This window comes from Pannonibacter sp. Q-1, assembly GCF_054073275.1.
The window spans coordinates 285,216-335,540 of the sequence record NZ_JBSXNB010000006.1 but is presented as its reverse complement, the minus strand read 5'-3'; the positions used below and the strand labels follow the sequence as shown (position 1 = coordinate 335,540).

The window sequence follows — 50,325 nt, the reverse complement described above, 5'->3', positions numbered from 1 at the left end:
GCTCCATCGTTTGAGATCGCTAACAACCTCATTCTGGCACATCGATGCCGTAGGGGCCGTCCAACCCAACAGTACTCCCTTTCTTCGCCGTAACGGCTTGAGAGAGTACTGGATCCCCGCCTGCGCGGGGATGACAGGCTTGGCTGGCAGGTAGAGGATGACCTCCGCGCGGGCCTCACGGCATCAGGGCCAGACGGTCCGGCTGGGCCTTGAGCAGGGCCTCCTTCAGCTTCTCCAGAGCCCGGTTCTCGATCTGGCGGACACGCTCCTTGGAGATGCCCATGGTCTGGCCAATGGCTTCCAGCGTGGCGCTTTCTTCCTTCAGGCGCCGCTCGCGCACGATCTGCCGTTCGCGCTCGGTCAGCACATTCATGGCGGAGCGCAGCCACTTGCGCTGGCGTTCGCCATCGATCTCGCCGCTCACCACTTCATCGGGAAGCGGCGCATCGGAGACGAGGAAGTCCTGCCGGTCGGCGCTGCTGCCTTCCGTATCTGACAGGGGCGCGTTGAGCGAGGTGTCGGGCCCCGAGAGACGGGCGCTCATCATGTCCACGTCGGCAATCTTCACGCCGATGGTCTCGGCGATCTGCCGGTGCATCTCGCTTTCGTTGATGCCCTGTTGCTCGGCGCTGATCTTGGCGCGCAGACGGCGCAGGTTGAAGAAGAGCGACTTCTGCGTCGAGGAAGTTCCCCCGCGCACGATCGACCAGTTGCGCAGGATATAGTCCTGGATGGAGGCGCGGATCCACCATGTGGCATAGGTGGAGAAGCGGACCTCGCGCTCCGGCTCGAACCGGCCTGCGGCTTCCAGCAAGCCCACGTGGCCTTCCTGGATCAGGTCATTCATCGGCAGGCCGAAGTTGCGGAAGCGGGCGGCCACGGCGATGACGAGACGCATATGCGAGAGGGACAGGCGGTCCAGTGCGGCCTGATCCTGTTCATCGCGCCACTTGATGGCAAGCTGCTGTTCTTCCTCACGGCTAAGGTACGGCGCGTTGATGGCGGCCTTGACGATCTGACGCCGGGTGCTCATCGATGTACTCATGATGGCAGGCTCCCTGTTGCTTGTCGGATATGTTACGCCACTTGCGGCGGTCCAGATCAGCGTTTTCACCCGGTTTGGACGGTGGCGTGGCAGCCGGGGAATGCAGTGCCCGTCAGCGCGCCTCAGGCACGCAAAGCTGCGGGGGAGGGCAACTCCTTGCCCTGAATAGGCTTTTCGTTTGAGGGCTGCCTTTCGGCCCGCCCGCCGGGCCAGGTTTCTGGCACATTCTGACGCAGGCGCATCACGAAAATGTGGCTGCAGCGTCTCATCAGACCAAGGCATCTGAGATGCTGACGCATCACGGCCTGGGACTGTTCAAACCCCGCACGGGCCTGATCGGTTCCCGGATAAGCCAGGCTCATCGGAAGTTAGTATGAGACAATGGCCTCAGTGAGGGCAATAAAAGGAAAAGGGCGCACGGCTTGCGCCGGACGCCCTTCCTGATCGTAAAAGATGCGGCCTGATCAGGCGGCTTCTTCTTCCTGCTCGCCTTCTTCCTCGGCGCTCTTGATGCGGACCGGGGTCTTGGCGAGGTTCTGCTCGATCTGCTTGACGGCTTCCGTCTCGGAGCACTTGTTCACGGCAGCGATTTCACGGGCCATCCGGTCCAGTGCAGCTTCATAGAGCTGGCGCTCGGAATAGGACTGTTCCGGCTGGGCGTCGGAGCGGTAGAGATCGCGCACGACTTCGGAAATGGCCAGCAGGTCGCCGGAGTTGATCTTGGCTTCGTATTCCTGGGCGCGGCGGCTCCACATGGTGCGCTTGACGCGCGGACGGCCGCGAACGGTCTCCAGAGCCTTCTTCACAGCAGCGGCATCCGCCAGCTTGCGCATGCCGACCGAGGCGATCTTGGCGACGGGGACACGCAGGGTCATCTTGTCCTTCTCGAAGCTGATGACCAGCAGTTCCAGCGCATAACCCGCAACGCTCTGTTCTTCGATGGCCGTGATCTGGCCGACGCCGTGAGCGGGATAGACGATATGTTCGCCAGTCTTGAAGCCCTGACGCTGCGCGGTCTTCTTGGTGGGGGTTGCCATACGCTTCGTAACTCCTGCGCAGTTACGGCTGAATGAGCCGTACCGGGCCGCCACGGGGCGGACCGTTGTTCCTGTGGTAACGCAAACCGGACCGGAACCTGCTCACGCATGAGCACCGGACCTGTCTGTACGTCTTGGGTGGTCAGCCGCCGGTGCTCGCCGGTTCAAACGGGCCGCATTTCACATGTGCATGGCTGCGGAGAAACTTGATCTCGCGCACGATCCAGCGGTGGACTGCGACCATAAAAAAACCTCCAGGGGGAGGGGGTGAACCAAGACTGCGACGACTACTTGAACAACCTATCACAAAAACGCAAAAAACCAAAGCAGAAAGCGACCGGGTGTTATGCCGGCCGCTCTGGCAACTTGCTTCCGTATCGTAACCTGCAGGCTTCCGCCATGCGTCAGGTCAAGGATTTCCCGCTTTTGCCAAGGCTCCAGGATGCTGACGCATCAAGCCTTGCAATTGCTCAGGCGCCGTCCGGACCGTTGGGCGAGAAGTGGGTTTCCAGCTTGTTCTTGATGCCGTCGAACTCGGGTGCCTCGGGAAGGGCATCCTTCTTCTCGGTGATGTTGGGCCATTTTGCCGCATATTCGGCGTTGAGCTCGATCCACTTCTCGAGGCCGGGCTCGGTATCCGGCAGAATGGCCTCGGCCGGGCACTCCGGCTCGCACACGCCGCAGTCGATGCATTCGTCCGGGTTGATGACGAGCATGTTCTCGCCTTCATAGAAACAATCGACCGGGCAGACTTCGACACAGTCGGTGTACTTGCACTTGATGCAGTTGTCAGTGACGACGTAGGTCATCGCGTTCCTCTTGATGGCGCTGGCGGTATCAGCCGGTCCTCGTGCCGTCTCCCTCAGCTACGGCGGACCGGCAGAGCCTGCTTCCCGTTTCAGGGCCGTTGCCTACCGCTTTTGCCCCTTTGTGGCAAGCACAGTAAGGGCAGGAATGGCCCGGCGAAAGAAAAGCGCATGCGTCCTTTTGCCTGTCAGGGGATCAACTTACTCCGGATCCTCGAGGCCGGAGTGAAAAGCGTCCATGCGGCGCCGGTCGCGTTTGGTGGGGCGGCCCGATCCGGGATCCCGCTGCGCCGGGGCAGAGGGCACATCCGCGCGCGGGGCGGGCGGCGGGGTCAGGTCCTTGTAGAGCAGCTGTGCTTCCGGGGCGGGGCCGCGCCGGGTGCCGAGACCGGCGACTTCCAGCACGACAACCCGCCGTTCCAGCGTGATGGTCAGCACATCGCCGGTGCGGATGGCCTTGCTGGCGCTGTCGATTTTCTCGCGGTTGACACGCACATGCCCGCCGGTGGTCAGTTTCTGAGCCAGGGTGCGGGATTTCGTCACCCTGGCAAACCAGAGCCACTTGTCGATCCGCTGCGAGGCGGACGGCCCCGCGTGCGGGGCCGTGTCTGATGTGCCTTTGGCGCTCAGGACTTGCCTTTTTCCATGTTGGCCTTCAGAGCCAGCAGGGCTGCGAAGGGCGAGTTCGGATCAATCGGCTTTTCCGGACGCGGCGCACGGTCACGCTGGCCGGCATGGCCCTGACCCTGCTTCTGGCCCTGATGATGCGGCTTGCCGCCCTTGCCGCCTTCGCGGCGGTCGTCGCGCCGGTCATCACGGCGGCCTTCGCGGTTGCCGTCACGGTTTCCGCGGTGCTCGCCGCCGGAGCGGTTGCGGCCGCCTTCTGCGCCTTCGCCTTCGCCGCGCTTGCCCTGCTGCGGACGGCCGCGGCCGCCCTTGTTGCGGTCACCGCGGTCACCACCGCCCCGGCGCTCGCCAGCTTCACCGCCCTGACGCGAACGCCCGCCGGTGCGGCCCGGACGCCAGATGTCGATGGTGACGGTTTCAGTGGCAACGGCGGCGGCAGCTTCGCCGGCGTCAGCCGTCTCTGCCTCAGCCTCGGCTGCAACCGGTTCTGCGGTGGCTTCAGCTTCTGCCGGAGCTTCGGCTGCGGTTTCTTCCGGTGCAGCTTCCGCTTCCGCCGGAGCGGCTTCGACCGGAGCGGCTTCGGTCGCGGCCGTATCGGCAGGTGCGGCCACCGGGCGCTCGATCTCGCGCTTTTCGTTGCGGTAGCCCAGAGACTTCAGGATTTCCGTGAAGTCATCGCCTGCGCAGCCCAGCAGCGAGGTCATGGCCACGGTGACGGTAAAGCCGCCGCCCTGAGCAATGGCACCATCCGGCGGCGTGACGCTGGCATCCAGCGGCTTCCAGGCGATCAGCGGGCGGATGAGGTCGGCCAGACGCTCCAGAATGTCGACGCGAACGGCGCGCGGGCCGCAGACGCGGAAGCCGACAACCTTGTACAGCGCCTTGTCGATCTGCGGATCGACGGTGATCGAGGTGCGGCCCGAGGCGGACAGCTGCGGCAGCTCCACGAGGCCGGGCATGTCCGGCGTGCCGTGCTTCAGCGCCCAGAGCTGGGCCAGAAGCTGGCTCGGAGCCGGCTTCAGCAGGGCCGGGACATAGATGTTGTAGGCGCCGAAGCGGACACCCAGCTTGCGCAGCGAGGCGCGCATGTCCTGATCGAGCTGGCGCACATCATTGGCCACATCCTGGCGCTCCAGAATGCCGAGCGCCTCATAGATGCGGTAAGCGATGCCACGGGCAAGGCCTTCCAGCCCTTCGGCGTCCTTGAGGTCGATCAGCGGCTTCAGCAGCGTGCCGACATGGGCCTTGACCCACAGGTCAACGCGGGCCTGCACCCGGTCACGGGCGGGGCCGGTCAGGTGCTCGTCGGCCAGCAGCACGAAGCCGGGCACCAGCGTGTCGTCACCGGCGGTGAGACGGGCGACAGGTTCGCCCTGCCAGCGGATGGTGCCGTCCGTGCTCAGGACGAAATCTTCATTGGGCGCGCGCGACAGCCGGTCGGAACGGGCTTCGATCTCGCTGGCCAGTGCCTTCTGGGCTGCTGCGCGTACGGCCTTCCCTTCCGGGCTGTCCGCAACCGCATCCGGCGCGAACCGGAACCCCTGCAGGCGGCCGATATGCTGGCCCTCCACAAGGACGTCCCCAGTCTGCGTGATTTCCGCTTCCAACATGGCGTTCTCTCTCAAACGTCTCATCAATACGCTTGTCCGCCTGTCCACGAACCGTTGGGTCAAACGGTCATGCAGGGCGTCCGACAGTCTGTCTTCAATGCCTCTGGTGACACCCTGCCAGTGAACAGGGTCCTTCAGCCATTCGGCACGGTTTGCCACGAAAGTCCAGGTGCGGATGTGCGCAATCCGGTTCGCAAGAGTGTCGATATCACCATCCACCCTGTCTGCGAAAGCCACTTGACGCTGAAACCAGTCTTCATCGACCACCCCGTTGCGCACGAGCAACGTGTATAGGTGGATAAGCAGGTCTCCGTGGTTAGCCGGGGCGATCTTGCGATAGTCCGGCACCTGGCAGACATCCCAGAGCAACGCCACCCGCGAGGGGGAGGACGCCATGTCGCGGATGCCGTGATCCTTTGCGGCATATTCGAGGGCCTGCGCGTCGTCGGCGGCTGGCGCACGGGCCAGTCCGTCTTCACGCGGAGGCAGGTCCAGTGTGTCACGCAGGCTGGAAATCGACGTGAAATCGAGCTGCGTGTTGCGCCACTGGAAAACTTTCAGTGCATCGAACCGGTGGCTCTCGATCATCTCCACGAGATCATCGGACAACGGATCGACGCGGCCCGTCACACCGAAGGAGCCATCGCGCATGTGACGCCCGGCGCGCCCGGCGATCTGGCCCATCTCGGCGGGGCTGAGATTGCGGTATTGATAGCCGTCGAACTTGCGGTTTCCGGCAAAGGCGATGTGGTCCACATCCAGATTGAGGCCCATGCCGATCGCGTCGGTGGCGATCAGATAATCCACGTCACCGTTCTGGAACAGCTCCACCTGTGCGTTGCGCGTCCGTGGGCTGAGCGAGCCCAGCACCACCGCCGCGCCGCCGCGCTGACGGCGGATCAGCTCGGCAATCGCATAGACCTCGCTGGAGGAGAAGGCGACGACGGCGGAACGGGCCGGCAGGCGCGAAATCTTCTTGGAACCTGCATAGGTCAGCACCGACATGCGCGGCCGCGTCACCACATTGAGGCCGGGAATGAGCTTTTCCAGCAGAGGACGGGCGGTCGCAGAGCCCAGCAGCAGCGTCTCGGAGCGGCCGCGCAGGTTCAGGATGCGGTTGGTGAAGACGTGGCCGCGCTCCATGTCGGCGGCCAGCTGCACCTCGTCGATGGCGACAAACTCGGTGTTGAGATCGAGCGGCATCGCCTCGACCGTCGAAACCCAGAAGCGCGGCGCCTTGGGGACGATCTTCTCTTCGCCCGTGATCAGGGCAACCGCAGCCTCGCCTGCGCGCTCCACCAGACGGCCATAGACCTCGCGCGCCAGCAGGCGCAGCGGCAGGCCGATGAGGCCGGAGGGCTGGGCCAGCATCCGCTCGATGGCGAGATGGGTCTTGCCGGTGTTGGTCGGGCCCAGCACCGCCGTAACGGTTCTGGACCGGGCGGCCGGCGGCAAGGTCATGATCTGGATCGGAGGCATCGCGCGGAGTGCTTCGTTCGGCCGGGTGTCTTGGCCCTCACAAAGGTCAGGGCGTGCGGAAGGCTGTCTAGCATAGGGTCTTCCCCCTGTCCCTCACGATTTTCGGCCCCGGTTCTAACGCGGCGCCATGGCTGAAACGGGGCAGCGAATCCGGGCAAAGGAACGAGTCTGGAACAAAGGCTGATCGAATCGCAGACAAGCCGCGAGTCTGTTTTTGTTCCCTACGACATGTGGTTTCCGGCAAGGGGGTGACCACGAAATCCTGAATCTGACCAAGGATTTAAGGTGGGCAGGGCGCCGTTTTCCGGAATCGCGTCAAGCTCAGGAAATCGTGCAGATCAGGTTAACCGGATCAGCAATTTTCACGAGCGCTATCTCAACCTTCAGCACCAAAGCGGAACGACTCATGCACGAATCGCTGTCCGTTATGCGTTTTTGTTTTGTTCGTACGACAGTTTGTAGTGTTCAAGCGGCAGAGCCACGAAATAGCGGCAGGGGAACGTAACTGGTTGCTCCCGGCAACCAGTTGAACCGGGTCAAAAATAAAGAATTATGTCCCATTATGGGGCGTTTGATTGTTGAGCTGGCGCAGGCGAATAGGTCAAGAGTGTTGGCTCTTTTCTTTGCCCTCATCCCTTTGTATGACTCATGCGCTTTCATATTGGGGAGGTATGGGCTTGGCCATCCGTAAGATTCTCGTTGCCAACAGATCTGAAATCGCCATCCGCGTGTTCCGTGCCGCGAATGAGCTTGGGCTGAAAACCGTCGCCATCTTTGCCGAGCAGGACAAACTGGCGCTGCACCGCTTCAAGGCCGACGAGGCCTATCAGGTCGGCAAGGGCCTGGGCCCGATCGAGGCCTATCTGTCCATCGACGAGATCATCCGGGTTGCCAAACTCTCGGGCGCCGATGCCATCCATCCGGGCTATGGCTTCCTGTCGGAGAGCCCCGAATTTGCCGAGGCCTGCGCCCAGAACGGCATCATCTTCATCGGCCCGCAGCCCGAGACCATGCGCCGCCTTGGCAACAAGGTCGCAGCGCGCAATCTCGCCATCGAGGCCGGAGTTCCGGTCATGCCGGCCACCGATCCGCTGCCCGATGACATCGAGGAGATCAAGATTCAGGCCGCCGGCATCGGTTATCCGGTGATGCTCAAGGCCTCCTGGGGCGGTGGCGGGCGTGGCATGCGCGTCATCCGTGACGAGGCAACGCTGGTGCGCGAAGTGGTCGCCGCCAAGCGCGAGGCCAAGGCCGCCTTCGGCAAGGACGAGATCTATCTGGAAAAGCTGGTCGAACGCGCCCGCCACGTGGAAGTGCAGATCCTGGGCGATTCGCACGGCAATCTGGTGCATCTGTTCGAGCGTGACTGCTCCATCCAGCGCCGCCACCAGAAGGTGGTCGAGCGCGCGCCTGCGCCGTATCTGTCCGAGGCGCAGCGGCAGGAACTGTGCGGCTATGGCCTGAAGATCGGCCAGGCGGTGAACTACTGCGGGGCCGGCACGGTCGAGTTCCTGATGGATTCGGACACGGGCGCCATCTATTTCATCGAGGTGAACCCGCGCGTGCAGGTGGAGCATACGGTGACCGAGCAGGTGACCGGCATCGACATCGTCAAGGCGCAGATCCGCATCGCAGGCGGGGCCGCCATCGGCACCGAGGCGAGCGGCGTTCCCGTGCAGGGGGATGTGCGGCTCAACGGCCATGCGCTGCAGTGCCGCATCACCACCGAAGACCCGGAACAGAACTTCATCCCTGACTATGGCCGCATCACCGCCTATCGCGGTGCGACCGGCTTCGGCATCCGTCTCGATGGCGGCACGGCCTATTCGGGCGCGGTGATCACCCGCTTCTACGATCCGCTGCTGGAAAAGGTGACCGCCTGGGCGCCGAGCGCCGAGGAAGCCTGCAAGCGCATGGAGCGCGCCCTGCGCGAGTTCCGCATCCGCGGCGTTGCGACCAACCTTGTGTTCCTTGAAAACATCATCGGCCACCCGGACTTCCGCGCCAACAACTACACTACGCGGTTCATTGACGGCACGCCGGAACTGTTTGCGCAGGTGAAGCGGCAGGACCGCGCCACCAAGCTGCTGACCTACATCGCCGATGTCTCCGTCAACGGCCATCCGGAAACCCGCTCGCGCCCGCGTCCCGGCCGGGAAGCGGCTGCCCCCGTCGTGCCGGATTTCGGCAATGTGAAGCCCGATGGCACCCGCCAGCTGCTGGAGCAACTGGGGCCGAAGGGCTTTGCCAGCTGGATGAAGGCGCAGCCGCAGGTGCTGGTGACCGACACCACCATGCGGGATGGCCACCAGTCGCTGCTGGCCACCCGCGTGCGCACCCACGACATTGCTGCCATCACCGATGCCTATGCCACCGGCCTTCCGCAGCTTCTGTCGCTGGAATGCTGGGGCGGGGCGACCTTTGACGTGGCCATGCGCTTCCTGACGGAAGACCCGTGGGAGCGTTTGCGCCTGATCCGCCAGAAGGCGCCGAATATTCTGCTGCAGATGCTGCTGCGCGGCTCCAACGGCGTTGGCTACACCAACTATCCGGACAATGTGGTGCGCTTCTTCGTGCATCAGGCGGCGCAGAACGGTGTTGATCTGTTCCGCGTGTTCGACTGCCTCAACTGGGTGGAGAACATGCGCGTCTCCATCGACGCCGTGCTGGAGACGGACAAGCTCTGCGAGGGCGCGCTATGCTACACGGGCGATCTGCTCGACAGCGCAAGGCCGCAGTATGACCTGAAGTACTATGTCAGCCTCGCCAAGGAGCTGGAAAAGGCCGGTGCGCATATCCTTGGCGTCAAGGACATGGCGGGCCTTCTGAAGCCGGCCGCCGCGCGCATCCTGTTCAAGGCGCTGAAGGAAGAAATCGGCATCCCGATCCACTTCCACACGCATGACACTTCCGGCGTTTCGGCCGCCACGGTGCTGGCTGCGGTGGATGCAGGCGTGGATGCCATTGATGCGGCGATGGATGCCTTCTCCGGCAACACCTCGCAGCCCTGCCTTGGCTCCATCGTCGAGGCGCTGAAGGGCTCGGACCGCGATCCGGGGCTTTCGGCGGAGGCCATCCGCCGCATTTCCTTCTATTGGGAAGCGGTGCGCGGCCAGTATGCGGCCTTTGAAAGCGACCTGAAAGGACCGGCCTCCGAAGTCTATCTGCACGAGATGCCGGGCGGCCAGTTCACCAACCTCAAGGAACAGGCCCGCTCGCTTGGCCTTGAAACCCGCTGGCACGAAGTGGCGCAGGCCTATGCCGATGCCAACATGATGTTCGGCGATATCGTCAAGGTCACGCCATCTTCCAAGGTGGTCGGCGACATGGCGCTGATGATGGTCAGCCAGGGGCTGACGGTGGCCGATGTGGTGGACCCCTCAAAGGATGTGGCCTTCCCCGATTCCGTGGTGCAGATGCTGCGCGGCGATCTGGGGCAGCCCCCGGCCGGCTGGCCGCAGGCGCTGCAGGCCAAGGTGCTGAAGGGCGATACGCCCATCACCGTCCGCCCCGGCTCGCTCCTGAAGCAGGAGGATCTGGAAGCCCGCCGCAAGGAAGCGGCTGAAAAGACCGGGCTTGAGATCGGCGACATGGATCTGGCGTCCTATCTCATGTACCCGAAGGTCTACACCGACTTTGCCAAGGCGCAGAGCCAGTATGGCCCGACTTCGGTGCTGCCGACGCCGGTCTATTTCTACGGGCTTGAGGTGGGCGAGGAAATCCTCGTCGAGCTGGAGCCGGGCAAGACGCTGGTGGTCCGCTGTCAGGCGGTGGGCGAAACGGACGAGCAGGGCGAGAAGAAGGTGTTCTTCGAGCTGAACGGCCAGCCGCGCATCATCAAGGTGCCGGACCGGGCCCATGGCGCCGCAGGCAATGCCGCCCGCCGCAAGGCCGAGGCCGGTAATGAGACCCACGTGGGCGCGCCGATGCCGGGCGTCATCTCCACCGTTGCCATTGCGGCAGGGCAGGAGGTCAAGGCCGGTGACGTGCTCTTGTCCATCGAAGCCATGAAGATGGAAACCGCGCTTCATGCCGAGCGCGACGGTGTGGTCTCCGAAGTGCTCGTCACCCCCGGCAGCCAGATCGACGCCAAGGACCTGCTGGTGGTGTTCAAGGCCTGACCGCAGCGTCAGACAGGAAATGCGCAAGGGGAGGCTTCGGTCTCCCCTTTTTGCTTCAACGTGTTCAACCCCGCAAACCGCCCTTGCCAGCCCTCGTATTCCGTGGCATCGCAGGCGTCCCATTCCCAGATGCTGGTCCGTGCCGCCGCCTTCCATGAGACGGCAGGCCCCCAGCCCCTTCCGGTGCTCTTCCATGGAACTGTCCTATGAGGTTCTCGGCCTCCTGTTTCTTGCCGCTCTCATGGCTGGCTGGATCGATGCGATTGCAGGCGGCGGCGGGCTGATCACCATCCCGGCGCTGCTGCTGGCGGGCCTGCCGCCCGCAACGGCGCTGGCGACCAACAAGCTGCAGGGCAGTTCCGGCACGCTGACGGCCGCCACCTATTTCATCAGCCGGGGCATGGTGTCTGTGCGGGCAAACATCCTGCCCATCATCGCCATATCGCTGGGCTCCATCTTCGGCGGCTGGGTGCTGCAGCAGATCAATGCGGAGCTGCTGGTGCTGTTCATCCCCTTGCTGCTGGTGTCGATCGGCCTCTATTTCCTGTTCTTCGCCAGGAACCTTGATGAAGAGCGGGCGCCGCGCATGAGCGCCGAGCGCTATGCGGTGACGGCTGCACCCGCCCTCGGCTTTTATGACGGTTTCTTCGGGCCGGGCACCGGGTCTTTCAGCTCCACGTCTCTGGTGCTGCTGCGCGGCATGACCATCCGCAATGCCACAGCCCATGCCAAGCTGTTCAACCTGACCAGCAATCTGGGCGCCTTGTTCTATTTCATTCTCTTCGGCCAGATCGCCTGGGTGGCAGGCGGCGTCATGGTGCTCGGGCAGATGGCCGGTGCCTATCTCGGCGCCCATTTCGCTTTCCGGGGCGGGGCAAGGATCATCCGTCCGGTCACTGTCATCGTCTGCTTTGCCATGAGCCTCCGCGTGCTCATCAGCGTCTGGCCGTGGTGAGGTTTTACCCAGCCCGCCCGATCCAGATGTCGAGGAAGTCGTCCAGCCATTTGCGCAAGGCCTGGTCGAAGACGTAGCGGCCGGCGAAATGGTCCTGGCGGCCTTGCGCGCCGGGCAGGGACATGCGGGGAGCGCCTTTCGTGGTCCAGCGCACCATCATGGCGTGGGTGAGTTCCGGGTGAAACTGGATGCCATAGGCGGCGGGGCCAACACGGATCGCCTGATTGGGATAGGTGTCGCCCGAAGCCAGAAGATCGGCCCCATGTGGCAGGTCGAAGCCCTCCCGGTGCCATTGGTACACCTTGGATGGCCAGTGCATCAGGGATTTGCCGGTTTCTGTCGGGTGCAGCGGATAGTAGCCGATCTCGACCAGGTCCTGCGGATGGGCTCCTACCTTGCCGCCCAGGTGCTTCACCATCATCTGCGCGCCAAGGCAAATGCCAAGAAAGGGCTTCTGCTCTGCGAGAGGTACGCCGATCCAGTCGATCTCCCGGTGGACGAAGGCATCGGGGTCGTTTGCACTCATCGGCCCGCCGAAGATGACGGCACCCGCGTGATGCTCCATCGTGTGGGGCAGCGTGTCGCCGAAGCGCGGGCGGCGGATGTCCAGTGCAAAGCCGCGCTTCACAAGTTCCTGCCCCACACGGCCGGGCGACGAGGTTTCTTGATGCAGGACGATCAGGATGCGCGGCCGGTGCGGGGAAGCAGGATCAGGATTCATGGTGTCACGATAACGTTGCAACCGGCCCGGCGTCGAGCGCTAATCCAGAGCAATGCGCCCTGAAATCAGGCAGTTGCCGGCTCACTCCGTGTCCGGCTGCCCCTGCTCGCGGGCAACTTTCTGGCGCAGGGCAATCCGGTCGCGCGAGGAGACGCCGAGCAATTCCGAGACACGCCAGATGGTGTTGTCCTCAAACTCGTGCACGCGGCCGTCCGCATAGACAAGCTGCCACATCAGCTCGATGATCTTCTGGCGTTCCTCTTCCTCCAGCTTGCGCTTCAGGACGGAGGTGAAGCCATACATGTCGACAGCTTCGTTGTCCTTGTCCGTGGCAAGGGCCACAAGCTCGGCCGTTTCGCTGTCGCTCAGGGAATAATGGGTCTTCAGGATCGAGGTGAGCTTGGTCTTCTCCACGTCATCGACTTCGCCATCCACACTGATGACATGGACGAGCAGAGCGGCGACGGCCAGCCGGTGATCATCTTCGGCGAAAGTCAGATTGTCGCTGTCGCCAAAGGTGACGTCCTTGATGAAGCGCTTGAAAGCATCGAGCATAAAATCATCCGTCCTGAAGTCTTGAGCGCAGGACCCGTTAGCCGCAGCGGTTCTGGGTTCTTGCCACCGGATATCCGTATCTTCCCTGAGATATAGGTGAGAACGTGGCGGAAAAACCACCCGAAAACCTGACTTTTGGCCACAAGCGCGTGAGGTGTTGTCCGTTTGCACCGCTGCCTGCGCTGTTTTGTAACTTGACACAAACCTTCAGGAATTGTCTTGTCCGCCGAGACCTGCCGCAGGCGCGTGCCCCTCTTCCGCCAGATCCGGGACATTTCTGCCGGGCAGTCACCGGGCGGCGCTGGGGCCGTCCGATGCCCAGGGAGATTGCCCCATGACCCGTTCGTTCAAAGCCATTCTGTTTGCAGCCACTGCGATGATGGCTCTTCCCGCCACCATTTCCGCCTATGCGGCGGATGTGAAGCCGGCCGATGTTCTGGCCACCTATCAGGATGTCGCGGCTGTGGCCTATGCGGATTCCGTCACCTCTGCCAAGGCGCTGAAGGTTGCCATCGATGCGCTGATTGCCAAGCCCGACGACGAAACGCTGGCTGCCGCCCGCAAGGCCTGGATTGCCGCCCGCAGCCCGTATCAGCAGACGGAGGCTTACCGTTTCGGCAATGCCATTGTCGATGACTGGGAGGGACGGGTGAACGCCTGGCCGCTGGACGAGGGCCTGATCGACTATGTGGACGTGTCCTATGGCGACAGTTCCGAAGAGAACCCGCTTTATGTGGCCAATGTCATCGCCAATCCGAAGCTGCAGCTGAATGGTGAAGAACTCGACGCCACGGTGATCACGCCGGAGCTTCTGTCGGAAAAGCTTCAGGAGGCTGGAGGCATCGAGGCCAATGTGGCGACCGGCTATCACGCCATCGAGTTTCTGCTCTGGGGGCAGGATCTGAATGGCACGGGTCCGGGCGCGGGCAACCGTCCGGCCACGGATTTTGATCCGGCCAATTGCACCGGCGGCAATTGCGACCGGCGTATCCAGTATCTCCAGGCCGCGACGGATCTGCTGATCACGGACCTGGAAGAAATGGCGGCTGCCTGGGCTCCGGGTGGTGCGGCGCGCGAGGAGCTTGCGGCCAAGGGCGAAGCGGGCGGCCTTGCCACCATCTTCACCGGCATGGGCTCGCTCTCCTACGGCGAACTGGCGGGCGAGCGCATGAAGCTCGGCCTCATGCTGCACGATCCGGAAGAGGAGCATGACTGCTTCTCCGATAACACCCACATGTCGCATTACTATGACGTGGTCGGCATCCGGAATGTCTATTTCGGCACCTACACCCGCCTTGACGGCACCAAGGTCTCCGGCCCGTCGCTGGCGGATCTGGTGGCGGAAAAGGACAAGGCCGCGGCGGAAGAACTGAAGGGCAAGCTCGACGCGTCCCTGGCCGCCTTCGACACGCTGAAAACCCGTGCCGAAACGGTCGAAGCCTATGACCAGATGATCGGCGAGGGCAACGCCGAAGGCAATGCCGTGGTGCAAGCAGCCATTGACACTCTCATTGACCAGACCCGGTCCATCGAGCGTGCCGTTGCGGTGCTGGGCCTTGAATCGATCGCCTTCGAGGGCTCCGACAGCCTGGATAATCCGGGTGCGGTGTTCCAGTAAGGACGGACTGGACGCGACAACGGGGATGGGGAGTTTTCCCTTTCCCTGGGCTTGCAAGGCTTCTCCATCGTCATCCCGGACGCGCCCCGCGCGATCCGGGACCGGTGAGCCGGGGTGCCTGACTGGTTCAAGAAATGAGAGCCGAAAGACCTTGGCTCACCGGTCCCGGATCTCCGCTTCGCTGCGTCCGGGAAGACGATGGAAGGGCTGACGGTTTAAGAGACGGGGAGGGGACTGTGTTTCCCTCTCCTGCCGCTGCAGAGGGGTGTGGCTGATCTTTCCTGAACAGCCAGGGGAACAGCATGATTTTCTTCCGATGGAGGCGTTTGGCGGCTCCCGTCCGGCTTGTGGCCGGTATCTGTCTTCTTACCGGTGCAAGCGTTGCGGCTGCTCAGACAAGTCCGCTTGATCACCGGCATGACCTGACACCGGCGGACCGGGAAAAGGCTGCAAAAGTGCTGGCCGTTCCGGAAGGTTTCGCAGCCCCAGAGCCGTTCGAAGACATGCCGGGCGGGGCTGCCACCTCGCGCAAGCGTATCAACCGGGATGCGTTTTCCCATCCGTCCGCCAATCTCAGTTTCGAAGAGCAGCAGACCTTCCGGGTCGGCAACGGCATTTTCCGCAAGTTCTGGGTCTCTGCGCCGTCCTCCACGCAAGCCTCGGACGGGCTGGGGCCGCTTTACAATGCGCGCTCCTGCCAGGGCTGCCATCTGAAGGACGGGCGCGGTGCGCCGCCTCAGCCGGGTGAGCCCGCCGTCTCCCTGTTCCTGCGGCTGTCCGTGCCGCCGGTGACGGAAGAGGAGCGGCAGGCCTTGGCAGACCGGCAGGTGGCGACGCTGCCGGAGCCTGTCTATGGCGGCCAGTTCCAGACCTTCGCCGTGCCGGGCCTTGTTCCGGAAGGGGAGCTGCGGATCACCCATGAGGATGTACCCGTCGGGCTTTCCGGCGGTGAAACGGTCGTCTTGCAGAAGCCGCTCTATGAGGCGGGGAACCTTGCCTATGGCCCCATGCGGCCGGACACGATGATCTCGCCCCGCGTGGCGCCGCAGATGATCGGGCTTGGCCTGCTGGAGGCGATTCACCCGGCGGATCTTGAAGCCCTTGCCGACCCGGACGATGCGGATGGGGACGGCATTTCCGGCCGTCTCAGCCTCGTGCGCGATCCGGCGAGCGGCGCGCTCGTGCAGGGGCGCTTCGGCTGGAAGGCGACGATGCCGGATGTCCGGGCGCAGAGCGCTGCGGCTTTCTCCGGCGACATCGGTATTTCGACGCCGGAACATCCGGACCCTTACGGCGATTGCACGGCAGCCCAGACGGCCTGCCGCTCCCTGCCTACGGGCGAGCAGGACCGGTTGGGGGAAACGGAAGCGCCCGACCCGGTGATGGATCTTGTCACCTTCTACTCGGAGAACCTTGCCGTGCCTGCCCGGCGGGACATGGCTGATCCGGATGTGCTGAGGGGCAAGGAGGTGTTTTATGGCACCGGCTGCACCTCCTGCCATGTGCCGAAATACGTTACCCGCAAGGACGCGAAGAACCCGGCGCACAGTTTCCAGCTGATCTGGCCCTACACTGATCTGCTGCTGCATGACATGGGCGAAGGGCTGGCGGACAACCGCCCGGATGGGGATGCCAATGGCCGCGAATGGCGGACGGCCCCGCTTTGGGGTATTGGTCTGACGCAGACCGTCAGCGGCCACACCCGTTTCCTCCATGACGGGCGGGCCCGCTCGCTGCTGGAGGCTGTGCTCTGGCATGGCGGCGAGGCGCAGGCCGCACGCGATGCGGTGGTGGCCATGCCGCCGGAGGACCGGGCGGCCCTGATCCGTTTTCTGGAGTCTCTTTGATGCGCCGCATTGCCTGTCTTGCCCTTGCCCTTGCCAGCACCCTTCTGCCTCTGCATGCGCAGGAGAAGGCCGGCTATGCGGATTATGTGAAAGGGGCGGTCGAGGGCTATATCCGGCCGGAGACACGTGCCTTTGCCAATGCTGCCAAGCGCCTGCCCACCGCTGTTGAGGACGCCTGCAAGAGCCCCGGCACGGAGACGGCGGATGAGTTCCGCGTTGCCTATGGGGTGGCCGTCGCTGCTTACGGGCGGATCAGTTTCCTGCGCTATGGCCCGCTGGCGGAAGAAAGCCGGCTGGAGCGGCTGGCCTTTCTGCCCGATGCGCGCGGCGTGGCGCAGCGGCAGATCCGCAAGCTGGTGGCAGAGCGGGATGAAAGCGCCACCACCCCTGAAAGCCTTGCCGCCAAGAGCGTGGCCGTGCAGGGTCTGACGGCGCTGCAACTGGCGGCCTTCGATGAGGATGGCCAGGTGACACTGGGCGGCACGGATGAGGCGGGCGTCTATGCCTGCGCCTATGCGCAGGCGCTCGCCGTCAATCTGGCGCAGCTCTCCGGCGAAGTTGCGGCCCTTTGGGAGGCACCGGACGGGTTCAGCGGCCAGCTTGAAGCTGCGGGGCCTGACAACCCACGCTTCCGCAACAGCAAGGAAGCCGCGGAAACCCTGTTCAATGCGCTGGTGACCGGGCTGGTGATCGTGCGCGATCAGGATGTTATCCCCGCTTTTGGCCCAGCGCTGGGCAATGATCCGGCATCGGCAAAGCCCAACCGCATACCTTTTTCCCGCGCCAATTTCGGGCAGGCCTATATCGCCAGCGAACTGACCGGCATCCGCGATTTCATCCGCGCCTCGAATTATGCAGAGGGCGTGGACAGCGAAGGCGAGTGGATTGCCGCGAGCCTGGAATTCGAGGTCTCCAATTCACTTCGGGCACTCGCCCGTGCCGGTGAGCCCATGCGCGAAACGGTGAAGACGCCTGAAGGCTACAAGGCCTTGTCGGATATGCTGATTTCGCTGAAGGGCCTGCGTGATCTCGTTGCGCTCAATCTGGCCGGGTCGCTCAACATGACCGGAGGCTTCAATGCGCTGGACGGCGACTGATGCGCTGGTGTTGAACCGCAGGCGGTTTCTGGCCGGCCTTGGCCTGACAACCGCCGCGGCGCTGATGACCTTGCCCGTGCAAGCCGCGGTCAAGCTCCTTGGTGCGGATCTGGACGAACCATTGTTCGCCAGCGCCCGGCGCAACGCGGACGGCAGCCATGCGGTCGCCATCCTGACAGCCGATGGCCGGGACGTGATGGAGGTGCCGCTGCCCGCACGCGGCCATGGTGTTGCGCTGTCGCCGGATGGACGCAGGCTGGCCGCCTTCGCCCGCCGCCCCGGCCAGTTCATCATGGTGATCGACCGTACGGGGGCAACCCCGCCGCAGCTGACGCAAGCCGAGCCCGGCCGCCATTATTACGGCCACGGTGTCTTTTCGGCTGACGGGCGGCTGCTCTATGCGGTCGAGAATGCTTTCGGCACGGTGGGGGAGGAAACGCAGGGCCGTGTTGGCGTCTATGATGCCAGCGGCGAAATCCTGAAGCGCATCGGCGAGTTCGAGACCCATGGCATCGGTCCGCATGACATTCTGCTGGCCGAGCAGGGCCGCGTGCTGGTGGTCGCCAATGGCGGCATCGACACTCATCCGGTCACCGGCCGCGAGATGCTCAATCTCGACACGATGAAGCCTTCCATCGTCTATCTTGATGCGGCCTCCGGTGCGCTGCTCGCCTGGCACGAACTGGACAAGGATCTGCATCAGCTCTCGCTCCGCCACATGGCGCTGGACGGGCGCGGGCAGGTGTGGGTGGGTGGTCAGTTCGAGGGCGAGAAGAGCCGTTTTCCGCAGCTGGTCGTGCGGCTGGAACGGGACCGGAAAATGGAACTGATGCCGCTGCAGAACGAGGTTCTGGCCCAGCTCGACAATTACATCGGCTCGGTTTCCGTCAATGCCAGCGGCGATGTGGTGGCGCTGTCCTGCCCGCGCGGCGGGCGCATTCTCTATATGGCGGCAGACAGCGGCGCATTGCTTGGGCTGGATACGATCACCGATGGCTGTGGCCTTGCCGCCATCGATGGCCACGGCTTCCTCATCTCCGACGGCAACGGTGGCCTCAGCCTTGCCGAAGACCCCGGCACACGGGCGCAATCCCTCGCCTTCGTGCCGGGCATCTCCTGGGACAACCACATGCTGGCGCTTTAGTGTGCCGGGGTTCCGGTGAAGCCTCCCTATGCTTCAAACTGAAACATTTCTCGATGTTTCAATGCCTTGTTCGTGACGTGAGCGCTGATTTCTGCATGCTCTGCCCGCCCCGGTGTGCGTCGGCCGATCCATTCCATGGCTTCACATAGTCTGCGTTATATACTATAGTCCCCTATACTATTAGAAGCTGAGGTTAGCCACCGCCATGTCTCACACCATCCGCGACAAAGAGAAGCTCATTGCCCGGGTTCGGCGCCTGAAGGGGCAGATTGAGGGGATCGAGCGCGCTCTTGAGGCCGAGAAACCCTGCGGCGAAATCCTGCGTCAACTCGCTTCAGCCCGCGGCGCAATGAGCGGGCTGACTGCCGAGGTGGTCGAGGATCATCTGAGGGAGCACGTGCTTCACGCCAAAACCGGAGCAGACCGTGAGCAGGGCGGGGCAGAGCTGATCGAAATTATCCGAACCTACATGAAGTAAGCCGGCGTGCCGGCAGGAGCCAGGTCACATGCCCGCAGTCGACATATCCAAGCATACTCACGATCACAATTTCCTCGGCCGCGATCACCGCAGGAACGAATACAGGGTCTGGCTGGTCATTGCCGTGACCGCGTCGATGATGGCTGTCGAAATTGTCGCGGGCACGGTCTATGGATCCATGGCGCTGGTGGCAGATGGCTGGCACATGTCTACCCATGCTGGTGCCATGCTGATCACCGCCCTGACTTACCTCTATGCGCGCCGTCATGCCGATGACCGCCGTTTCACCTTTGGCACTGGTAAGCTCGGTGATCTGGGCGGCTTTGCCAGCGCCGTCGTCCTTGCCTTGATTGCGCTTCTCATCGGCTGGGAAAGTCTGATGCGGCTGGCCAATCCGGTGGAGATCAGTTTCGGGCAGGCCATTGCCGTTGCGGTCCTGGGGCTTGCGGTCAATCTGTTCTGCGCGTGGCTGCTCCGGGATGATCACGCCCACCATCATCACCATGGCCACGGGCACCATCATGCGCATGATCACACTCATGTCCACGCCCGCCATGAGCACGCTCGGGACAACAATCTCCGCGCCGCCTATATGCATGTGCTGGCGGATGCGCTTACGTCAATCCTTGCCATCGTGGCCCTGCTGGCCGGACGCAGCTATGGTTGGCTCTGGGCTGATCCGCTCATGGGTATCGTTGGCGCGCTTGTGATCGCTCGCTGGTCTTGGGGGCTGATCCGCGATTCAGGCTCGGTCCTGTTGGACCGGATTCCTGACGACAAGGATTTGCGGAGCGAAATCCTTGAGGCGCTGGAAACGGGCACCGACCGGATTGCAGACCTGCATGTCTGGCAAGTCGGGCCAGGGCATCATGCTGCAATCATCTCGGTGGTGTCGAGCGCTCCTCGCGAACCTTCGGACTACAAGGCCTGCCTCGCGGAGATACTCGAACTCTCCCACATCACTGTTGAAGTCGAACGGGTGAGTGCCAACCCCTGACGTCCCTCACCTCTCACCTCTGCCGTGCCATCAGCCAGATGAAGAACAGGCCTCCGGCGAGGCCGGTGACGATGCCGATGGGCATGTCTTCCGGGGCCATGACCACGCGGGCGCAGATGTCCGCAAGGATCAGGAACAGGGCGCCTGCCAGTGCGGACAGCGGCAGGACGCGGGCATTGTCGCCGCCCGCCACCAGCCGCACCAGATGCGGCATCATCAGGCCGACGAAGCCGATGATGCCGGAGAAGGCGACCGACACACCGGTGATGAGCGCACCGGCGACAAACACCGACAGCCGCAGCCGGTTGACGGGGATGCCGAGCGTTGCTGCCGTCTCGTCTCCCAGCGTAATGGCGTTCAGTTGGCCCGCCTTCAGCCACAGCCAGATCCCGCAGGGCAGGAGCACGGCCAGCGGGTAGAGCAGGTGGCTCCACTGGGCAAGGCCCAGCCCGCCCAGCATCCAGAACACCACCGTATGGGTGGCCTTGGGGTCAGCCAGGAAGATCAGGATGTTGGCGCAGGCCATGATGACGAAGGACACGGCAACGCCTGCCAGCACCAGCCGATCGGGCGATCCGGCCCGCGTGATCCGCACCACGCAGAGCACGATGGCCGTTGCCCCCAGCGCACCGAAGAAGGCGAGCAGCGGCACGGTCAGCATTCCGAGAAACAGCCCGGTATGCAGCAGCGCCAGAATGGCGCCGAAGGCAGCGCCCGAAGAAATGCCGAGCAGGTGCGGGTCCGCCAGCTGGTTGCGGGTGACCGATTGCAGGGCGGCACCGGTCATGGCAAGGCCCGCGCCGACAAGGGCAGCCAGCAGCGCACGGGGAAAGCGCACATCCCAGACGATGGCCTCGCGCGCGGCGCTCCAGGTCTTCTCCACCGATCCGGGGAAGATCTTCGAAAGAAGGATACCTGCGACATCCGCGGGCGGCACGGCGACGGCACCCACGGCCAGGGCGGCAATCACCGCCGTGGCCAGAAGGGCAAAGCACAGGGCCGCGATGGCCAGCACCGGCCAGATTCTGGACCGGTGCCGGTCCGGTGCGCCTGTCAGCGCATCGGCCTCAGTTGCGTGCGAAACCGTCAACGAGCTTCTCCACGGCGCGGATGTTGCGGGGGCCGGGCGTTGCCTCGACATATTCCAGCACGACGAAGCGGCCATTCTTCACGGCGTCGATGCTGGCGAAGGCCGGGTTGGACTTCATGAAGGCGATCTTCTGTTCCGCAGTCACCTGCCCGTAGTTGACGATGACGACCACTTCCGGATTGCGCTCGATCACAGGCTCCCAGGCGACGGTGGCCCAGCTCTTGTCGAGATCATCCATGATGTTGTGCCCGCCTGCGGCCTCGATGAGGGCGGTGGGCATGGCGTAGCGGCCTGCGGTGAAGGGCGTGTCCTCGCCGCTGTCATAGACGAAGACGCGCAGCGGCTCCTTGCCCGGCTCCTTCACCCTGGCCGTCACTTCGGCAAGCTTTGCCTCGTAACCGGCGACCAGCGCCTTGGCCTTGTCCTCGACGCCGAAGATCGTCCCGAGGTTCAACAGATCGTTGTACATGTCGGCCATGGAGATCTTCTCCTTGGGGCCGATGTGGATGCAGCTTTCGGTCAGCTCATAGACCTTGATGCCGAAGGGGGCGAGGGTGTCCGGCGTCACTTCTCCGCCCACCTTCATGCCGTAGTTCCAGCCCGCGAAATAGAAGTCCGCCTCTGCACCCAGCAGCACTTCCTTGGTGGGGTATTTTTCGGCAAGTTCCGGCAGTTCCTTCACGCCTTCGCGCATTTCCGGGTCCAGCGTCTTCCAGCCGGACACGCCGGTGTAGCCGGCCATGTGATCCGTCAGGCCCAGCACCAGCATCATTTCGGTGAGGTTCACGTCATTGGAGACGGCGCGTGTGGGGGCAGCGTCAAAGGTGACATCGCGGTTGCAGCTTTTCACCGTCACCGGATAGGCGAAGGCGCTGGCGGTTGTGGCCAGAAGGGCGGCGAGAGCAAGGGCTATACGCATCGGTCAGATCTCACAAGTGAAAGGAAAAACGGGGGGAGTGGCCGGAGGTATCGATCCGCGAACGGACGGAGAAGGCCCCGGCGATATTGGCTTCGGTCAGCGCCGCTTCCGGCGTGTCCATGGCGAGCACGGTGCCGTTGGCGAGCAGCAGCACCCGGTCGGCATGTTCGGCGGCCAGCGTCAGGTCATGCAGGGTGGTGATCACCGTCAGCGGCAGGCCGCGTAAAAGCGCCATCAGCTCCAGCTGGTGGCGGATGTCGAGATGGTTCGTCGGCTCATCAAGGATGAGCAGGCGCGGTTCCTGCGCCAGCGCACGGGCCACCAGCACGCGCTGGCGCTCCCCGCCGGACAGCGTGCCGAAGGACCGTTCGCTCAGCGCCGTCAGATGCAGCCGGGCCAGGGCATGCTCCACCACCTCGCCGTCACGCGCTCCGGCCGAAGCCAGTCCGCGCTGATGCGGCAGGCGGCCGAGGCTGACGATCTGGCGCACGGTGAGGGCAAAATCCGTCGGCTGCTCCTGCAGCACCACGGCAATGCGGCGGGCCGTGTCACGGCTCGACATGGCCCACAGGCTCGTGCCTTCCAGCCGCACATCGCCGGTCTGCGGTTTGTGGAAGCGGTACAGCAGCCGCAGCAGCGACGACTTGCCCGCACCATTGGCACCGCAAATGGCCAGCATCTCACCCTGATTGACGGTGAAGCTGATCCCGGAGAGGAGGGCAGGGCGTCCGCGCGGCCCCCAGCCGAGAGTGTCAGCCTCGAAGAACGGCGCGCTCACGCGGCAGGCTCGAAGGCGGTTGTGCGGCCGGGTGCGGGAATGCGGGCCAGCGCCGTCTTCGCCATCCGGCCCGGACGCTCGGAGGCCTTGCTCCAGCCATCGGCAAGGCCGTGATACTGGCGGGCGAAAGCGGTGATATCCGGCACGTCGTCCAGCGTCAGGTTGCCGAACAGCCATCCGGTCTTGCCCGGCGACGTCAGTGCGACAGCGCAGGGCTGGCTGCAGGCGGCCATGCATTCAACGCCGGAAACGGCCCAATGCGTGTCCTGCCGCAGCGCAGCGGCAAGAGCGGTGCCAAGGCTCTGGCCGGGCCGTTCGCCGGTTTGCGTGTCACGGCAGGTGACGCAGATGGTGAGATGATGGGAGGGGGGTGCCCCTTCCTTGTCAGGAATCGCCTGCACGGGCGCAGGCACAGGTGTTCCGGCCAAGGCCGGTCCCTGAATGGTCATGGCTATGCTCCTTCCGGGACACCCCGCCCGGCGGTTTGAGGTCTGCTGTGATGGCAGGTCTCCTGACTTGCGGGTCGCCGCTTGCCCGGTCCTTCCCGTTCCTCGGTGGAACAGTGGATCACCCGGGGTCGCTCGCCGCCTACAGTTGCGGGGGCAGTCACGGACTTGGCGCCTGTTGGCTACACCGTACCGTGTTCCCTTTTCACCCGGCCAAGGCTTTGCCAGCCGGGAACCATCGCCGCAGATGATCAAAGCCGCCGTCCTTCCTGTCAAGCTCCATCGTCATAGATTCAGGATGGGTCTTCATACGGCGGCAGTGATATATGTAATAAGATAACATTACAACATGAGAGCTGCGACTGGATAAAAAAATCCCCGGCTGCCTATGCCGGCAGCCGGGGGAGTCGCCTCTCATCGAGCTGGGGTGGACGGTATCCCGGGGGCAGGGATGCCGCCAAAAGGCTGTGCCTTTACGCCAAGTCTTAAGATGCTGACGCATCAAGACTTGGAACGCTCAGGCGCCGCAGTGCTTGAACAGTTTCCGTTGAGCAAAGCTCTCCGGGGGCTTAATCACTCGGCGGCGATGCGGGCGCTGGGGTTGTTCGGATGTGTCGTCCAGTTGGCATAGTCCCCAGAGACGGAACGGCCCGTCCGTGGATCAACGGTTCCGGTGGCCATTGGTTCCATGGTGATGCAATTTTCCACCGGGCAGACCGAGACGCAGAGATTGCAGCCGACGCATTCTTCGTCGATCACTTCGAACTTGCGCACCCCGTCCACCATGCTGGTGATCGCCTGATGCGAGGTGTCCTCGCAGGCGATGTGGCAGCGGCCGCACTTGATGCAGAGGTCCTCGTCGATCTTCGCCTTGGCGATGTAGTTGAGGTTGAGGTAGCGCCAGTCGGTGACATTGGGCACCGCGCGGCCGGAGAAGTCCGATATCCGCTCGTAGCCGGCCTCGCCCATCCAGTCCTTCAGGCCCTCGATCATCTCCTCGACGATCTTGAAGCCATAGGTCATGGCGGCGGTACAGACCTGCACGTTGCCGGCACCCAGCGCAATGAACTCCGCCGCATCGCGCCATGTGGTAACCCCGCCGATGCCGGAAATGGGCAGGCCATAGGTTTCCGGATCGCGGGCGATTTCCGCCACCATGTTGAGGGCAATCGGCTTCACCGCCGGGCCGCAATAGCCCCCGTGGGAGCCCTTGCCGTCAATCGTCGGCGTTGGTGCCATGCGGTCGAGATCGACACCCACGATGGAGTTGATGGTGTTGATCAGCGACACCGCATCCGCTCCGCCGCGCTTGGCGGCCTGTGCGGGCTTGCGCACATCGGTGATGTTGGGCGTCAGCTTGACGATCACCGGCATGCGGGTGTGCTTCTTGGCCCAGCGGGTGACCATCTCGATATATTCCGGCACCTGGCCGACCGCCGAGCCCATGCCGCGCTCGCTCATGCCATGCGGGCAGCCGAAGTTCAGCTCCACGCCATCGGCCTCTGTTTCTTCCACGCGCTTGAGGATCGCGGCCCAGTTGGGTTCCTCGCAGGGCACCATCAGGGACACGACAAGGGCGCGGTCCTTCCAGTCGCGCTTGACGCGCTTGATTTCCTGCAGGTTCACCTCAAGCGGCCTGTCAGTGATCAGCTCGATGTTGTTGAGGCCGATGAGCTGGCGGTCCTTGCCGTGAATGGCGCCATAGCGCGGGCCGTTGACGTTGACCACATTCGGGTCCTCGCCCAGCGTCTTCCACACGACGCCGCCCCAGCCCGCCTTGTAGGCGCGCACCACGTTGTATTCCTTGTCCGTCGGCGGCGCAGAGGCGAGCCAGAACGGGTTGGGCGACTTGATGCCGACGAAATCAGATCTCAGATCAACCATGACGGGATCTCCGGAAAGAACGGCTGGCTCAGGCGCTGAGCGCCTGATGGATGGCTTCTGCGGCAACCTTGCCGTCCTCGACGGCGGCCACGGTCAGGTCTTCCCCGCCAGCGATGCAGTCGCCGCCGGCCCAGACTTTGGCCATGGTGGTTGCGCGGGTGGCGTCCGTGACGATGCGGCCCTTGTCGAGGGTCAGCGCCGCCGCCGAACCGTTCAGCCCGGCCGGGTTGAGCTTCTGGCCCACGGCCTTGAACACCATGTCGGCCTCAAGGCTGAAGGTCTCGCCGGTCATCACCAGCTTGCCCGAGTTGTCGAGCCGGGTGCGTTCCAGCTCGATGCCGGTCAGCTTGCCGCTTTCCCCGTGCATCGCCTTGGGGGCTGCCCAGTGCAGGATGCGCACGCCATTGGTCTGGGCGAGGTCCTGCTCATAGGGGCTGGCGTTCATGTGTTCCTTGCCGCGCCGGTAGGCGATGGTCACCTCTTCGGCACCCAGCAGCTTGCTCTGCACGGCAATGTCCACCGCCGTCATGCCGCCGCCGATCACCACCACGCGCCGGCCGACGGGCAGGGTGGAAAGATCCTTCGCCTGCCGCAGCTCCGCGATATAGGCGACCGCATCCACCACGCCCTCCAGCTCCTCGCCGGGAACGGACAGGCCATTGACGCCGGCAAGGCCGATGCCGAGGAACACGGCGTCGAAGTCCTTCGTCAGGGCGGAAAGGGAGAGGTCCTCGCCCAGCACCTTGCCATGCTCCACGGTGATGCCGCCGATGGAGAGGATGAAATCCACCTCGCGCGCGGCAAAGTCATCGACGGATTTGTAGGCGGCGATGCCATATTCATTGAGCCCGCCCGCCTTGGGCCGGGCATCATAGAGCGTCACCGCATGGCCATGCACGGCAAGGCGGTGGGCACAGGACAGGCCCGCCGGGCCCGCGCCGACAACGGCCACGCGCTTGCCGGTTTCGGGGGCGCGGGTGAAGGGCGTGGCGGCGTGGGTTTCCATGTAATGGTCGGTGGCAAAGCGCTGCAGCTCACCGATCTTCACCGGCTTGGCTTCGGCCTCGTTGCGCACGCAGGCCTGCTCGCACAGGGTCTCCGTCGGGCAGACGCGGGCGCACATGCCGCCAAGGATATTCTGCGCAAAGATCGTCCGCGCCGCGCCGGTGTCGTTGCCGGTCGAGATCTGGCGGATGAACAGGGGAATGTCGATGCTGGTCGGGCAGGCATTCACGCAAGGCGCGTCATAGCAGAAGTAGCAGCGGTCACTCTCCACCCTTGCCTCATGCGGATCGAGGCGCGGGTGCAGGTCACAGAAGTTCTGTGCATACTGGTCAGCCGGAAGGCGCGCAGGCGCAATGTCCGGACCAGATCTGGTCTCAGTCATGGGAGGATCTCCGGAAGGTGGCGATCTATGTTCGGCGCCCGTTTCTTTTTGCGAACAGGCTTATCCGCTCCCATTGAAGGAAAATTTGTCCAAACAGTCAAATATTTTTCGAAAGATCAATTATATGAAGATGATAATCATGTTTTTTGCAGGTGCTAACTGATTGAAATGATTTGGGGTGACAGTTCTCCAATCAACCGCCGTTCCGGCTTCATCCGGCCGGGAGAACCGGTCTTCGGGCAATCGAACCGGTCAAACCTCTCCGTTTCCGTCCTGCCATGACTTGATCATGGCATCCACACCGTCTCGCTGCATCCGGTGAGGCGTTAGCTTGGGGCCGCGAGTCAGCAAATGACCCTACTCCTGCCATCTGCTGGAAACTTTACGTTGCCCGAAAGCTGTCGTCCTCTTGTGGTTTGGATCTTTCGCGCTCCACCATGGCTAGGGCAAAGAAAGTGCCAAAGGCAAAGACAGAGATGGCGAACGCTATCCAAAGGGCTGCTGCGGACCCCGCCTTGGTCATGATGGCTGCGAATATGGGAGGTGCGGCGGCAAACGAGACATTGAGCGGCGTAGCCAACAGTGACGAGGCGCGAGCATAGGCGCTGACCGGGAAAATCTGCAGGGGTATCGTAGCGCGGGTTACAGCAGTGATCCCGCTGGCAAGTCCGTACAGTGCCGCAAACATCATGGCTCCAATGAAGCCATTGACCAGCAGAAGAATGACGAAGCTGAGGGGGAACAGGGCAAAGCCAAGCAGCCCCACGGCAAGTCCGGACCATCGCTGGCCGCCTGCGAGATCAGCCATGCGTCCTGCCCACTGGGCGATCCCGATGAAGGCGGCAGCAGTCAATGCATTGGCAGAGTCGAGCCCACGAGCTTCAAAAAGAACGATGATGGTGAGTGCAAAGCCCCAGGTGAAGAAGCCGTTTGCAGCGAAACTAGCTGACAGAAGTGCAAAGCGTGTTCGGTCGATGTGGCCATGATCACTTCCGGCTTCGGACTTGCGCTTTTCCTTCGGTTTGCGAACCAGCAAGGCCGCGTGCAAGGGTGCGCAAACAAACAGCATGAGGCCAGCATAGACGAGCAGCGTCAATCGCCATCCCAATTGCGCTTGCAGGTAGGCCGTCAGTGGCCAGGTGATTGTTGAGGTCAATCCACCAGCGATAACCAGCACAGCAAGCGCCCTTCGCGCCTTTTCGCCCGCCGCCTCAGTGGCGGCGATCTGGGCCGCAGTTGTCAGCATGCAGGCACCCGCAACGCCGAGAATGAGCCACGACAAGACATACGCCGGCAGCGCATTGGCGAAACTCATTGCGAGCAGCCCAGCAGCTCCTAGAAGAGACCCGAACACCATAACCGGCCTCGCGCCGCAGTGCTCAAAGGCCCTGCTCAGTGGCCAAGCCATCATCGCCATCACCACAAGCATGATCGTTGGTCCCATCATGACGGTGGGCAGCATAATCTCCATGTCACTGGCGATAGCAGGTCCGATGACAGCAGGTAGCCAGAATGTTGCGCCCCAGCCTATGAGTTGTGTTACCGACAGCGCCGCGACGATGCGGGCCGTGAATGGGCTGAAAGTGGTCATCGGGAGCTCAAAAAAGATAATGCTGTGGACGCCGCTGGCGCTGATGCGGGCTGATGAAAAGCCTAGGACACAGGCCAAGAAATCTTCACATGTCGCGTAGGAACATGCTTCACTCAGATGAAGGTCGCAAACGAGTTGTTTGTCGTCAGAGTGAGAAAAATTCATGCATCGTCGACATCGAACTTCACTCAACGCCATTCGCGTCTTCGCTGTCGTGGCGCGCACGAGTAGCCTCAAGGCGGCAGCGATGGAACTCGGCGTGACATCCGGCGCCGTCAGCCATCAGATCAAGAAGCTTGAGGTGGAACTCGGGATGAGTTTCTTCCATCGCCAAAGTAACGCCATCTCGCTAACGCCTGCGGGGAGCCGGTTCCATGAAGAGATTGCGCCAGCAATCGAAACCATTGAACGCTCTGTGGAGGCCTTGTACCGCGACGAAAACGAGATCAGTGTCCAAGTCTCGACCTCTTTGGCACTGCGTTGGCTCATACCGTCGCTCGATAGGTTCCGCGCTCTTTGGCCAAACGCCCGCGTCCAAGTGGACACCGGAAGAGCGCATAACCTGCTTACTGCCTTCCAACCCCATGTTGTTATCCGCTACTTTCAGCGCGGAGAGGAAGTTGAAGGTTGGAGCCTGCTTGCGCGGGACATGCGCCGCCCCGTTGTCTCTCCAAGGTTGCTGTCCGGTAGATCCTGCTCCATCGAGCACTTGCCCATACTGCAATGCACGACGGCAAACCGGGATTGGGTCTTGTGGTGCGAGAAATTCGGGTTTCCACTTGCCGATATCCCTACCGCCTATGCTTTCGATACTGACGATGCTGCATTGCATGCCTGTACGGCGGGCCTTGGCGTGGTTCTTGCTCCTCCCTTCCTGACTGCGAGGGAAATCCAGTCGGGGTCTTTGGCTGTTGTTCAAGGCTACGAAGAGGCGGTCGAGAGCGGGCAATATGGTTATCAGCGTCGGTCAGAGCAGAAGCTAGTACGTCAGTTTTGCCGGTGGATGGAAGATGAGATGCGGGAGTTTGCATAGAGTACACCAATCTCACAGTCAGCTTTCTCTCCGGGGATGTCAAAAGCTGCCACTCCGCTTCCCATCTTAAACAGTCATTGCCGCCGAGACACTGAATATGACATTGGTGAAGTCGTGAATGGTGTCGCACCCAGCCTCGAACGGATGGGGTCTGGCAGCAGTGATTACCACCACATCACTGCCTGCATTCTTGCCAGCCTCGATGCCCGCGGGAGCATCTTCAAAGATTAGGCAGTCGGAAACTGTCGCACCTAAAGCAAGAGCCGCCTTCTGGTAGCCTTCAGGGTCTGGCTTCCCGCGAACAACGTCCTCCGCAGCAATCAGGACTTCCGGCAGCGGCAAACCCGCCGCAATCAAACGCCGAACAGCAAGTTCGCGGCTCGCTGAAGTCACCACTGCCCACTGATCTCCCGGAAGCATTCCTAACAGTTCGGAGGCCCCCGCCACGGCCACGACGCCCTCTGTATCGGCAACCTCTTGAGCTTCAAGTGCAGCCGCTTCGGCCTCACAATCCATTCCAGGGCGAGCGAAGAGCATCACCGTGTCGATAGTGCGCCGTCCGTGCGAAACGGCAAGGATCGCGCTGATGTCGAGAGCATGCAGCGTAGCCCAGTTCGTCCAGACCTTTTCCACAACGGCGCGCGAGTCCACCAATGTCCCGTCCATGTCGAACAGTACGGCCTGATAAGGACGGTCCAACTTGAGCACTTCTGTATCTTCGAAATGGGTCATGGGAGGCCTTCCTTCCACACAATCGGGAACCACTGGTGCACCACTCGTAACAACGGTGTGACATCATTGTTTGGCTCTAGGGTCCGCTCTGTTCGCATTGCCGCCGTTCCCATCGAGAAATGCGAATGGCAACAATCCACCCCATCTCAGCCATTCGCGTTTATGGGTTTATGGCCTACTCCGGCAGCCAGAGTTTCGCCTCTTCCGCGCCGCGTTCGATGACCACGTGGGTGTTGGCGAAGACGCGGTAGGCGTGGCTCCATTCGCCGTCCGGCCAGCGCACGCGGATCTGGGCGCGTTCGGAGACGCCGAGGCCGAAATGGGCAAAGCCGAGCTGGCCGGAGGCGTGGCCGCCGCCAATCTGCAGGTCGCGCTCGATGGACTTGGTGCCTGCCCGCACGCTGATCTTGGCGCCGATGGCGTTGCGGTTGGGCTTGCCCGGCTGTTTCAGCTCCACCGCGACCCAGTTGCCGAGCGGGCGCGGGGCTTCGGCTGTGCCTGCGCCCGTGTTGCGGAACAGGCTGACGGGGGCGCTGCGGTTGACGACAACCAGATCCAGCAGGCCGTCCTGATTGAAATCGGCAAGCCCTGCACCGCGTCCGCGCCGCTCCAGTGCGATGCCCGCAAGGTCGCCGGTTTCGGTGAAGCTGCCATCCCACTGGCCCAGCAGCAGGTTGTCCGGGTCAAAGGCGGCAAAGTCCGGCATGGCTTCCACATTGCCCTTGGCGATGTAGAGGTCCCACAGGGTGTCGTTGTTGACGTCCTGAAATTCCGCATGCCAGCCGGTGGAGGGGCGCAGGTCCCCGCCCGCATAGGGCCGGTGCGCGGTGACGCCCTTTTCAAAGGCGATGTCCGCATAGACCGGCACCACCTCATCGCCTTCCTTTTCCAGCGTCTGCAGCTTGGTGTCGCCCATGCTTGTCAGTGCATATTCGGGCTGGCCGTCTACATCCAGATCGATGCTGGCAATGCCCATGCCCCAGATGGTGAGGCTGCGCCAGCCATCGGCGCGGCGGTAAAGCCTTGCGGGGCGGCCCGGCGGCGCGGCCCAGAGCTGTTCTTCACCGCCCCGGTAGTAATGCCGGTCGTTGGAAATGCGCAGCGAGGCTTCGCCGGAGCGGTTCCAGTCGGTGAACATCATCGACAGGGCGCAGAAGCCCGGTGTCAGCCGTTCGGTCTGCGAGTAGTCCGGCCGGTCTGTTGCCTGCGGACGGAAGAGGAAATTGTCGTGGCAGGTGCCCCAGGGCGAACCGGGCAGGGAGCGGTCCACATAATTGCCGAAGGCGAGCGCCGGATAGGCGTTGCCAGCCTCCCAGACGGCGGAGAAGGAGGTTGTCCACTCGTTGCCGCCCTTGAAGCCGAGAGAGCGGTTGGCCACCTCGAACTGGCAGTTCCCCTTGCCGCGCAGCAGGAGGTTTTCGCCCTCGCGCAGCACGGCGAGGTCCGGTTCGCCGTCATTGTCGAAATCGAGCGGATACGCGCCCAGCACCTTGGTCAGGCTGCGCTCATCGACGCCGCTATCGGTGCCTGCGAATTTCAGCGGCCCGCCGGTGGTGCTTTCGTTCACGAAAAGCCCGGCCGGGTTCTTGCCGCCGGCGATGAACAGGTCCGGCTTGCGGTCGCCGTTGCAGTCGAGGATGGCCACGCCGCCGCCGACGAAATATTCCCAGGGGCCTTCGTAGCTCTGGCGGATGCCGGCGGCTTCCGCTTCCTCCACGAAATGCGGCACGGGGGCGAGCGAGACCTTGCGCTCCTGCGCCAGCGCAGCCGTGGCGGCAAGCGGCAGCAGGGCGAGGAGAGAGGTGGTAACCGGGCGGGTGATCCTCATTTGCCAACCTCCAGGCTGCGCAGGAAGGCAATCACCGCCTGCCGGTCTTCCTCGGGCAGGGCGGCATAGGTCTTCTGCGTTTCCTCCGCCGCGCCGCCATGGGCCATGATCACCTCATGCAGGGTGGTGATGTCGTTGCGGTGGCCATAGGGCGCCGTATTGCCCACGCCCCAGAGTTCGGCGGTGATGAACACGTCCCGCTCGACGAAACGCTGGCCCAGCAGCTCGTTGCCCAGCCGGTTGTTGCGCTGGCCGGAAATCTGGTGGCGCTTGAGGTCGCCATAGAGCGGCACCAGAACGCGGCCCTTGTCATCGCGCGGCAGGGCCTTCACCCATTCGAGCGCGGACAGATCATAGACCAGCGGCGCATCCACATCCTGCCGCCGCAAGGTGCCAGCCCCTTCCACCGGACCCGGGTCCTCGAAGGCAAGGCTCTCCAGTGGCAGGGACGGGCGGTGGCAGGATGTGCAGCCGGTTGCGGCAAAGAGGTCCTCGCCCCTTGTGGCGGCCGCCTTCCAGTCATCGGGGAGATCTTGCTTGCGGCCCGGCGCGGGCAGGGTGGCCTGAAAGGCGACGAGGGCAGAGACATGTTCGGGGCGGATTTCATCGGCCACGCCGTCCATGTCGAAATCATCCGTGCCGGTCCACATGCTGCCGAAGCGCTCCTGCGCCTGCATGCCGTGATGCACGTTGAGGGCGTTGACCGAAAATTGGCGCAGGGAGGCGAACACGCCCTTCTGGCTGAAGGGGCGCAGCACCAGATCCGGGTCGATACCGTCGATGGCGGAGACGTCGATCGTGCCATCGGGATGGGCGGTCACCTTGCCGAAGCTGACGCCCTTGGTTTCGAGCGGCGCCGTCACCGGTACCTTGTCTGCCCGCGCCTTGCGCACGGCTTCGGCGCGCTGGGCTTTCAGCTCAGCCGTCATCTCCCGCGCCAGCAGCTCGATCAGGCCGGAGCCCTGCAGGATGTTGGTGCCGCGCTCGTTGGAAAACTGCGGGTCGGAGGTGTCGAAATCGGCGCTCTCGAAGCCTTCGGAGACGAAGACATTGGCGGTGAAATCCCCGGCGCCGCCGATGACTGGCTGGTGATGGCAGCCGGAGCAGGCGGCCGCATCCGGGCCGGGCATGCGGTTGAACATGTTCTCGACTGCGCGCTTGCGCTTCGTCGGCACGATGGCCTGCGTCGCCATGGGCCGTCCGGCGCCTTCCTCACGGATGAAACGCGCCTCGAACAGGCGGCGTCCTTCTTCGGCGAGAGCTTCCAGCGCGGCGGGGCTGCCGGTCTTGCGGGCTTCCTCCAGAGAGGCGCGGATGTCCTCCAGCGGCGGCGTGTGATCAACATTCCGCTCGCTCCAGCTCTGCGCCTGCGCAGATGCCGCGAGGCCGAGCCACAGCGCGCCTGCTCCTGCAAGCGCCGCTGCAAAAGGCGGCCATATGCGGCCTCGTTCCTGTCTCCCCCTCATGCCGTCTCTCCCCCCGGCTGCGGTTCATATGTGCCGCAGCGATCAGATCCCTTTGCTGGCGCCTTGCCGGATGAGGCTCGCTCGGGGGCTTATGCCCTCCGGCTGGCCGGTCAGGTTCTCATCCAGCCGCCGCATGGCCTGTGCGACAAGACCGCGGCGGATGAAGTCCTCGTTCCATTCCACCACGTCAATCACCAGATGCCGCCGCAGGTCCTCCACCAGCACCTCCTCAAGTGCCTGATGCATGCCGGCTTCCATGAACTCGAAGGCCTCGATGCCCGCGCCGGTCAGCACGATGCGCGCCGGCTCGATGATGGCCAGCAGCCGGGCAAGACCAATGCCGAGCGCTTTGCCGGCGCCATTGAAGACGGCGCGCACATGGGGGTCCCCGGCTTTCGCCTTGCCATAGAGATCGTCAAAGGTCTGGCTGTTCACGGGCAGCGAGCGCGGGTCCGTGTCATCCGGCAAGCCCAGCACCTGACGCAGCAGGGCGTAGTCTGCAAGATAGGCCTCAAGGCAGCCGCGCTTGCCGCAGCGGCACAGGGCGCCGCCGGGAATGTGGTTGGCATGGCCGATTTCCGCCGCTGCGCCCGTGGCGCCGACGAAAAGGTGGCCATCGAGAAACAGGCCCATGCCGACGCCGTAGTCCACCATCAGGACGGCAAAGGTGCCGCTGTAGCGTTCTGGCTCCGACCAGTGCAGCGCCTCGGTGATCATGTTGGTGTCGTTGGTCAGGAAGCAGCGTGCCCCCAGCCGGGTGCGGATGGGGTCGACCACGGGGATGTTGCGGCCGCTGAAGGCCGGGCTCCAGACGATCTCGCCCCGCATCCGGTCCACGATACCCTGCGAGGCGACGCCGATTTCCTGCACGGTCGCCGGATTGGCGCCCGACTCCTCAACGAAGCTTGTGATGGTGCTGCACAGAAGATCGGGAAAGCTTTCCGCATCGGCCCGCGTGGTGTCGAAGGGATATTTGCGGCTGAAGATGATCCGGCCGGTAAAATCGGCCAGCGCCAGATCGATCCAGTTGACCGAAATGCGCAGGCTGATGACGCTGGCCGCGGCCCCGTTGAGGGCCAGCATGCTGCGCGGCCGGCCCCGTGACTGGGCAGCGCGGGGCTCTTCGGTCTCGATCCCGGCAATCAGGCCTTCATCCAGCATGTCGGAGGTGATGGCGGTGATCGTCGCAGGGCTGAGGCGCGTGGCCCGTCCCAGATCGATGCGCGCCATCTGCCCTTCGCGCCGCAGCGTCTGCAGGATGATGCTGCGGTTGCGTTTGCGGATCTGGTCCCTGTTCGCTGTCTGCGTCATGTCCTGACGTAGTTCCCGTGCTGTTTCCGTCCCTGACCTGCCAGTCTTTATGCCGCCAGCATGGTCTTCAGCGTAATGAAACCGTTTCCGGTCTCCAAAAGCATGTTGACAGGCGGCGAGCTTTGGAGCAACTTTTTTTCGGGCGCCGAAAAAAATAAAGGTCCGCCCGCTGAGATGGGGGTTCGACACTCTCAGGATTGAAGGAGGCGGCGCCGGGAGAAGGGTGACGCCTTTCAGGAGGAAACAACGCAATGCGCAAGATTGCCATGATTTTTGCGGGCGCGCTCATGTCTGCGACCGCTCTGACTGCTGCCGCACAGGCGCAGGATGTCGTCGTCGGTGTGAGCTGGTCCAACTTCCAGGAAGAACGCTGGAAGACCGACGAAGGCGCGATCAAGGCCGCTCTGGAAGCTGCCGGTGCCAAGTACATCTCTGCTGATGCCCAGAGCTCTTCTGCCAAGCAGCTGTCCGATATCGAAGCCCTGATCGCACAGGGCGCCACCGCCCTCGTGATTCTCGCACAGGACGCCCAGGCCATCGGCCCGGCCGTGCAGGCCGCTGCCGACGAAGGCATTCCGGTTGTCGCCTATGACCGCCTGATCGAAGATGCCCGCGCTTTCTACCTGACCTTCGACAACGTTGAAGTGGGCCGCATGCAGGCCCGCGAAGTCCTGAAGGCTGCGCCGGAAGGCAACTACGTCATGATCAAGGGCTCCTCCACGGACCCGAACGCCGACTTCCTGCGCGGCGGCCAGCAGGAAGTCCTGCAGGAGGCGATTGACGCAGGCAAGGTCAAGATCGTGGGCGAAGCCTACACCGACGGCTGGCTTCCGGCCAACGCCCAGCGGAACATGGAACAGATCCTGACCGCCAACGACAACAAGGTGGACGCCGTTGTTGCTTCCAACGATGGCACCGCAGGCGGCGCCGTTGCCGCTCTGGCGGCCCAGGGCATGGAAGGCATTCCGGTTTCCGGCCAGGACGGCGACCATGCCGCTCTGAACCGCATCGCCAAGGGCACCCAGACGGTTTCCGTGTGGAAGGACTCGCGCGAACTCGGCAAGACGGCTGCCGAAATCGCCGTGGCTCTCGCCAAGGGCGGTGATCTGGGCAGCGTTGAAGGCGCCGCCCAGTGGACCTCGCCGGCCGGCACCGAGATGACGGCGCGCTTCCTGGCTCCGGTCGCGATCACCAAGGACAACCTCAATGTTGTCGTGGACGCAGGCTGGATCAGCAAGGACGCACTCTGCCAGGGCGTTTCCGGCGGCCCGGCTCCCTGCAACTAAGGCCTGACCGGTCAAGACCTTGCACTGCCCCGGATGGTTCCGGGGCAGTGTTTCCGATGTGAAACCGCAGCGCTTGCTTGACTGACCTTGGGTCACGCGCTCCAATCGGCACATCAGGACCGGCTTTTCAACCAGGAGCACTTCGATGTCGAATGCAGACCTGTCCGGGGCGAGGACTCCGGCGGCCCGCTCGTTTTTATCCGCGCTGCAGCTGGACACGCGCCTGCTGGGCATGATCGGGGCGTTCATCGTCCTCTGTCTCGTGTTCAACGTGATCACGGACGGGCGTTTCCTGACACCGCGCAACATCTTCAACCTGACGATCCAGACCGTCTCGGTCGCCATCATGGCAACGGGCATGGTCTTCGTCATCGTCACCCGCCACATCGATCTGTCCGTCGGTTCGCTCCTGGCGACGGTCGCGGCGGTGATGGCGGTCGTGCAGACGCAGGTTCTGCCCTCAATGCTTGGCCTCGGCCATCCGTCCATCTGGATCCTTGCCATTCTCGCCGGTCTGGTGGCCGGTGTCGCGATCGGCGCGGCGCAGGGCTGGATGATCGGCTATCTCGGCATTCCCGCCTTCATCGTCACGCTTGGCGGTTTGCTGGTCTGGCGCAACGTGGCCTGGTTCATCACCGACGGCAAGACGATCGGCCCCCTCGACCAGACCTTCCTGCTGCTCGGCGGCACGGGCGGCTCGCTTGGCGAAACCTGGTCCTGGGTCTTCGGGCTCGTCTGCGTTGCAGCTTCCATGGCCCTGTTGTTCTCGGCCCGCAAGCGCCGCGCCTCGCATGGCTTTTCCGTGAAGCCTGCCTGGGCCGAAGCCGTGATTGCAGCGGTGATCTGCGGTGCCATTCTCGGTTTCGTCGCCGTGCTCAATGCCTATGACATGCCGGTGCAGCGCGTGCAGCGCCTGTTTGCGGATCGCGGCGAGACCATGCCGGAAGGCTTCCGCATGGGCTACGGCATTCCGATCTCGGTGCTGGTGCTGATCGTCGTGGCTGTGGCCATGACTGTTGTCGCCCGCCGCACCCGCCTTGGCCGCTACATCTTCGCAACCGGCGGCAACCCGGATGCGGCCGAACTGTCGGGCATCAACACCCGCCTGCTGACGGTCAAGATCTTCGCGCTGATGGGCGGTCTTTGCGCCATCTCCGGCGCGGTGGCAGCAGCCCGTCTCGGCTTCTCCACCAACGACATCGGCACGCTGGACGAACTGCGCGTCATCGCGGCGGCCGTCATCGGCGGCACGGCGCTCTCCGGTGGTGTCGGCACCATCTACGGAGCGATCCTGGGTGCGCTGATCATGCAGTCGCTGCAATCCGGCATGGCCATGGTGGGTGTGGATGCACCGCTCCAGAACATCGTCGTCGGCATCGTGCTGGTCTTTGCAGTCTACGTCGACATCATCTACCGCAAGCGCACGGGGGATTGATCCATGGCGCCTCTGGTCGAAATGAAAGACATCTGCATCTCGTTCGGCGGGGTGCGTGCGGTGGATCATGTGTCCATCGACCTCTTCCCCGGTGAAGTGGTGGGCCTGCTGGGCCACAATGGCGCGGGCAAGTCGACGCTGATCAAGATCCTGTCCGGCGCCTACCGCCAGGACAGCGGCGAGATCCTGATCGATGGCCAGCACGCCACGATCCACAGCCCGCGTGATGCGCGCAAGTACAACATCGAGACCATCTACCAGACGCTGGCGCTGGCCGATAACCTCGATGCCGCTTCCAATCTGTTCCTCGGCCGCGAGCTGGTGACGCCATTCGGCTTCGTCGATGATGACGGGATGGAAGCCGAGACGCGCAAGATCATGGGACGGCTCAACCCGAACTTCAAGAAGTTCAAGGCTCCGGTGAAGGCCCTCTCGGGCGGTCAGCGCCAGTCGGTCGCCATTGCCCGCGCGGTTTATTTCAACGCCCGCATCCTGATCATGGACGAGCCGACGGCTGCCCTTGGCGTGCATGAGACGCAGATGGTGGCGGAGCTGATCGAGGAGCTGAAGCGTCAGGGCCTCGGCATCTTCCTCATCAGCCATGACATCCACGATGTGTTCAAGCTGTGCGACCGCATCGCCGTGATGAAGAACGGCCAGCTGGTCGGCACTGCCAAGACGACGGATGTGACCGATGATGACGTGCTGGGCATGATCATCCTCGGCAAGTGCCCTCCCGGCGCAACACCGGGGCCGGGTGCACTGAATGATGCGGCGGCGGCCTGAACGCCTGACCACTTGACCACGCGGGAGCCTGCGGCATCGCAGGCTCTGGCAGAAACGGCCGTCATCGGCTAGAAGAAGCAGTCCCCGGACAGGTGCGCACAGAAGCGCCGCCTGCTCCGGGGTTCTTTCGGATCAATTTTGAGGGGCGTACCTCATGTATATCGGCCTTGATATCGGCACCAGTTCGGTGAAGGCGATCCTGATGGATGACAGCCAGGCGGTGCTCGCCTCGGCCAGTGCCCATCTGACGGTCGAGCGCCTGCATCCCGGCTGGTCGGAGCAGGACCCGGACAGCTGGTGGACGGCGCTGGAACAGGCGATGGACGAGCTTGCCGCCTCCCATCCCAAGGAGATGGCAGCGGTGCGTGGCATTGGCCTGTCCGGCCACATGCACGGGGCCACCTTGCTGGATGCAGCAGACAAGCCGCTGCGCCCCTGCATCTTGTGGAATGATGGCCGCTCCGCCGCGCAATGCGCGGATCTGGAAGCGCGCGAGCCCCGGTTCCTCAGCCTTGGCGGCAACCGGGTGATGCCGGGCTTCACCGCGCCGAAGCTGCAATGGGTGCGCGAGAACGAGCCGGAGATCTTTGCCCGCACGGCCAAGGTGCTGCTGCCGAAGGATTACGTCCGCCTGCGCCTGACCGGCGAGCATGTGGGCGACATGTCCGACAGTGCCGGCACGCTGTGGATGGATGTGGCCGCCCGCGACTGGTCCGATGCGCTGCTTGAAGCGACCGGTCTCAACCGCAGCCACATGCCGCGCCTTGTCGAGGGCTCGGATGCCAGCGGCCGCCTGCGGCCGGAACTGGCACAGCGCTGGGGCATGGCCTCTGCGCCGGTGGTGGCCGGTGGCGGCGGCGACAATGCGGCCTCGGCCTGCGGCACGGGTGCGGTAAAGCCGGGCTCGGCCTTCGTCTCGCTCGGTACCTCCGGCGTGCTGTTCGTCACCAATGACCGGTTCTCGCCGAATGTGGGCAGCGCCGTGCATGCCTTCTGCCATGCGGTGCCGGATACATGGCACCAGATGGGCGTGATCCTGTCGGCAACCGACAGCCTCAACTGGCTGTCCAAGGTGTTGCGCCGCCCGGCGCAGGAGCTAACGGGGCTCGTCACGGAGCTGAAGCGGCCTTCGGATGTGATGTTCATGCCGTATCTGGGCGGCGAGCGCACGCCGCATAATGACGTGGCGATCCGGGGCGGCTTCTTCGGCATCTCGCATGACACGGATGAGGCGGAGTTGACCCATGCGGTGCTGGATGGCGTCGCCTTCGCCCTGATGGACTGCCTCGCGGCGCTGACCTCTGCCGGCACGAAGGTGGAGCGTGTCACCGCGGTGGGCGGCGGTTCGCGCTCGCGCGTCTGGCTGGAGATCATCGCCACCGTTCTGGGCGTTACCGTCGATCTGCCGCAGGATGGCGACTTCGGCGCCGCGCTGGGCGCTGCCCGCCTCGGTCAGGCGGCGGCGGACGGTTACTCCGATGCGCTCTTCAGCGCCCCGCCGATGGCCGCTGCCATCGACCCCAACCCCGCTCTTTGTTCCGCCTATGGCGAGGCCTATGCCCGCTGGCGCAAACTCTATCCCGCAGTGAAGGAGATCTGACGTGGCTACTGGTTTTTTTGACGGCCTGGAGCCGGTCCGCTTTGTTGGCCCGGATGCCAAGGACCCCTATGGCTACCGCTTTTACGACAAGGACCGGGTGGTCCTTGGCAAGCGCATGGAAGACCATCTGCGCCTTGCCATCTGCTACTGGCACTCGTTCTGCTGGCCGGGCGGCGACCCGTTCGGCGGCGACACCTTCCAGCGCAAGTGGATGGCCGCCGGTGATCCGATGGAACAGGCCCGCCTGAAGGCTGATGTTGCCTTCGAGATGTTCCAGCTGCTGGACATGCCCTTCTTCACCTTCCACGACCGCGACATCGCGCCGGAAGGGGCGACGCTGGCCGAGAGCAACGCCAATGTGAACGCCATCGCCGACATCTTTGAAAAGAAGATGGCCGAGACGGGCGTCAAGCTGCTGTGGGGCACGGCGAACCTCTTCTCCAACCGCCGCTTCATGAGCGGTGCCGCCACCAACCCGGATCCGGAAATCTTCGCCTATTCGGCAGCGCAGGTGAAAAACGCCATGGACGTGACCAAGCGTCTGGGCGGTGCAAACTACGTGCTGTGGGGCGGCCGCGAGGGCTATGAAACCCTGCTCAACACCGACCTAAAGCGCGAGCTGGACCAGCTCGGACGCTTCCTGTCCATGGTGGTGGAGTACAAGCACAAGACCGGCTTCAAGGGCACGATCCTGATCGAGCCGAAGCCGCAGGAGCCGACCAAGCACCAGTATGACTATGATGTCGCCACCGTCTTCGGTTTCCTCAAGGCCTATGGCCTGGAGAACGAAGTGAAGGTGAACATCGAGCAGGGCCATGCGATCCTTGCCGGTCACTCCTTCGAGCACGAGCTGGCGCTGGCCAATGCACTGGGCATCTTCGGCTCGGTGGACATGAACCGCAACGACTACCAGTCGGGCTGGGACACGGACCAGTTCGCCATGAACGTTCCGGAACTGGCGCTCGCCTATTACGAGATCCTCAAGGGCGGCGGCTTCACCACCGGCGGCACCAACTTCGACAGCAAGATCCGCCGCCAGTCGATCGATGCCGCGGATCTGATCCAGGGCCACATCGGCTCGGCAGACGCCATTGCGCGCGGCCTGCTGGCTGCGGCCGCCATGATCGAAGATGGCCGTCTCGGCGGTTTCGTCGAAGACCGTTACGCCGGTTGGTCCAAGCCGGAAAACGCTGCAATCCTCAAGGGTGACGTGTCGCTGGAAGCTCTGGCTGACCGCGTTCATGCCACGGATCTTGAGCCGCAGCCGAAGTCCGGCCGTCAGGAATATCTGGAAAGTCTCGTCAACCTCTTCGTTTGACGTCTTGCAATCATCCGTCCCTGCTCTGGAGAAAATCCGGGGCAGGGGTGGACTTTTCCCGCGTGTGTCTTAAACTGAGCACATGCAACATTCCGTCCGTCTGCAGCCCGATAGTGCTCTTTTTCTCGATTTTGATGGCACGCTGGCAGCTCTTGCGCCCCGGCCGGAGCTTGTAGACGTTGATGAACAAGTGATCAGCTTTCTGAGCCGGATCAATGATTGTCTGGGCGGTGCCGTGGCCATTCTCACTGGCCGGCCCATTTCCCAGATCGACGGCTTTCTCCACCCCCTCGCACTGCCCGCCGCAGGGCTCCATGGGCTTGAATGGCGCAGCACCGCTGCTGCTGATCCCGTGCGTGCCAAAGCCTCGCCGGACCTGCAGTATCTGCGGAGGTCGGTGGAAGCCAGTGGCCTGCTGGCCGACGGCATCATGCTGGAAGACAAGGGGGCGGCCATCGCGCTGCATTACAGGTCCGTTCCCCATCTGGAAGGCGCGCTGGAGGCTTATCTTGCGCGTGTTCTGACCGGGCTGCCGGATCTGCATGTCCTGCGCGGCAAGATGGTGATGGAAGTCAAACCCGCGACTCATGACAAGGGGCTGGCGCTGCGCCAGTTCATGGAGCAGCCGCCCTTCTGCGGTCGGGTGCCGGTCTTTGCAGGCGATGATGTGACGGATGAGGATGCCATGGCGGCCGCGCTCGCCCTTGGCGGCAGCGCGCTCAAGGTGGGCGAGGGGCCAACCTGTGCACCGGCACGCTTGCCGGATGTGGCTGCGGTGACGGACTGGCTGGCGCAGCAGGTGCGCCATCTCACGGCTTAACTCCGGCAAACGGCGGTTTCAGGGTGTCTGGAACAGCCATTGCGGGAACTCTTTGCTGCCTTGACTGTTCAGTCAATGGCGTTGTGCGCTGCATAAGTAAGGTCAAGGCGTGATGCGTCAGCATCCCGGAGCCTTGGTTTCACCGTGTCTTGAGAGGGCATTTCATCTGCTGCCTGCCTGCTGTCAGGTTTCCGGCACATCAATCAGAGCAAAGGAGGCGTAGGCCATGGGACGGCTTGTTGTGGTATCAAATCGGGTGGGCCCGATGAAGGACACAGGCAAGGCTGGAGGGCTCGCCGTGGCTCTGGTCGATGCGCTCACGAGTTCCGGCGGACTGTGGTTCGGCTGGAGCGGCAAGATCTCCGAGGAAGGCACCTTCGGCCCCTTTCAGCAGCAGAAGACGAAGTCGGTCCAGCTGGTGCAGATCGACATGAATCAGGCCGACCATGACAATTTCTACGCCGGCTATGCAAACCGGACGCTCTGGCCGGTGCTGCATTACCGGCTTGATCTGGCTGTCTTCGACCGGGCCTTTGAAAACGGCTACCGGCATGTGAACGAGCGCTTTGCCTCCCGGTTGCATCCATTGCTGCAACAGGATGATTTCGTCTGGGTGCATGACTATCACTTCATGCCGCTGGCCGCGACGCTGCGCCAGATGGAGGTGAAGGTTCCCATCGGCTTCTTCCTGCACATCCCGTTTCCGGCGCCGGAGGTTCTGGCGGCGCTGCCCAACGCGGGCGCGCTCATCCGCACCATGCTGGCCTATGACGTGATCGGCTTCCAGACCTCACGCGATGCCGCCAACTTCCGCCGTTTCGTGGTGGATGAGCTGGGGGGCACCAAAGGTGCGGGCGGAGTGGTGAAACTGCAGGACCGGCAGGTGCTGGTGAAGGCCTATCCGATCGGCATTGACGCGGAGGCCTTCGCACGGTTTCCCGAGACGCCGGATGCGCAGCGGAACTCCGCCCGCCTTGCCAAGCAGCTGGCCGGGCGGCGCCAGATCGTCGGCGTGGACCGGATCGATTACACCAAGGGTCTGCCGGAGCGCTTCCGTGCCTTTGCCCGGCTGCTGGAGGATTACCCGGAAAATCAGGGGCAGGTGTCGCTGATGCAGGTGGCGCCGCCGTCCCGGGCGGAACTCGACGCCTATATCGATATCCGGCGGGAGCTGGAGGGGCTGACCGGCCATGTCAACAGCCGCTTTTCGCAGCTGGACTGGACGCCGATCCGTTTTCTGGCACGGGCTTTTCCGCGCCGGGTTCTGGCGGGGCTCTACCGGTCGAGCCACGTCGGGCTGGTCACGCCGCTGCGCGATGGCATGAACCTTGTGGCCAAGGAATATGTGGCGGCGCAGGCGCCGGAGGATCCGGGTGTGCTGGTGCTGTCCCGCTTTGCCGGTGCGGCAGAAGGCATGCCGGAGGCGATCAGCGTTAATCCCTATTCGGATGAAGACGTGGCGCGCGGGCTCCAGCGGGCTCTGACCATGCCGCTGGACGAGCGCCGCGCCCGCTGGCAGCCGATGTTTGACCGGCTGTGCCGCGAGGACGCGAAAAACTGGTCTTCTTCCTTTGTCGCCGATCTCATGGCATCCCGGCGGGAGGTTGGGGCCTCGTTGACGGCGGCCTGATGCCAAGGCGGGTGCCGCCGCCACATCCCTCCTTGAGTTGCGCTGGCCCCGCCACCTTCCGGCAGCGGGGCTCCCATGCTCAGGTTACTCCGCAGCATCCACCTTGATGACGCCGCGGCGGATCTGGTCTTCCTCGATGGATTCAAACAGGGCGCGGAAGTTGCCCTCGCCGAAGCCTTCGTCGCCCTTGCGCTGGATGAACTCGAAGAAGATCGGGCCGATGACGGTCTTGGAGAAGATCTGCAAGAGGATCTTCGTCATGCCACCATTTACCACGCCTTCGCCGTCAATGAGGATGCCGTGCTTTTTCATGCGCTCCAGCGGCTCGTCATGGCCGTTCACGCGGGCCTTGGACATCTCGTAATAGGTGTCGGGCGGGCCGGGCATGAACTTCAGGCCGTTGTCCGCCAGAAGGTCGGTGGCGCTGTAGATGTCATCCGTGCCCACGGCGATGTGCTGGATGCCTTCGCCCTTGTACTTGCGCAGATATTCCTCGATCTGGCTGGTGTCGTCCTTGGACTCGTTCAGCGGAATGCGGATCTTGCCGCAGGGCGAGGTGATGGCGCGGCTGACAAGACCGGTGATGCGCCCGTCAATGTCGAAATAGTGGATCTGCCGGAAGCCGAAGAGGTTGCGGTAGAAGTCCCACCACTTGTCCATGTTGCCCCGGTAGACATTGTGGGTGAGATGGTCGAGGTAATAGAAGCCGACGCCTTGCGGCTTCGGGTCCACCGGCCCCAGCCATTCGAACTCTGCCGAATAGGCCGAACCCTTTTCGCCATACTGATCGATGAAATAGAGCAGCGAGCCGCCGATGCCGATGATGGCCGGCACGTCCAGCGTCTTGCCGTCTCCTTCATAGGGCGTTGCGCCCATCTTCACGGCATGGTCAAACGCCTTTTGTGCATCCACCACGCGCCAGGCCATGGCCGGTGCGCAGGGGCCGTGGGCCTCGACAAAACGCATGCCGTAGGAGCCGGGCTCGGCATTGAGGATGTAGTTCACATCGCCCTGACGGTAGACGGTGATGTTTTTCGTCCTGTGCTTGGCCACGGGGCTGTAGCCCATGCGGCGGAACAGGGCATCCAGCTTCTCAGGCTCCGGATGGGCAAATTCCACGAACTCGAAGCCGTCGGTGCCTGCCGGGTTTTCAGCCGTGATGGTGGCGGGCGGTGCGTCGTGCGGGAAAGGTCCCATGCTGTCCTCCTCTTGATGGTGAGACAAGCTTGCGCTCCGGCGCGCGCAATGTGTGTGCAAAGGACGTAAAATCCCGTAAGGTGGTGCAAGTTCTGTGCGTCCTAATGGGCTTTGATGCATCATCATGCAGGTTGACAGCTTTGATCTGCGGCTTCTGTCCGCGCTTCAGGAAAATGCCGCCCTCACCAACCAGCAGCTGGGGGAGCGGATCGGGCTCTCTGCCAGCCAGATTTCCCGCCGCCGGCAGGCGCTGGAAGCAGAGGGCATCATCCGCCGCTACCGGGCGGATCTGGCGACCGAACGGCTGGGCTTTTCGGTAACGGCTTTTGTCGGCGTCACCCTTGGTGCCCACAGCCGCGAGAATGCCCGCCGCTTCCGCGCCATGGTGCAGGCCATGCCCGAGGTGCAGGAGGCGCATACGCTGACGGGCGACGTGGATTACATGCTGAAGATCGTGGTGCCGGACCTGAAGGCGCTGAGCCGGGTGATCAATGACGACCTGCTGCCGCATGAGGCCGTGCAGAACGTGCGCTCGTCCATCGCCATGGACACGCTGAAAGATGACAATCTGCTGCCTCTGGACAGTGTTCCCGCCGGGCGCTGACTTGCGGCTTGGCAGGCCAGCCACCATCTCAGGCTGACGCAAGGTTTGCCAAGGAGCTTCCAGACATGTTCGATGCGAAATCCCTTCTCGATCAGGTGATGGGTGCGGCTTCCCGCTCTGGTCTTGCACAAGGCGGCAAGACGGGCGGTTCCGGTGACCTGATGTCCCGCGGCAAGGATTTTCTGTCGTCGAATGCAGGCGGCCTGGCAGCTGGCGGGCTCGCCGGGCTGCTGCTCGGCAGCAAGTCCGCGCGCAAGATCGGCGGCAAGGCGGTCACCTATGGCGGCCTCGCGCTGGTCGCAGGCCTCGCCTATAAGGCTTACCGCGATTATCAGACCGGCCAGCAGAATGGCGGCCAGTCCCTCGGCCCGCAGCAGCGCGCCCCGCTGGAACTGGAAGCCCCGCGCGGCACGGCCTTTGACCCGGAGCGCGCGCCCGGCGGCAGCCAGATCGTGGCCCGGACCCTGCTCAGCGCCATGATCGCCGCTGCCAAGGCGGATGGCCATATCGACGCGGAAGAACAGCGCCGCATCTTCGGCAAGATGGACGAGGCCGGGCTTGATTCCGAATCCAAGGCCTTCCTGATGGACGAGCTGCGCGCCCCGCTCGATCTCGACAAGATCGTCAGGAGCGCCACGTCGCCGGAAACCGCCGCCGAGATCTACGCCGCCTCGCGGCTTGCCATAGATCCCGATCACGCTGCGGAAAAAGCCTATCTCCAGATGCTCGCCGCCCGGCTGAACCTTGATCCGGCGCTGGTGGACGAGATCGAGATGGCCGTGCGCGAACAGGAAATGGCGTAATCCCATGCCCGCCCTTTGACGGTCTTGACCGGACCGCGCCTGCGTGTCTCCTCTTGTTCAAAAGAACACGGGTGGAAACATGCAGGATCTGGGCGAGTGGGATTATGTGATCGTCGGCGCGGGCTCGGCGGGCTGCGTGCTGGCGAACCGGCTGTCGCAGGATCCGGACATCCGGGTGCTGCTGCTGGAAGCGGGCGGGCGTGACAGCTATCACTGGATCCATATCCCCGTCGGCTATCTCTATTGCATGGGCAATCCGCGCACGGACTGGTGCTTCCGCACGGCGGCAGAGCCAGGGCTGAACGGGCGCGCGCTCAACTATCCGCGCGGAAAGGTGCTGGGCGGCTGTTCGTCGATCAACGGCATGATCTACATGCGCGGGCAGGCCCGCGATTATGACGGCTGGCGCCAGCTTGGCCTCACCGGCTGGGGCTGGGAGGATGTGCTGCCGCATTTCCGCGCCTGCGAGGACCACTACCAGTGGAACGATGACCTCCACGGGCAGGGCGGCGGGCTCAGGGTGGAGCAGCAGCGCCTGTCCTGGGACGTGCTGGACAGTTTCCGGGAGGCCTGTGCCGAAACGGGCATTCCCAAGGTGGATGACTTCAACCGGGGCGACAATTTGGGCTCGTCCTATTTTCAGGTGAACCAGAAGCACGGCATCCGCTGGAACACGGCCAAGGGCTTCCTGCGCCCGGCGCTGAAGCGGCCCAATCTGCGGGTGGTGACGCAGGCGGAGGTCACCAGCGTTCTTCTGGATGGCCGCCGTGCCTCCGGCGTTGCGCTGACGGTGAAGGGTCAGCCTGCCACCGCACGGGCGCGCGGCGAGGTGATCCTTGCCGCCGGGGCCGTTAAGTCACCGCACATTCTGGAGCTGTCAGGCATCGGCAATCCGGATGTGCTGGACCGCATCGGCGTCACGGTCCGTCATAGTTTGCCGGAGGTGGGCGAGAACCTTCAGGATCATCTGCAGCTGCGCACCATCTTCAAGGTGCATGGGGCAAAGACGCTGAACCAGATGGCGGGCAATCTCTTCGGCAAGGCGCGTATCGCGTTGGAATATGCGCTCAACCGCTCCGGCCCCATGTCCATGGCGCCCAGCCAGCTGGGCGTCTTTGCCAAGTCTGATCCCTCCTTCGAGACGGCCAACATCGAATATCACGTACAGCCGCTGTCGCTCGACAAGTTCGGCGAGCCGCTGCATCCCTTCCCGGCGATCACCGCCAGTGTCTGCAATCTGCGGCCCGAGAGCCGGGGCCATGTGCATGCGCTGACGGGCCATGCGAAGGACCAGCCGGAGATCCGCCCGAATTATCTCTCCGCCGCGGCTGACCGGCAGGTGGCGGCGGACAGCATCCGCCTGACCCGGCGGATCATGGAAGCCCCGGCCATGGCCCGCTACCGGCCGGAGGAATATCTGCCCGGCCTCTCGCTGCAGAGCGATGAGGAGCTGGCGCGGGCAGCGGGCGATATCGGCACCACCATCTTCCATCCCACCAGCACCTGCCGCATGGGCTCGGATGAGGCCAGCGTCGTGGATGGGCGGCTGCGGGTGCGCGGCATCGAGGGTCTGCGTGTCGTGGATGCTTCCGTCATGCCGCTGATCACCTCCGGCAACACCAACGCTCCCACTGTCATGATCGCGGACAAGGGCGCGGCGATGATCCGAGAGGACCGGCGTCAGGGCGTAGCGGTGGCTGCGGCCTGATCTGCATCCGGGGAGGTTATGCCGCGACCGGCCCCACATAGCGCGAGGCGGGACGGATGAGGCGGCCGGTGGCGCGCTGCTCGGCCACATGGCCGCACCAGCCGATGGCCCGGCCCACGGCGAACAGCGGCGTGAACAGGCTGCGGTCCATGCCCGCCGCTTCCAGCATCACGGCGGTGTAATACTCCACATTGGTCTGCAGGGGCCGGTCCGGCTTGTGGCGGGCCAGTGCGGCAAGCGCTGCCTGCTCAACCCCTTGCGCCAGGATCAGCCGTCCGGCGTTGGAGGGCAGTTCCGCAAGACCTGCCTTCAGCACATCGGCGCGCGGGTCGCGGGTGCGGTAGATGCGGTGGCCGAAGCCCATCAGCCGCTTGCCGTCCTTCAGTGCCCGTTCGATCCAGCGCTCCGCCCGGTCCGAGGTGCCGATGGCATCGAGCATGTCCAGCACCGGTCCCGGCGCGCCGCCATGCAGCGGGCCCTTCAGCGCTCCCATGGCGCCGATGACGGCAGAAGCCATGTCCGCGCCTGTCGAGGCAATGACTCGGGCGGTGAAGGTGGAGGCGTTGAAGCCGTGATCGAGAATGGTCACGAGATAGCGGTCGACCGCTGCCGCCGCCCGTGCATCCGGCGCCTTGCGCGTCAGCATGCGCAGCATGTCTTCCGAGCTGCGCAGGCTGAGATCGGGCATCACCGGGGCGAGGCCCTGGCTGATCCGCCAGCCTGCGGCCAGAAACACCGGCAGGCTGCCGCACAGCACCACGGGATCTTCGTCCGCCCCTTCGCTGGCCAGTGCAGAAAGCCCCAGCCGCATCAGCTCGTAGGTGCCGAGCTTCGGCGAGGCGGCCTGCAGCACGGGCAGGGCACGGGCCGCCGTGGCACGGGCCTCGGCAAAGCGGGCCGTCAGCTCCGCGCCGCGCGGCACGCGCAGGATATCGGCCCAGAAGAAGCTGGCCGCTTCTTCATAGCTGAGCTTTCCGGCGAGGTCTTCGATGGGCCTGCCGCGCAGCACCAGCCGTCCGCCTTCGCCGTCCACTTCGCTGAGGATCGTTGTGGCAGCTGTGATGCCATCGAGGCCTTCGGCCTGTGCGCCGGTGAAAACCGGGTTGGGGTAAGCGAGCGTCATGGAAAAACTCCCTCCTTTGCCGTCTGAACAGCATGAAAGGAGGAATGCTTGATCTGGTCAATATTGATAGATACAATCAATATATGAGCCAGCCGCTTTATCTCTCCGCCCGCGAGGCCGTCGCCGAACTCGGCATCCAGCCGGCCACCCTCTATGCCTATGTCAGCCGTGGCCTGATCCGCTCCGTGCCGGGGCCGGGCAAGCAGAAGCGCTATGATGCTAGCGACATCCGCAAGCTGCTGGTGCAGCGCGACAGGCCCGAGCCGCAGGGCGGGGCAAGGCCCTTGTCCGGGGATCCGGTGCTGGAAACCCGGCTCACCCATATTGGCGAGGATGGGCCCTGGTACCGGGGGCACAGGGCGACCGATCTTGCCAGGAGCCTGACGCTGGAAGCCACTGCCGCTCTGCTCTGGGACTGCGAGGAGGACCCTTTCGCCGGGACGGTCAGCATGCAGCTGCCGCTCTTTCCGGAGGGAATGGGTGCGGTGGAACGGCTGATGACGGCACTGGCCGCCTGGCCCGTGTCTGATCCTTCCGCCTATACACGCTCGCCGCAATTGCTGCTGCGCAAGGGGGCCGCTTTCGTGCGGGTTGCTGCGGCGGCGCTGCTTGGGCGAGCGGAGGTGTCGAGCCTGCCGGTGCATGAGCAACTGGCGCAGTGCTGGCTGGTGCCCGGCCGTTCCGGTGCCGGTGGAGTTTCGGCCGCAGACGGAGCGGACCTGATCCGGGCTGCGCTTGTGCTCTCCGCCGATCATGAACTCAACACCAGTGCCTTCACCGTGCGCTGCGCCGCCTCCACCCGTGCGCCCCTGCATGCGGCGCTGATTGCTGGGGCTGGCGCCTTCACTGGTCCCCGGCATGGGGCGGCGTCCGACCGGGTGGGGCTGTGGTTCGATCAGATCCATTCCGCAGCGGATGCAGAAGCAGTGCTGCACGAGCGGCTGATGCTGGGAGAGCCGCTGCATGGGTTCGGCCATTCGGTCTACCGCGGCAAGGATCCGCGCGGAGACATGCTGCTGGACAAGCTGAAGGCGAAGAAGGGAGGTGGGCCAGCGGCGGAACTGGCAGTCATCGTCATCGATCTGGCGCGCGATCTGTTCGGTCTGGAGCCGAACATCGATTTTGCCTTCGCCGTGCTGCGCCGCGCCCTCGGTCTGCCGCCGCAGGCAGGCAAGACCATCTTCTGCGCCGGGCGCATGGTGGGCTGGATAGCCCATGCGCTGGAGCAATATGCCACTCCCGAGCAGATTCGCCCCCGCGCCATCTACACCGGCGAACGCCCGCGCAAGTGAGGGCGAGGTGAGCTTCCACCTCAGGATCGTCATCCCGGCCAAGCGTAGCGCGAGCCGGGACGACGATGGAAAGGCCTATATGGAGGCTTGGCCCCGTCCATGGACGGAGCCGCATCATCCC

At 63.7% G+C, this 50,325-nt stretch carries 40 protein-coding genes and 1 riboswitch; of the genes, 20 read left to right on the top strand and 20 right to left on the bottom strand.

The annotated features are described in order from the left end of the window. Positions 1-175 precede the first annotated feature (175 nt). From ACVNHC_RS18585 to ACVNHC_RS18565, 5 genes are all read right to left on the bottom strand, one after another. Positions 176-1,045 (bottom strand): RNA polymerase factor sigma-32, encoded by an 870-nt coding sequence (locus ACVNHC_RS18585; RefSeq protein WP_050472322.1) that lies wholly within the window; start codon positions 1,043-1,045, stop codon positions 176-178. 464 nt (positions 1,046-1,509) lie between these two features. Beyond that, entirely contained in the window at positions 1,510-2,082 is a 573-nt protein-coding gene (locus tag ACVNHC_RS18580; protein WP_457168582.1) for a CarD family transcriptional regulator, read from the bottom strand. Between the two features lie 470 nt (positions 2,083-2,552). Beyond that, a complete protein-coding gene (gene fdxA / locus ACVNHC_RS18575; RefSeq protein WP_019964945.1) occupies positions 2,553-2,891 on the bottom strand; it encodes a ferredoxin FdxA in 339 nt (112 codons plus the stop codon). A gap of 198 nt (positions 2,892-3,089) precedes the next feature. Further along, positions 3,090-3,458, bottom strand: a complete 369-nt coding sequence (locus ACVNHC_RS18570; protein ID WP_457168594.1) for an RNA-binding S4 domain-containing protein — start codon at positions 3,456-3,458, stop codon at positions 3,090-3,092. A gap of 56 nt (positions 3,459-3,514) precedes the next feature. Then, positions 3,515-6,586 (bottom strand): helicase-related protein, encoded by a 3,072-nt coding sequence (locus ACVNHC_RS18565; RefSeq protein WP_457168580.1) that lies wholly within the window; start codon positions 6,584-6,586, stop codon positions 3,515-3,517. Positions 6,587-7,281: 695 nt separating this feature from the next. Between ACVNHC_RS18565 and pyc the strand changes: the two genes are divergently transcribed. After that, positions 7,282-10,725, top strand: a complete 3,444-nt coding sequence (pyc, locus tag ACVNHC_RS18560; protein ID WP_457168578.1) for a pyruvate carboxylase — start codon at positions 7,282-7,284, stop codon at positions 10,723-10,725. Between the two features lie 193 nt (positions 10,726-10,918). Then, positions 10,919-11,680: a TSUP family transporter gene (locus ACVNHC_RS18555; RefSeq protein ID WP_374630203.1), complete on the top strand. Its 762-nt coding sequence runs from the start codon at positions 10,919-10,921 to the stop codon at positions 11,678-11,680. 4 nt (positions 11,681-11,684) lie between these two features. On the opposite strand, the gene ACVNHC_RS18550 is transcribed toward ACVNHC_RS18555, so the two are convergent. Next, entirely contained in the window at positions 11,685-12,401 is a 717-nt protein-coding gene (locus ACVNHC_RS18550) for a glutamine amidotransferase (protein ID WP_457168575.1), read from the bottom strand. Positions 12,402-12,482: 81 nt separating this feature from the next. Then, complete coding sequence (locus ACVNHC_RS18545; RefSeq protein WP_050472331.1) at positions 12,483-12,956, bottom strand: tellurite resistance TerB family protein; 474 nt, start codon at positions 12,954-12,956, stop codon at positions 12,483-12,485. 334 nt (positions 12,957-13,290) lie between these two features. On the opposite strand from ACVNHC_RS18545, the gene ACVNHC_RS18540 reads away from it, so the two are divergent. The 6 genes from ACVNHC_RS18540 to dmeF all read left to right on the top strand — a co-directional run bounded on the left by ACVNHC_RS18540 (position 13,291) and on the right by dmeF (position 20,137). After that, positions 13,291-14,574, top strand: a complete 1,284-nt coding sequence (locus ACVNHC_RS18540; protein ID WP_457168573.1) for an imelysin family protein — start codon at positions 13,291-13,293, stop codon at positions 14,572-14,574. A 302-nt stretch (positions 14,575-14,876) separates the two neighbouring features. Next, a complete protein-coding gene (locus ACVNHC_RS18535) occupies positions 14,877-16,421 on the top strand; it encodes a di-heme oxidoreductase family protein (RefSeq protein WP_457168571.1) in 1,545 nt (514 codons plus the stop codon). Next, the gene (locus tag ACVNHC_RS18530) at positions 16,421-17,518 is read left to right on the top strand and encodes an imelysin family protein (protein WP_457168569.1); all 1,098 of its coding nucleotides are present in this window, start codon (positions 16,421-16,423) and stop codon (positions 17,516-17,518) included. Before ACVNHC_RS18535 ends, ACVNHC_RS18530 begins: the two co-directional genes overlap by 1 nt. Next, positions 17,499-18,662, top strand: coding sequence for a DUF1513 domain-containing protein (locus tag ACVNHC_RS18525; protein WP_457168567.1), 1,164 nt, complete (start codon positions 17,499-17,501; stop codon positions 18,660-18,662). Before ACVNHC_RS18530 ends, ACVNHC_RS18525 begins: the two co-directional genes overlap by 20 nt. A gap of 205 nt (positions 18,663-18,867) precedes the next feature. Then, positions 18,868-19,140: a metal/formaldehyde-sensitive transcriptional repressor gene (locus ACVNHC_RS18520; RefSeq protein ID WP_050472336.1), complete on the top strand. Its 273-nt coding sequence runs from the start codon at positions 18,868-18,870 to the stop codon at positions 19,138-19,140. Between the two features lie 28 nt (positions 19,141-19,168). After that, complete coding sequence (dmeF, locus tag ACVNHC_RS18515; protein ID WP_457168564.1) at positions 19,169-20,137, top strand: CDF family Co(II)/Ni(II) efflux transporter DmeF; 969 nt, start codon at positions 19,169-19,171, stop codon at positions 20,135-20,137. 13 nt (positions 20,138-20,150) lie between these two features. Here the strand turns inward: dmeF and ACVNHC_RS18510 are convergent, their stop codons facing one another. The 7 genes from ACVNHC_RS18510 to ACVNHC_RS18480 form a co-directional block, all read right to left on the bottom strand. After that, positions 20,151-21,227 (bottom strand): FecCD family ABC transporter permease, encoded by a 1,077-nt coding sequence (locus tag ACVNHC_RS18510; RefSeq protein WP_050472338.1) that lies wholly within the window; start codon positions 21,225-21,227, stop codon positions 20,151-20,153. After that, positions 21,205-22,146: an ABC transporter substrate-binding protein gene (locus tag ACVNHC_RS18505; RefSeq protein WP_457168562.1), complete on the bottom strand. Its 942-nt coding sequence runs from the start codon at positions 22,144-22,146 to the stop codon at positions 21,205-21,207. Before ACVNHC_RS18505 ends, ACVNHC_RS18510 begins: the two co-directional genes overlap by 23 nt. A 10-nt stretch (positions 22,147-22,156) precedes the next feature. After that, positions 22,157-22,924, bottom strand: coding sequence for an ABC transporter ATP-binding protein (locus ACVNHC_RS18500; RefSeq protein ID WP_457168560.1), 768 nt, complete (start codon positions 22,922-22,924; stop codon positions 22,157-22,159). Then, entirely contained in the window at positions 22,921-23,373 is a 453-nt protein-coding gene (locus ACVNHC_RS18495) for a DUF1636 family protein (protein WP_457168558.1), read from the bottom strand. The genes ACVNHC_RS18500 and ACVNHC_RS18495 overlap by 4 nt, the downstream gene beginning before the upstream one ends. Before the next feature lie 35 nt (positions 23,374-23,408). Beyond that, a riboswitch (cobalamin riboswitch) is annotated at positions 23,409-23,625 on the bottom strand. A 318-nt stretch (positions 23,626-23,943) separates the two neighbouring features. Further along, on the bottom strand, positions 23,944-25,254 hold the full coding sequence (gene preA / locus ACVNHC_RS18490) for an NAD-dependent dihydropyrimidine dehydrogenase subunit PreA (RefSeq protein WP_186391698.1): 1,311 nt from the start codon (positions 25,252-25,254) through the stop codon (positions 23,944-23,946). 28 nt (positions 25,255-25,282) lie between these two features. Beyond that, entirely contained in the window at positions 25,283-26,641 is a 1,359-nt protein-coding gene (locus tag ACVNHC_RS18485) for an NAD(P)-dependent oxidoreductase (RefSeq protein WP_457168556.1), read from the bottom strand. A 382-nt stretch (positions 26,642-27,023) separates the two neighbouring features. Further along, positions 27,024-28,430 carry an MFS transporter gene (locus ACVNHC_RS18480; RefSeq protein WP_457168554.1) on the bottom strand — a complete coding sequence of 469 codons (1,407 nt, stop codon included), beginning with the start codon at positions 28,428-28,430 and terminating at the stop codon, positions 27,024-27,026. A gap of 49 nt (positions 28,431-28,479) precedes the next feature. On the opposite strand from ACVNHC_RS18480, the gene ACVNHC_RS18475 reads away from it, so the two are divergent. After that, positions 28,480-29,265 carry a LysR substrate-binding domain-containing protein gene (locus tag ACVNHC_RS18475; protein ID WP_457168552.1) on the top strand — a complete coding sequence of 262 codons (786 nt, stop codon included), beginning with the start codon at positions 28,480-28,482 and terminating at the stop codon, positions 29,263-29,265. A 66-nt stretch (positions 29,266-29,331) separates the two neighbouring features. Here the strand turns inward: ACVNHC_RS18475 and ACVNHC_RS18470 are convergent, their stop codons facing one another. From ACVNHC_RS18470 to ACVNHC_RS18455, 4 genes are all read right to left on the bottom strand, one after another. Next, positions 29,332-29,997 carry an HAD-IA family hydrolase gene (locus ACVNHC_RS18470; RefSeq protein ID WP_457168550.1) on the bottom strand — a complete coding sequence of 222 codons (666 nt, stop codon included), beginning with the start codon at positions 29,995-29,997 and terminating at the stop codon, positions 29,332-29,334. A 175-nt stretch (positions 29,998-30,172) separates the two neighbouring features. After that, complete coding sequence (locus tag ACVNHC_RS18465) at positions 30,173-31,825, bottom strand: CRTAC1 family protein (protein ID WP_457168548.1); 1,653 nt, start codon at positions 31,823-31,825, stop codon at positions 30,173-30,175. Then, on the bottom strand, positions 31,822-33,291 hold the full coding sequence (locus ACVNHC_RS18460) for a di-heme oxidoredictase family protein (protein ID WP_457168546.1): 1,470 nt from the start codon (positions 33,289-33,291) through the stop codon (positions 31,822-31,824). Before ACVNHC_RS18460 ends, ACVNHC_RS18465 begins: the two co-directional genes overlap by 4 nt. A 42-nt stretch (positions 33,292-33,333) precedes the next feature. Continuing rightward, complete coding sequence (locus tag ACVNHC_RS18455; RefSeq protein ID WP_050472346.1) at positions 33,334-34,602, bottom strand: ROK family transcriptional regulator; 1,269 nt, start codon at positions 34,600-34,602, stop codon at positions 33,334-33,336. A gap of 251 nt (positions 34,603-34,853) precedes the next feature. Here ACVNHC_RS18455 and xylF point away from each other — a divergent pair, with 251 nt between their 5' ends. From xylF to ACVNHC_RS18420, 7 genes are all read left to right on the top strand, one after another. Continuing rightward, entirely contained in the window at positions 34,854-35,888 is a 1,035-nt protein-coding gene (xylF, locus tag ACVNHC_RS18450) for a D-xylose ABC transporter substrate-binding protein (RefSeq protein WP_050472347.1), read from the top strand. 145 nt (positions 35,889-36,033) lie between these two features. After that, complete coding sequence (locus tag ACVNHC_RS18445) at positions 36,034-37,323, top strand: sugar ABC transporter permease (protein ID WP_050472348.1); 1,290 nt, start codon at positions 36,034-36,036, stop codon at positions 37,321-37,323. Positions 37,324-37,326: 3 nt separating this feature from the next. Beyond that, positions 37,327-38,109, top strand: a complete 783-nt coding sequence (locus ACVNHC_RS18440) for an ATP-binding cassette domain-containing protein (protein ID WP_174235484.1) — start codon at positions 37,327-37,329, stop codon at positions 38,107-38,109. Positions 38,110-38,263: 154 nt separating this feature from the next. After that, complete coding sequence (gene xylB, locus ACVNHC_RS18435) at positions 38,264-39,709, top strand: xylulokinase (protein ID WP_457168543.1); 1,446 nt, start codon at positions 38,264-38,266, stop codon at positions 39,707-39,709. A gap of 1 nt (position 39,710) precedes the next feature. Next, positions 39,711-41,027 (top strand): xylose isomerase, encoded by a 1,317-nt coding sequence (xylA, locus tag ACVNHC_RS18430; protein ID WP_050472351.1) that lies wholly within the window; start codon positions 39,711-39,713, stop codon positions 41,025-41,027. An 82-nt stretch (positions 41,028-41,109) separates the two neighbouring features. Further along, on the top strand, positions 41,110-41,847 hold the full coding sequence (gene otsB, locus ACVNHC_RS18425; protein WP_457168541.1) for a trehalose-phosphatase: 738 nt from the start codon (positions 41,110-41,112) through the stop codon (positions 41,845-41,847). Positions 41,848-42,073: 226 nt separating this feature from the next. Next, positions 42,074-43,477, top strand: a complete 1,404-nt coding sequence (locus ACVNHC_RS18420; RefSeq protein WP_457168539.1) for an alpha,alpha-trehalose-phosphate synthase (UDP-forming) — start codon at positions 42,074-42,076, stop codon at positions 43,475-43,477. A gap of 84 nt (positions 43,478-43,561) precedes the next feature. On the opposite strand, the gene hppD is transcribed toward ACVNHC_RS18420, so the two are convergent. Further along, positions 43,562-44,674: a 4-hydroxyphenylpyruvate dioxygenase gene (gene hppD, locus ACVNHC_RS18415; protein ID WP_122522140.1), complete on the bottom strand. Its 1,113-nt coding sequence runs from the start codon at positions 44,672-44,674 to the stop codon at positions 43,562-43,564. Between the two features lie 124 nt (positions 44,675-44,798). Between hppD and ACVNHC_RS18410 the strand changes: the two genes are divergently transcribed. From ACVNHC_RS18410 to ACVNHC_RS18400, 3 genes are all read left to right on the top strand, one after another. Continuing rightward, a complete protein-coding gene (locus tag ACVNHC_RS18410; protein ID WP_174235483.1) occupies positions 44,799-45,278 on the top strand; it encodes an Lrp/AsnC family transcriptional regulator in 480 nt (159 codons plus the stop codon). Positions 45,279-45,343: 65 nt separating this feature from the next. Then, the gene (locus ACVNHC_RS18405) at positions 45,344-46,081 is read left to right on the top strand and encodes a tellurite resistance TerB family protein (protein WP_457168537.1); all 738 of its coding nucleotides are present in this window, start codon (positions 45,344-45,346) and stop codon (positions 46,079-46,081) included. Positions 46,082-46,160: 79 nt separating this feature from the next. After that, entirely contained in the window at positions 46,161-47,789 is a 1,629-nt protein-coding gene (locus ACVNHC_RS18400) for a GMC family oxidoreductase (protein WP_457168535.1), read from the top strand. 16 nt (positions 47,790-47,805) lie between these two features. Here ACVNHC_RS18400 and ACVNHC_RS18395 read toward each other — a convergent pair whose 3' ends face one another. Continuing rightward, a complete protein-coding gene (locus ACVNHC_RS18395; RefSeq protein WP_457168533.1) occupies positions 47,806-48,912 on the bottom strand; it encodes a citrate synthase in 1,107 nt (368 codons plus the stop codon). Between the two features lie 83 nt (positions 48,913-48,995). On the opposite strand from ACVNHC_RS18395, the gene ACVNHC_RS18390 reads away from it, so the two are divergent. After that, the gene (locus tag ACVNHC_RS18390) at positions 48,996-50,204 is read left to right on the top strand and encodes a citrate/2-methylcitrate synthase (protein ID WP_457168531.1); all 1,209 of its coding nucleotides are present in this window, start codon (positions 48,996-48,998) and stop codon (positions 50,202-50,204) included. The last annotated feature ends 121 nt before the right edge of the window (positions 50,205-50,325 follow it).

Excerpts from the sequence above, each read along its gene's own strand:
- ACVNHC_RS18580 (WP_457168582.1), bottom strand. The coding sequence starts at position 2,082 with ATGGCAACCCCCACCAAGAAGACCGCGCAGCGTCAGGGCTTCAAGACT.
- ACVNHC_RS18405 (WP_457168537.1), top strand. The coding sequence starts at position 45,344 with ATGTTCGATGCGAAATCCCTTCTCGATCAGGTGATGGGTGCGGCTTCC.
- ACVNHC_RS18550 (WP_457168575.1), bottom strand. The coding sequence starts at position 12,401 with ATGAATCCTGATCCTGCTTCCCCGCACCGGCCGCGCATCCTGATCGTC.
- ACVNHC_RS18445 (WP_050472348.1), top strand. The coding sequence starts at position 36,034 with ATGTCGAATGCAGACCTGTCCGGGGCGAGGACTCCGGCGGCCCGCTCG.
- ACVNHC_RS18565 (WP_457168580.1), bottom strand. The coding sequence starts at position 6,586 with ATGACCTTGCCGCCGGCCGCCCGGTCCAGAACCGTTACGGCGGTGCTG.
- ACVNHC_RS18585 (WP_050472322.1), bottom strand. The coding sequence starts at position 1,045 with ATGAGTACATCGATGAGCACCCGGCGTCAGATCGTCAAGGCCGCCATC.
- ACVNHC_RS18465 (WP_457168548.1), bottom strand. The coding sequence starts at position 31,825 with ATGAGGATCACCCGCCCGGTTACCACCTCTCTCCTCGCCCTGCTGCCG.
- ACVNHC_RS18535 (WP_457168571.1), top strand. The coding sequence starts at position 14,877 with ATGATTTTCTTCCGATGGAGGCGTTTGGCGGCTCCCGTCCGGCTTGTG.
- ACVNHC_RS18485 (WP_457168556.1), bottom strand. The coding sequence starts at position 26,641 with ATGACTGAGACCAGATCTGGTCCGGACATTGCGCCTGCGCGCCTTCCG.
- ACVNHC_RS18495 (WP_457168558.1), bottom strand. The coding sequence starts at position 23,373 with ATGACCATTCAGGGACCGGCCTTGGCCGGAACACCTGTGCCTGCGCCC.
- ACVNHC_RS18400 (WP_457168535.1), top strand. The coding sequence starts at position 46,161 with ATGCAGGATCTGGGCGAGTGGGATTATGTGATCGTCGGCGCGGGCTCG.
- ACVNHC_RS18395 (WP_457168533.1), bottom strand. The coding sequence starts at position 48,912 with ATGACGCTCGCTTACCCCAACCCGGTTTTCACCGGCGCACAGGCCGAA.
- ACVNHC_RS18475 (WP_457168552.1), top strand. The coding sequence starts at position 28,480 with ATGGAACTCGGCGTGACATCCGGCGCCGTCAGCCATCAGATCAAGAAG.
- ACVNHC_RS18410 (WP_174235483.1), top strand. The coding sequence starts at position 44,799 with ATGCAGGTTGACAGCTTTGATCTGCGGCTTCTGTCCGCGCTTCAGGAA.
- ACVNHC_RS18525 (WP_457168567.1), top strand. The coding sequence starts at position 17,499 with ATGCGCTGGACGGCGACTGATGCGCTGGTGTTGAACCGCAGGCGGTTT.
- ACVNHC_RS18460 (WP_457168546.1), bottom strand. The coding sequence starts at position 33,291 with ATGAGGGGGAGACAGGAACGAGGCCGCATATGGCCGCCTTTTGCAGCG.
- ACVNHC_RS18545 (WP_050472331.1), bottom strand. The coding sequence starts at position 12,956 with ATGCTCGATGCTTTCAAGCGCTTCATCAAGGACGTCACCTTTGGCGAC.
- ACVNHC_RS18420 (WP_457168539.1), top strand. The coding sequence starts at position 42,074 with ATGGGACGGCTTGTTGTGGTATCAAATCGGGTGGGCCCGATGAAGGAC.
- ACVNHC_RS18505 (WP_457168562.1), bottom strand. The coding sequence starts at position 22,146 with ATGCGTATAGCCCTTGCTCTCGCCGCCCTTCTGGCCACAACCGCCAGC.
- ACVNHC_RS18480 (WP_457168554.1), bottom strand. The coding sequence starts at position 28,430 with ATGGCGTTGAGTGAAGTTCGATGTCGACGATGCATGAATTTTTCTCAC.
- hppD (WP_122522140.1), bottom strand. The coding sequence starts at position 44,674 with ATGGGACCTTTCCCGCACGACGCACCGCCCGCCACCATCACGGCTGAA.
- ACVNHC_RS18530 (WP_457168569.1), top strand. The coding sequence starts at position 16,421 with ATGCGCCGCATTGCCTGTCTTGCCCTTGCCCTTGCCAGCACCCTTCTG.
- ACVNHC_RS18455 (WP_050472346.1), bottom strand. The coding sequence starts at position 34,602 with ATGACGCAGACAGCGAACAGGGACCAGATCCGCAAACGCAACCGCAGC.
- xylB (WP_457168543.1), top strand. The coding sequence starts at position 38,264 with ATGTATATCGGCCTTGATATCGGCACCAGTTCGGTGAAGGCGATCCTG.
- ACVNHC_RS18540 (WP_457168573.1), top strand. The coding sequence starts at position 13,291 with ATGACCCGTTCGTTCAAAGCCATTCTGTTTGCAGCCACTGCGATGATG.
- preA (WP_186391698.1), bottom strand. The coding sequence starts at position 25,254 with ATGGTTGATCTGAGATCTGATTTCGTCGGCATCAAGTCGCCCAACCCG.
- dmeF (WP_457168564.1), top strand. The coding sequence starts at position 19,169 with ATGCCCGCAGTCGACATATCCAAGCATACTCACGATCACAATTTCCTC.
- ACVNHC_RS18390 (WP_457168531.1), top strand. The coding sequence starts at position 48,996 with ATGAGCCAGCCGCTTTATCTCTCCGCCCGCGAGGCCGTCGCCGAACTC.
- otsB (WP_457168541.1), top strand. The coding sequence starts at position 41,110 with ATGCAACATTCCGTCCGTCTGCAGCCCGATAGTGCTCTTTTTCTCGAT.
- xylF (WP_050472347.1), top strand. The coding sequence starts at position 34,854 with ATGCGCAAGATTGCCATGATTTTTGCGGGCGCGCTCATGTCTGCGACC.
- ACVNHC_RS18440 (WP_174235484.1), top strand. The coding sequence starts at position 37,327 with ATGGCGCCTCTGGTCGAAATGAAAGACATCTGCATCTCGTTCGGCGGG.
- ACVNHC_RS18520 (WP_050472336.1), top strand. The coding sequence starts at position 18,868 with ATGTCTCACACCATCCGCGACAAAGAGAAGCTCATTGCCCGGGTTCGG.
- ACVNHC_RS18470 (WP_457168550.1), bottom strand. The coding sequence starts at position 29,997 with ATGACCCATTTCGAAGATACAGAAGTGCTCAAGTTGGACCGTCCTTAT.
- fdxA (WP_019964945.1), bottom strand. The coding sequence starts at position 2,891 with ATGACCTACGTCGTCACTGACAACTGCATCAAGTGCAAGTACACCGAC.
- ACVNHC_RS18555 (WP_374630203.1), top strand. The coding sequence starts at position 10,919 with ATGGAACTGTCCTATGAGGTTCTCGGCCTCCTGTTTCTTGCCGCTCTC.